The following is a 55,688-nucleotide window of genomic DNA, read 5'->3' as shown; positions in this document are numbered from 1 at the left end:
CGTCGCACGGGACATGGGCATGGTGTCCTCGGCGATCTACCGCTACTTCCCCAGCCGCGACGACCTGCTGACCACCCTGATCGTCGACGGGTACAACGCGATCGGCGCCGTCGTCGAGGCGGCCGACGCCGCCTGCCCGCGCGACGACTTCACCGCCCGCTGGATCGCCGTGTGCCGCGCCGTACGCGACTGGGCATTGGCGCATCCGCACGAGTACGCCCTGCTGTACGGCTCCCCGGTGCCGGGCTACCGGGCGCCGGAGGACACGATCGCCCCGGCGTCCAGGGACGTCGCCGTCTACGGGGCGATCATCGCGGAGGCCTGGCGGGCGGGCCGGCTGTCACCTCCGCCCTTCTGCCCGGAGCCCCCCGCGGTCCTGGCCTCCGACGCCGAGGCGGTGCGCACGCTCCTGCCCGGCGTTTCCGACGACGTGGTGGCCCGCGCGGTCGTCGTCTGGACGGGTCTGTTCGGCATGGTCAACTTCGAGCTGTTCGGCCAGTTCAACAACGTCATCACTCACCGCGCCGAGCTCTTCGACCACAACATGGCCTGCCTCGGCCGCCTGGTCGGCCTGCCCGCCTGATGGCGGGCATTCCAGAAGATGGCGTACGGCACTATTTGGCGTCGGCGCAGGAACACATGGCGGACGACTGTGGCGAGCTCCCGGTCGGGAACCACTCCCGTCTGTCGAGCAGCCTGAACTCCAAGGCGGCCCCGCCCTTGAGTACCCACCTTCCCGGCCTTCCCCGCTGACAGACGTGCGGCCACGCGCTCGAACGGTACTCGGCGACGCAGCCATTTAGCCCGTGTGCGCATCACCGCGTCGCTGGACCGTAGCGGTGGAGACGACAGCGTGAAGGCGGCATCCGGGGTGGCCGGGATGCCGCCTTCTGGGCGTGGTCGCAGTGGCTTCGTGGGCCGCGGGACGACCGGGGCAGTGTGTGCCGGACCGGCGGCGGGTCACACCGCCGGAACCGGGAGATGCGGGAAGATCAGGCGGCGGCCGGGCGGGAGGCGCGGTTGACGGCCGAGATGATGGCCTTGAGCGAGGCGGTGGTCGTGTTGGCGTCGATGCCGACGCCCCACCACACCTGGGCGCCCTCGGGGCCGGTGATCTCGCACTCCACGTACGACGCGGCCTTGGCGTCGGTGCCGGCGCTCATCGCGTGCTCGACGTAATCCAGCACCCGCACGGTCACCCCCACCCCTTCGAGGGCGTCGCAGAAGGCCGAGATGGGGCCGTTGCCGACGCCCTCGACCTCCCTGATCTGGCCGTCGAACCGGACGTCGGCGCTGATGGCGTCCTTGTCGTCGACGGCCGAGGAGTGCCGGTGGGCGAGCAGGCCGATCCGCCCCCAGGGCCTGGTGGAGTGGGGGAGGTACTCGTCGGCGAACAGCTCCCAGATCTCGCCGCCGGTGACCTCGCCGCCCTCGGCGTCGGTGCGGGCCTGGATGACCCTGGAGAACTCGATCTGCAGGCGCCGGGGCAGGTCGAGGTGGTGGTCGGCCTTCATGATGTAGGCGACGCCGCCCTTGCCCGACTGGCTGTTCACCCTGATCACGGCCTCGTACGTCCGGCCGATGTCCTTGGGGTCGATCGGCAGGTACGGCACGGCCCAGGTGAAGCCGTCCACGGGCACGCCCGCGGCGGCCGCGTCGCGCTCCAGGTGCTCGAAGCCCTTCTTGATCGCGTCCTGGTGCGAGCCGGAGAACGCGGTGTAGACGAGCTCGCCGCCCCAGGGGTGGCGCGGGTGGACGGGCAGCTGGTTGCAGTGCTCGACCACGCGCCGGATCTCGTCGATGTCGGAGAAGTCGATCTGAGGGTCGACACCCTGGGAGAACAGGTTCATCCCGAGGGTGACCAGGCACACGTTGCCGGTGCGCTCGCCGTTGCCGAACAGGCAGCCCTCGATGCGGTCGGCGCCCGCCATGTAGCCCAGCTCGGCGGCGGCCACGGCGGAGCCGCGGTCGTTGTGGGGGTGGAGCGACAGCACCACCGAGTCGCGGTACGCCAGGTTGCGGTGCATCCACTCGATCTGGTCGGCGTAGACGTTGGGGGTGGCCATCTCCACCGTCGCCGGCAGGTTGAGGATCACCTTGCGGTCCGGGGTCGGCTGCCAGACGTCGTTGACGGCGTTGCAGACCTCCACGGCGTACTCCAGCTCGGTCCCGGTGAAGGACTCGGGCGAGTACTGGAAGAGGACGTCGGTGTCGCCCATCTGGGCGGCCAGCTTCTTGCACAGCTTGGCGCCCTCGACGGCGATGGCCGTGATGCCGTCGCGGTCCAGGCCGAACACGACGCGGCGCTGGAGCGTGGAGGTGGAGTTGTAGAGGTGGACGATGACCTGCCGCGCGCCGCGCACCGACTCGAAGGTCCGCTCGATCAGCTCGGGCCTGGCCTGGGTCAGCACCTGGATGACGACGTCGGAGGGGATCCGGTCCTCCTCGATGATCCTCCGGATGAAGTCGAAATCGGTCTGCGACGCCGCGGGGAAGCCGACCTCGATCTCCTTGTAGCCCATCCGGACCAGCAGGTCGAACATCTTCAGCTTGCGGTCGGCGTCCATCGGGTCGATCAGCGCCTGGTTGCCGTCGCGGAGGTCGACCGCGCACCACCGGGGCGCCTTGGTGATCACCTTGTCCGGCCAGGTGCGGTCGGTCAGCCGTACGGGCTCGAACGGCGTGTAGCGGTGAAAGGGCATAGGGCTGGACTGCTGCTCAGTGCTCATGATGCTCCTCGTCGGGGCGTCCGGCGACGCGGGCCGCTACGGCCCGATCACTTCAGGGAAGGGTCGCCGTGGAAGAAACCAGAACGGCCGACGCGCATGGCTCTCGCACCGCGGCGAGGGAGCCGGCCTCTTACAGGCCCTCGCCGCGGCGGATAAGAAGGAGTCCGCGCAGCATGCCAAGCACAGTAGCAGACGGCCGCGTCCAGACGGGACCGGTGCCCGCATTCCGAGACTCCCGTCTCAGCCGTCCTCCCAGGAGCCGGGCCGGAACCGCAGGCTAGGGTGACCGGAGACGAAGGAGGGCGCCATGAAGGACACCGAGATCCTGGGCCAGATCAAGGAGCTCGTCGACGAGGAGCACGCGCTGCGCGAGCGGCTCCTGGGCGGCGAGCTGACCTCGGAGGAGGAGCACGCGCGGATCGCCTACATCGAGGAGTCGCTCGACCGCTGCTGGGACCTGCTGCGGCAGCGCCGCGCGCGCCGGAACGTCGGCGAGGACCCCGACTTCGCCGCCCCGCGCCCCGTGAGCGAGGTCGAGAACTACCAGCAGTGACGCCCGCCGCGAGCCCGGCGGAAAATGGCTCGCACACTTGACCGGCGGTGCTGTTGGCTTGTGAACATGGAGATCGAGCCCCTCGACCCGGCGGTCCCGGGTGACGACGTCGCCGCCCTGCACGCCATCGTGACCGCCCACGACCGGCGGGGGCCCTCGATGTCGCTGCGGCACTTCACCGCGAGGCTGGAGCGCGGCGCCTCAGGCGAGCACGTGGAGACCTGGGTGATCCGCCGCGGGGGCGAGGTCGCCGGAGGCTACTCCGTACGCAGCCCCGAGGCCGACAACACCCACCTCACGCTGCTGCCCTGGCTGGCGGTCCGTCCGGGCCTGGAGCGGCGGGGGCTCGGCGGCGCGCTGCTGGACCACGTGATCGCCCGGGCGCGCGCCCAGGGCCGCCGGGTGCTCATCGGCGAGGCCGCCGCCGACCTCCCGGGCTCGCACTTCGCCAAGGCCCGCGGCTTCACGTCGGCCTCCACGGAGACGCGGCACGTGCTCGACCTGCGCGCCACCGACTGGTCCGGCCTGGAGTTCCTCCGTACCCGGGCCGGACGGCACGCCACCGGCTACTCGCTGGAACGGTGGACCGGCCCCGCCCCCGACGACCTTCTCGGCGACATGGCCCAGCTCAGCATGGGCATGAACGACGAGCCTTCGGACGGTCTCGACGTCGAGGACGAGCGCTGGGACGGGGAGCGGTTCCGCGCCCACGACGAGGCGAACGCCCGCGCGGGTCTGATCCCCTACACGATGGTGGCCAGGCACTCGGGCACCGGGGAGCCGGCCGGATACACCCGCATCTTCGTCAGCGCCCACGAGCACGGCGGCTGGGCCCGGCAGTCCGTCACCGCCGTGCTGCGGCCTCACCGGGGCCGGCGGCTCGGCCTGGTGCTCAAGCTGGCCAACCTGACCTGGCTCCACGCCTGCGAGCCGTCCATCGAGCGGGTGCTGACCTGGACCGCGACGTCCAACGCACCCATGCGCGCGATCAACGCCGCGATGGGCTACGAGGTGCTCGACACCTGGCACCAGTGGCAGCTCGACATCTGATCCCACCACGCCATCAGCCCTGGTACGCCGGCACGTACAGGGCCAGCAGTTACGGGGCCGGCGCAGGCGGCTCCGCACGCACCGGCGGCTCACACGGCGAGGAGCCGGTGGACGTGCTCGCCGCGCAGCTCCTCGGCGGCGCCCGAGTGGACCACCCGGCCGGCGTCGAGGATGAGGAAGCTGTCGGCCAGCCGCAGGGCGAGGTCCAGGTACTGCTCGACGAGCAGGATGGCGAGCCCGGAGGCGTGCAGCCGCTCGATCGCCTCCTCGATCTCCAGAATGATCGACGGCTGGATGCCCTCGGTCGGCTCGTCGAGGATCAGCAGCTTCGGCCGGGTGACCAGGGCACGGGCCATCGCGAGCTGCTGCTGCTGACCGCCGGAGAGGAAGCCCGCCGGCCGCTTGAGCAGCGGCTTGAGCCGCGGGAAGACCTCCAGGGCCTCCTCCACGGCGGAGGAGTCCCTGTGTGTGGACGCCTCCAGCGTGACCATGAGGTTCCCCATCACGGTGAGCTGGGGGAACGTCTCGTGGCCCTGGGGCACGTAGCCCATGCCGAGCCGTACCCGCTCGTCGGGCCGCAGCCGGGTCACGTCCCTGCCTTCGAACGTCACCGTGCCGCCCGTCGTCGGAAGCACGCCCATGACGGTGTTGAGCAGGGTCGTCTTGCCGACGCCGTTGCGGCCCATCACGCACATCAGGCTGCCCTCGCCGACCTCCAGGGAGACCCCGAAGAGCACCCGCGCCCTGCCGTACCCGGCCTCCAGGCCCTCAACGGACAGCATCCTCGGCCCCCTCACGCGCTCGTCCCAGGTAGATCTCCTGCACCCGGGGATCCGCGCTGACCTGCTCCATCGACCCCTCCATCAGCACCTTGCCCTCGTGGAGGACGGTGACCTGCGAGGCGTAGCGCCGCAGGAAGTCCATGTCGTGCTCGACGACGATCACCGTGTGGTCGCGCGCGACCTCGGTGAGCAGCTCGCCGGTGCGGGCCCGCTCGTCCTGGGCCATGCCCGCGACCGGCTCGTCGAGCAGCAGCAGCCTGGGGGCCTGGGCGATCAGCATCCCGATCTCCAGCCACTGCCGCTGCCCGTGTGAGAGCACGCCCGCCCTGCTCGCGGCGAGCGCGGACATCCCGGTCGTCTCCAGGGCCCGCTCTACCGCCTCGGACACCCCCCTGCGGCGGCGCAGCAGCGACCACAGGGGCCGCCGGAACGACGCCGCCAGATCGAGGTTCTCCAGCACGGTGAGCTCCTCGAACACCACCGACGTCTGGAAGGTGCGGCCCACGCCGAGCCGTACGACCTCGTGCTCCTTGCGTCCCACCAGCTCCTGCCCGCCGAAGACGACCGATCCCGCGCTGGGCTTGGTCAGGCCGGTGATGACGTCGATCAGCGTGGTCTTGCCGGCGCCGTTCGGGCCGATGAGGAAGCGCATCTCCCCCTTCCCGACGGACAGGTCGACGCCGCCGAGCGCGCGGAAGCCGTCGAACGTCACCTCCAGGCCCCGGATCTCCAGCAGCGTCTCCAGCGGGGTCTCCGGCCGGGTCTCCATCGGGGTCTCCAGCGGGGTCTCCAGCGGGGTCTCGGTCATGCGGCCGCCCTCCGGCTCTTCCATGCCTGCCTGAGCGTCCCGGCCAGGCCGGTGAGCCCCCGCGGCGCCAGGGTCATCACGAGGATGAACAGGGCGCCCTGGAGGTAGAGCCAGGCGTCCGGAAGCTCCTCGCTGAAGTAGGTCCGCGCGTAGCCCATGACGACCGCCCCCAGCACCGCCCCGGCGAGCGCGAACCGGCCGCCGACCGCCACGGCGACGACCAGTTCGAGGGACGGCACGACGCCCAGCAGCGCGGGCGAGATGATGCCGACGACGGGCACGAACAGCGCCCCCGCGATGCCGGCCATGCCCGCCGAGACCGCGAAGGTCAGGGTCTTGACCGTGGCCGGGTTGTAGCCGAGGAAGCGGACCCGGTCCTCGCCGTCCCTGACGGCCACCAACAGCCGCCCGAACCGGCTGCGGACGAGCTGCCAGGCCAGCAGGTACAGGACGCCGAGCACGGTGGCGACGAGGAGGTAGAGCCCGCGCTGGGTCTCCTCGGTAGCGAGGTCGTTGCCGAAGAAGTCGAAGAAGTTGGTCAGGCCGTTGGTGCCGCCGGTGAGCCCCTGCTGGCCCACCAGGAGGATCACCATCGCGGCCGCGAGCGCCTGGGTGAGGATCGCGAAGTACGCCCCCCGGACCCGCTGGCGGAAGACCAGCACGCCCAGCAGCAGCGCGACGGCGAACGGCAGCACCAGGACCATGCCGATCGCGAAGACCGGGTTGCCGAACGGCTTCCACAGCGCGGGCAGCCGCTCGACGCCGCTCCAGACCATGAAGTCGGGCAGGTCACCGCCGGCGTCGTTGAGCTTGAGGTACATCCCCATGGCGTAGCCGCCGAGGCCGAAGAAGACACCCTGTCCCAGCGTGAGCATGCCGCCCTTCCCCCACGCCAGGCCGATGCCGAGCGCGACGATGGCGTAGGTGAGGTACTTGGCCAGCAGGCCGAGGCGGAACGGCTCCAGCAGGAGCGGCGCCACGACCAGGACCAGGAGGGCCACGGCGACGAACGCGGCCGGGCCGCGCAGGCGGCTCCAGCGTGATCCGTCCGCCTCCGCCCCGGCCGGCCGTACGGCGGGCCCGGCCGGCCCGGCGGGCTCGGCGGGCTCGGGGGGTGCGGTGATCTGGGAGTCGGGAGCGGCCGTCATGTCAGCGCCCTCGATCGGAGTACGAACAGGCCCTGTGGACGGACCTGGAGGAAGCCGACGATCGCCACGAAGACGATCACCTTGGCGAGGCTGGCGTTGGTCCAGAACTCGGCGTAGGAGTTGAGCAGGCCGAGCCCGACAGCGGCCAGCACGGCGCCCTTCAGCTGGCCGAGCCCGCCCGCGACGACCACGAGGAAAGCGTCCACGATGTAGTAGGTGCCGAGCGTCGGCCCGACCGGGCCGATCAGCGTGAGGGCGACGCCCGCGACGCCGGCCAGGCCGGAGCCGATGAAGAAAGTGAGCTGATCCACCCGGCCGGTGTTGATCCCGCTCGTCGCGGCGAGCCGGCGGTTCTGCATGACCGCCCGCATGCGGCGCCCCTGGGACGTGCGTTGCATGTAAGCCCAGATGGCCACCACCGACAGCACGGCCAGGGCCATGATGAACAGCCGGTTGTACGGCAGGATCCCGATGCCGCCCCGCAGCCAGGAGGGCGACAGGACCTGCACGTTCGGCGCGCCGAACAGATCACGGGCGCTCTGCTGGAGCATCAGGCTGACGCCCCACGTGAGCAGCAGCGTGTCCAGCGGCCGGCCGTAGAAGTGCCGGATGAGCAGCCGCTCCAGCACCAGCCCCATGAGCCCGGCGACCACGAAGGCGGCCGGGAGAGCGATGAGGAAGCCCACGCCCTGAAGGAGGTAGGCCGTGTAGGCCCCCGCCATGATGAACTCGCCGTGAGCCATGTTGATCACGCCCATCTGGCCGAACGTGAACGTCAGCCCGAGAGCGATGAGCAGGAGAACCGCCCCGATCGACAGCCCGATCGGGAGCTGGTTCAGCACTCCTTCCACGTCACCTCCACCGCCCCGCTCGTCTGGTCACCCGCACCGACCCCTTCCGTGTCGCCTCTTCGCCTTGCCGGCCGCTGCGCGCCTGCTCCGTACGGCCGCGCTTCGCCGCCGTGCTTCGCGGCCGTGCCGTGCTCCGGGACCGCGCGGGGCGTACGCCGCCCGCCCCGCGCGGGGCCTCGCGCCGGATCCTCGATCCGTCAGACAAGCCCACCGGCCCAGGAGTACGTCTTGAGGTACGGGTCGGGCTTGATCGGCTTGCCGGAGTTCCAGACCTCCTTGATCAGGCCGTCCGGCTGGATCACCCCGATCCGGGCGGTCTTGTACACGTGCTGGTTCTCGCCGTCGATGGTCACCTGGCCCTCGGGGCGATCCAGTACGACCCCGCCCGCCGCCTTCTTGACGGCCTCGACCTCGGTCGTGCCGGCCTTCTTGACGGCCTCCGCCCACAGGTAGACGGCGTTGTAGCCGGCCTCCATCGGGTCGGAGGTGACCTTGTCGGCGCCGTACTTCGCCTTGAACGCGGCGACGAACTTCTGGTTGGCCGGGGTGTCGGTCGTCTGGTAGTAGTTCCAGGCCACGAGCTGCCCGGCGATGTTGTCCACGCCGATGCCCTTGACCTCCTCCTCGGCCACCGACACCGACATGACCGGCATCTGCTCGGCCGTGATCCCGGTGCTCTTGAGCTGCTTGAAGAAGGCCACGTTGCTGTCGCCGTTCAGCGTGTTGAAGACGGCGTCGGGCTTCGCCTCGACGATCTTGTTGACCAGCGTGCTGTATTCGGTGTGGCCGAGCGGGGTGTACTCCTCACCGAGCACCTGCATCCCGTTGGCCGCGGCGTACGCCTTGATAATCTTGTTCGCCGTCCGCGGGAACACATAGTCGCTGCCGACGAGGAAAATCGTCTTCTTTCCCTTTTCCTTCAGATAGTCGAGACCGGGTACGATTTGCTGGTTGGTCGTGGCGCCCGTGTAGAAAATATACGGAGAGCTTTCCAGGCCTTCGTACTGAACCGGATACCAGAGGAGGGCCTTGCGCTTCTCGAACACCGGCAGCATCGCCTTGCGGCTCGCCGACGTCCACCCGCCGAACACGGTGGCGACCTTGTCCTGGGCGATGAGCTTGGTCGCCTTCTCGGCGAAGGTGGGCCAGTCGGACGCGCCGTCCTCGACGACGGGTTCGAGCTTCTTGCCGAGCACGCCGCCGGCCGCGTTGATCTCGTCGATGGCGAGCAGCTCGGAGTCCCTGACCGTGACCTCGCTGATCGCCATGGTGCCGCTGAGCGAATGGAGGATTCCGACCTTGATGGTGTTCCCGCCGCCTCCGGCGGCCGCCTGCTCGGTCGTCTTCGAGGACTGTCCGCCGCACGCCGCGAGTGCCGTCGCCAGAACCGCGAAAGCGGCTCCGATACGCCAGGCTGAATTACGCAATTGCTCCTCCTTGCCGTTACGGCCCCCGCGCCGATCCTTCTGCCGTCAAGGTGATCGCACTACATTTCCCGATAAGATCGGGCAGGTTAACAACTCATGAGCGAAGCCTCACGCCGGTGCCGATACACGTATGAAATGAACAGGTAACGCGAGGGAAACGGCGGTTACCTATCGTCCCGCCATGCGGCTCACTCCACACGAACAGGAACGCCTCCTCATTCACGTCGCGGCGGGCGTCGCCCGCGACCGCAAGGAGCGGGGTCTGCGCCTGAATCACCCGGAGGCCACGGCGCTCATCGCGTCGTTCCTGCTGGAGGGCGCCCGCGACGGCCGGACCGTGGCCGACCTGATGGACGCCGGCCGCAAGGTGCTCCGCCGGGAGGACGTCATGGACGGCGTTCCCGAGATGCTGGACTCCGTCCAGATCGAGGCCACCTTCCCGGACGGCACCAAGCTCGTCACCGTCCACAACCCGATCGCATGACCGGGCCGGCGGTCACCCGTACCGGCAGGATCGGACGCATGAGCGGAAGGACGAGCCAGGGATGAGCAGCGCGAGCGCCGCGGGAGCGCCCGGCGAGATCGTGTACGGCGAGGGGGTCGTCCCGCTGAACCCGGGCAGGCCCCGGGTCACGGTGCGGGTGGTGAACACGGCCGACCGGCCGGTGCAGGTGGGGTCGCACTACCATTTCGCCGCGGCCAACCCCGGCCTGGAGTTCGACCGGGAGGCGGCATGGGGCACCCGCCTCGACATCCCCGCCGGGACGGCCGTCCGGTTCGAACCGGGCGTCGAGCGCGACGTGACGCTGGTGCCGATCGCCGGGGGGCGGGTCGTGCCCGGCCTGCGTCCCGAGTGGGCGGGCCCGCTCGACGGCGCTCAGGACGGGGCGGCGGATGACTAGCATCGAGCGCTCCCGCTACGCGGCCCTGTACGGCCCGACCACCGGCGACCGGGTGCGGCTGGCCGACACCGACCTGTTCGTCGAGGTGACCGAGGACCTGTCGATGGGTCCCGCGGGGGCCGGCGACGAGGCCGTGTTCGGCGGCGGCAAGGTGATCCGCGAGTCGATGGGCCAGGCACGGGCCACCCGCGCAGAGGGAGCCGCCGACCTGGTGATCACCGGTGCGGTGATCCTCGACCACTGGGGCGTCGTCAAGGCCGACATCGGCGTGCGCGACGGGCGGATCGTCGCCATCGGCAAGGCGGGCAACCCGGACACCATGGACGGCGTCCACCCGGACCTGGTCATCGGGCCGTCGACCGAGATCCTCGCCGGCAACGGGAAGATCGTCACGGCGGGCGCGGTCGACTCGCACGTCCACCTGATCTGCCCGCAGATCCTCGACGAGGCCCTCGCCGCGGGCGTGACCACGATCGTCGGCGGCGGCACCGGCCCGGCCGAGGGCACCAAGGCCACCACCGTCACCGGCGCGTGGTACCTGGGCCGGATGCTGGAGTCGCTGGACGCCTACCCGGTCAACGTGGCGCTGCTCGGCAAGGGCAACACGGTCAGCGAGGAGGGCCTGCTGGAGCAGCTCCGCGCCGGGGCGTCCGGCTTCAAGCTGCACGAGGACTGGGGCACCACCCCTGCCGCGATCGACGCCTGCCTGACGGTCTGCGACGCCACCGGCGTCCAGGTGGCCATCCACACCGACACGCTGAACGAGGCCGGGTTCGTCGAGTCGACCCTCGCCGCCATCGCCGGGCGCGGCATCCACGCGTACCACACCGAGGGCGCCGGAGGCGGCCACGCGCCGGACATCATCACGGTCGCCTCGCACGCCAACGTCCTGCCGTCGTCAACCAACCCGACCCGGCCGCACACGGTGAACACCCACCACGAGCACCTGGACATGCTCATGGTGTGCCACCACCTCAACCCGTCCATCCCGGAGGACCTGGCGTTCGCCGAGTCGAGGATCCGGCCGACGACGATGGCGGCCGAGGACGTCCTGCACGACATCGGCGCCATCTCCATGATCGGCTCTGACTCGCAGGCGATGGGCCGGGTGGGCGAGACGATCATCCGCACCTGGCAGACGGCGCACGTGATGAAGCGCCGCAGGGGCGCCCTGCCCGGGACGGACCCCGCCGACAACCTCCGGGCACGCCGCTATGTCGCCAAGTACACGATCAACCCGGCCGTCGCCCACGGCCTCGACGGGGAGATCGGCTCGGTCGAGATCGGCAAGCTGGCCGACCTCGTGCTGTGGAGCCCGGCCTTCTTCGGGGTCAAGCCCGACCTCGTCATCAAGGGAGGCGTGATCGCGTACGCGCAGATGGGCGACGCCAACGCCTCGATCCCGACGCCGCAGCCGGTGCTCCCCCGCCCGATGTTCGGCGCGGCGCCGGTGACCGCGGCCGCCACGTCGCTGCACTTCGTGGCCCCGCTGGCGATCGAGGACGGCCTGGCGGACCGGCTCGCGGTGCGCCGCAGGCTCGCCCCTGTGGCGGACGTGCGCGGCCGGCGCAAGGACGCGATGCCGCTGAACGACGCGCTGCCCGACATCCGGGTGGACTCCGACACCTTCGCGGTCCGCGTGGACGGCGAGCTGATCGAGCCCGCGCCCGCCGAGGAGCTGCCGATGGCGCAGCGGTACTTCCTCTTCTGAGTTGGTTCGTGAGCAGGTGGCGAGCAGGTTGGCGAGCGGTTCCGAGTGGCGGAGGGAGACGACGGACGGCATGCGGGAGGAGAGCCAGATGCACGGACCGGCGAACGGCCACGGCCCGGCACACGACCCGCCTCAGGGCAGGTCGCAGGGGGACGCGGCGCTGCTCCTGCTCGCCGACTCCCGGCTCCCCGCCGGCGGTCACGCCCATTCGGGTGGAGCCGAGGAGGCGGTGCGGCTCGGCACGATCACCGGGCCGGAGGATCTGGCGCGGTTCCTCAGGGGCCGGCTCGCCACGGCCGGGCTGGTGACCGCCGCACTCGCCGCGGCGGCCTGCGAGCTCGGCACCACGACCGCCGGCCGGCCTCGGCACCGCCACCACCCCTCCGCCGACGGCTCCGGCGGCGCGCACTCGCCACCCGCCGAGAGCGCCGAGGGGGACGACGAGCAGATCGGGCTCTGGCGCCGTCTCGACGCGGAGACGGACGCCCGCACCGCCTCGCCCGCCCAGCGGGAGGCGAGCCGTACGCAGGGCCGCCTCCTCCTCCGCACGGCCCGCAGGATGTGGCCCTCGCCCATCCTCGACACGCTCGGCCGTGCCGTGCCCGAGGGCCCGCACCATTCCGTCGCGCTCGGAGCGGCCGCCGCGTCGGCGGGCTGCGACCCCTACCAGGCGGCGCTGGCCGCCGCTTACAACTCGGTGACCGGCCCCGCCACGGCCGCCGTGCGACTCCTGGGGCTCGACCCCGTCACCGTGCACCGTCTGCTGGCCGACCTGGCCCCGGCGCTCAACGACGCGGCCCACGCGGCGTGCGCGTCCCTCATCGACGCCGTCGTCATGGACCTGGACCCCGCCGCCGTCGACCCACTGGCCGTCGACCCGCTGACTGACGATCCACTGGCCGGCGATCCACTGGCCGGCGACCCGCCTGCCACCGGTTCCCTCGCGACGGGCCCACTTGGGGAGCCGCAGGCTGTGGGCCTCGCGGGACGCGAGCCGGTGGGCGCGGGCGAGACCGACGGCGTGCCGCCGGACGGTCCCGACGACGGCTCCCCGCCGTGGCGGGGAAGGGCGTGGCCCGCGCTTCCCGGTCACGCGGCGCCCGCTCTCGACCTGCTGGCGGAAGGCCACCACAACAACACGATGAAGCTCTTCGTCTCCTGACGTCGCGACCCCGAGCCCAGGCTCCCGAGCAGAAGGACAGGTTCCCACCATGGGCGCTCACCACGACGACCTCCACGACGCGGCCGAGCCGGAAGGTCGTGCCCTTCGCCTCGGCATCGGCGGCCCGGTCGGCAGCGGCAAGACCGCCCTCGTAGCGGCACTGTGCCGCAGCCTCGGCCCCTCGATGCGCCTCGGGGTCGTGACCAACGACATCTACACCACCGAGGACGCCGACTTCCTGCGGCGTACCGGTGTCATCGACCCGGAGCGCATCCTCGCCGTGCAGACCGGCTGCTGCCCGCACACCGCGATCCGCGACGACATCGCCGCCAACCTCGACGCGGTCGAGACTCTGGAGGAGCGCTTCGGACCCCTCGACATGGTGATCGTCGAAAGCGGGGGCGACAACCTGACCGCCACCTTCAGCAGGGGCCTGGCGGACCGGCAGATCTTCGTGCTCGACGTCTCCGGCGGCGACAAGGTGCCCCGCAAGGGCGGCCCCGGCGTGACCACGGCCGACCTCCTCGTCGTCAACAAGACCGACCTCGCCCCGATGGTCGGCGCCGACCTGACCGTCATGTCCAGGGACGCCGCAGCCGTGCGGGAGGGCAGGCCCGTGTTGTTCACGTCCATCCGGGAGGACAGGGACGCGCACTCGGTCGCCGAATGGGTCATGAACATCGTGAGCTCCTGGCAATACCAGCACGGCCGTCCCGGTCACCCCCACACCCCCCCGGCCCGCTCGTACGGTCGTGACGAGGGCGGGCAGGATCACGGCCACGAGCACGCCGCTCCGACGGCGACACCGTGACGCGACCGTGACAGCACTGCCTCCCGGCGGCACGGGCCCGGCCGGAGACGGGACGCGCGCGTCCCGGCCCGGCGCCGGGCCCGCCACCGGCGTTCCCGGCGGCCGGGCGTCTGTGGTGGCGCGCGCCCTGATCAGGACGGAGCCGGGCCACCGGGGAGGCACCCGGATGGAGACCCTCCGGTCGGACCCGCCGCTGACCCTGCGCCAGACAGGCCCGGAACGGATCCACCTCGTCTCCACCGGTGCCGGTCCACTCGGCGGCGACCGCCTGGCGCTGGGCATCGACGTCGCCGCGGGCACCTCGCTCGAGATCAGCTCGGTCGGGGCCACGCTGGTCCTGCCCGGCTCCGCTCCCGGGCACTCGCTGATGCTCGTCCACGCCCGGGTGGGAGCGGGCGCCTCACTCCGCTTCTCGCCCGAGCCGACCGTGCTCGCCGCCGGATGCTCCCACCGCGTGGTCGTACGGCTCTGGCTCGACGAGGGCGCCACCGCGTTCTGGCGTGAGGAGATCGTCTTCGGGCGGCACGGGGAGCGCCCCGGGCGCTGCCACACCCGGTTCGACGCGTCCGTGGCCGGGCGGCCGCTCCTGCGTCAGGACCTCGTCGTCGGCGACCCGGCCCTCGACGGCAGCCCGGCGGTGTACGGCGAAGCCCGCTGCCTCGGATCCACTCTGGTCGCCGGTCCACAGTGGGACGCCCTCGCCGTGCCTGACGGCAAGCGTGAACGGCGGGCCAGGACGGGCGAAGGCTGGGCGGCGCTGCCCCTCGCCGGAGCCGGGGTCCTGGCGACGGCCCTGGCAGGCGACGCGGTCGAGCTGAGAAGGCGCCTGGAGCGCGGCGAGGAGGCCGCCCTGGGCTTCGCCGAGCCCCCGACCTCGATTCGGCCGGCCAGCCAGTGAACCGCCGCGCGATCGAGCCATGGCCGGCACGAGCGATATCGCCCATGCCGATCCGGATCTGTCACGTCACAGTGACCCGAGCTGCGCGCGGATGGCGTCGGTGTCGCGCAGCGCCCAGTGCTCCACCACCTGTCCGTCGCGTACGACGATCATGTCCATGCTGGTGACCTCGTAGCGGCGGCCCGAGGCGGTGTGGGTGGCCCGGCTGGTGTACCTGTTGACCGAGACGTCACCCGCGGTCACGTTCTGCTCGACGGTGACCGCGACGTCGTGGAAGCCGCTCTCCCCCAGCGACTCCCATTTGGCCCGCCACGCGTCTCGCCCGTGATGGTCACCCGACGCGCCGCCCCGGTGGTCCACCACGTCGGGGGCGATCATGGCGAGCGCGTCGTCGAGCCGTCCGGCCAAGACGTCGTCGTACGCGTCGAGCAGTGCCCGGTGCACCTCGCCCGCCGTTCTCACCTGTGCCGTCATCTGCGCCTCCGCATTCACATAAACGGGGAAGTCCCCACTTGCTGCCTCGCGCTACGCTAAACGGAAAGCTCCCCGGTTGGCAAGGAGAACGCATGGATTCGCAGGAGCGACGGCCCCAGCGGGCCGACGCCCGGCGCAACCGCGACCTGCTGCTCGCCGCCGCGCGCCGGGTGTTCGCCGAACGGGGCCCCGACGCGCCGCTGGACGAGGTGGCCCGGCGCGCCGGGGTGGGGAACGCCACCATGTACCGCCATTTCCCCACCCGGACGGATCTGGTGATCGCCGTCTACGCCGACGAGGTCACCGCGTTGTGCGACCGGGGCGCCGCCCTGCTGGGCTCGGATCCCCCTGGCGAGGCGCTGTTCACGTGGCTGAGCGACTTCGCCGCCCACGTCTCCGCCAAGCGCGACCTGGCGCTCACCGTCACCGACGATGGGTCCGGGCGGCAGTCGGAGCTGGTCGAGCGGTGGCACAGCGCCATGATCGCGACCGCGACCGCCCTGCTGGACCGTGCACGCCGAGCAGGCGCCGTACGTCCCGGGGTGGAGGTCATGGACCTGCTCACGGTCGTCAACGGCATAGCGCTGGCGTGCGGGGAGAGCGGCCAGGCCGACCGGCTGCTCCGCCTGGTCCGTTCGGGCGTGGAGGCTTCCTGAGCACGCCGAGCGGGGCAGTGCTCCGGCCACGGAGACCCAGCACCGTGCGGCGGGGGCACACTCCCGGCGTCCGGGGCCGTAGCCTGGTGATCGTGGCCGAACTCACCCCCCCGCTCTCCGGCTCACCCCGGCGCCGGAGCACCTCCAGCGTCCTGCTGGCTCTCGGCGTGGTCGTGACCGGGCTGGCCCTGGCCGTCACCGCGCTGCTGCCCTGGGCCGGCGTCACAGCTCAGTTCAGCGTCCTGGACGCCGAGATCAGCCGGGCGGTGCGCGGTGTGGACGCCGGCTCAGGGTGGTACGTCCTCGGCGCGGGCATCGCCGCCATGTTGCTCGGCGTGCTCGGCGCGACGCGGAGCTGGCTGTTCACCGGCCTGGCGATCCTGCCCGGCGCGGTGGCGGCCTTCGCGCTCGCGATGTTCCTCACCGACCCGCAGGACCTGGCGAACCGCCTCGACTTCCGCATCCCGGGTCTGCTGAGCGTCCACCCCACGATCCAGTACGGCTGGTTCGCCGGCTTGCTGTCCTCGGTCGCGGTGGCCGTCCTCGCGACGGCGGCCTTCCTCCGCCGTCGCTGAGCCCGGCCGGGGCCGGGTCGGGGCCGGGGGAGGCAGGCCGGGACGGGGCCGGGTCAGTCGTAGAAGCCCAGGCGGCGCAGCTGCTTGGGATCCCGCTGCCACTCCTTGGCGACCTTGACCCGCAGATCGAGATAGACCCGCGTGCCGAGCAGGGCCTCGATCTGCTGGCGGGCCCGGCTGCCCACGTCCTTGAGCCGGGCTCCCCCGGGGCCGATCACGATGGCCTTCTGCGACGGCCGTTCGACGTACATGAACGCGTAGACGTCGAGCAGGTCCTCCCGGCCCTCGCGAGGGGCCATCTCCTCGACCACGACCGCGATCGAGTGGGGCAGCTCGTCGCGGACGCCCTCAAGCGCCGCCTCCCGGATCAGCTCGCCGACCAGGACCTGCTCGGGCTCGTCGGTCAGCTCTCCCCCGGCGTACAGGGGCGGCGACTCGGGAAGCCGGGCGGTGAGCTGCTCCGCGAGCACGCCGAGCTGCTCGCCGCTGCGCGCCGACACCGGGATGATCTCCGCGAAGTCGGCCAGCGCGGACACGGCGAGGAGCTGCCCGGCGATCTGCTCCCTGGTGGCCAGGTCGCACTTGGTGACGACCGCGATGACCGGGGTCTTCTTGACGGCCGCCAGCTTCTCGGCGATGAACCGGTCGCCCTTCCCGACGGGCTCGCTGGCCGGCACGCAGAAGCCGATCACGTCGACCTCGGTGAGCGTCGACAGCACGAGGCTGTCGAGCCGCTCGCCCAGCAGAGTGCGGGGACGGTGGAAGCCCGGGGTGTCCACGATGACGAGCTGGGCGTCGGGCCGGTGGACGATGCCGCGCACGGCCCGGCGGGTGGTCTGCGGCTTGGAGGAGGTGATGGCCACCTTCGTGCCGACCAGGGCGTTCATGAGCGTGGACTTGCCGACGTTGGGCCTGCCCACGAAGCAGGCGAAACCGGCACGGAATCCAGCGGGGGAATCGGCGAGGGAGTCGGCGTTCACGTCAGATGTACCGGCCCTTCAGCGCGCCGTCCGGCCCGGCCAGGAAAAGCGTGGCGTTGCCCAGGTCCTGGACGACGGCCAGGTCCGTGTCGGCGGGGTCGTCGGCCTCGCTGACGAGCGCGGCGGCCTCCAGTGCCGTGGCTCCGCTGGACACCGCCATCGCGACCGCCACCTGGATCGCCGACAGCGTGAGCGAGGGCAGCTCCACCCCGGTCGCGGCGTACGTCCGGCCGGTCTCGTCCCGTACGGCCGCGCCTTCGGGCGAGCCGTTGCGGGCGCGGGCCGACCGGGCCAGCGTGATGATCTTAGAGTCCTCGGGGTCCAGCTCGTCTGTCACGCGTCAAGAGTACCGACCCTGCGGGCGAACAGCCTGGCCAGCTCCTCCGTGCCGGCCTGGTCCGGAGGGGCGAGACCGGCGTGCGCGACCGCGACGAGCACCTGCCCGGCGCGCGCCACCACCACGTGCATCTCGTACGGGTAGCCCCCCACGCGACCGGTCAGCCGGCGGGCGGCCCACTCGTCGCCGGCCGAGACCGGCAGGGCGGAGGACGTGAGCCGGTCGGCCCCCAGACCGCCGCCGTCGGCCGTCTCGCACCGAGCCATCGCCTCGCGCAGCTCTTCGAGGTGGACGACGGCGTCGCCCCCCTCGTAGACCGCCACCCCGATCGCGGCGAGCTCCCCGACGTGGACGCCCTCGTACGTCGCCGCCGTGACGCCGCTGAGACCGGCCCGGGGAGGACGGCCGGCGACGGCGGCGAACACCGTGCGGCAGGACGCGGCGCGGGCCCGGAAGGGCGGCCGCCACGCGGCCCTGGGGCGGATGGACAGGCCCGGCGGCAGGTCGGCCACGCCGATGAACAACGTGCGCAGCTCGGTGATCTGGGTGGGCGCCCGCGCCGAGGCGTAGGTCACCCGCCCGGTGCCGCACGCGCCCGTCGCCATGACAAGACCGCACACGACGGCCGTTTGGATGATCCGCATCTCCGTCTCCCGCGCCGGGGGCATGTTCGCGAGATGGCGGGGGGCGGCCCGTCGTCCGGGCCGGAGGAGGCCCGGCGGGCGTACCCCGCCGAAGCTCTACCTTCCCCTTATCGAATACGGGCAATCACCGAAAGTAATCGACACGCCGAAACGGTGCCGGCACATCAACGCGGGGCTCCCATCCCGCCGGATGGGAGCCCCGCATCGACTACATATCCCCCAAAGAGTCACCGGTGCGCCGTGAACCCCTCCCGGCGCCCCGGGACTCCCCCTACAGACGCCCCGAACCCCTCCTGGGCGCCTGGTGCAACAGTGGCGGAGCCGGCTTGCAGAACGCTTGAAGACCGGTTGCACCTCCGGCCCGCGCCGTGGCCCGGCGGGCTCACTCGTGTTCGGTGGCCGCCCCGACGACCTCGCCGTCCTCGTCGGACTGCTCCAGGCGGCGCACGACGACCGTGCTGATCCGGTTGCGCCGGCCCGCCAGGTTCTCGGCGGTGAGGCGCAGCCCGCCGACGGAGGCCTGCGATCCGGCGATGGGCACCCGGCCGAGGGAGTGGGCCAGCAGCCCTCCCACGGTGTCGACGTCGTCGACCTCGATCTCGGTGTCGAACAGCTCCGCGAGCTCGTCGACCGGCAGCCGCGCGGTCACCCGGACCGAGCCGTCGTCGAGCCACTCGACCCGCGGCGCCTCCTGGTCGTACTCGTCGGCGATCTCCCCGACGATCTCCTCGATCACGTCCTCGATCGTCACCAGGCCGGCCGTGCCGCCGTACTCGTCGATGACGATGGCCAGGTGGATCTGCCGCGCCTGCATCTCGCGCAGCAGCTCGTCGATGGGCTTGCTCTCCGGCACGTACGTCGCCGGGCGCATGAGCTCGTCGATCCGCGTGGTCGCGTCGCCCGTGTCCTGCATCCGGCGGACGATGTCCTTGAGGTAGGCGATGCCGACGACGTCGTCCTCGTTCTCCCCCACCACGGGGACGCGGGAGAAGCCGCTGCGCAGGGCCAGCGAAAGGGATTGGCTGAGGTTCTTCGTACGCTCTATGAAGACCATGTCGGTGCGCGGCACCATCACCTCGCGCACGAGCGTGTCACCCAGCTCGAAGACCGAGTGGATCATCTCCCGCTCGTCCGGCTCGATCACCCGGCGCTGCTCGGCGAGGTCGACCAGGTCGCGCAGCTCCGCCTCGGAGGTGAACGGCCCCTCCCGGAAGCCGCGGCCGGGGGTGAGCGCGTTGCCCAGCAGGATCAGCAGCTTCGGCAGCGGGCCGAAGATCCGCGTCAGGCCGTACACGACGGGCGCGCTCGCCAGCGCGACCGGCTCGGCGTGCTGGCGGCCGAGGGTGCGCGGCGAGACGCCGACGATGACGTAGCTAACGATGATCATGACCAGCGCCGCCACGGCGTACGCCGACCCCTGGTCGCCCAGCCAGTCGATGAACAGCAGAGTGGCGATGACCGTGGCGATCAGCTCGCAGCTCAACCGGAGCAGGAGCAGCAGGTTGAGGTAGCGCGGAGGGTCGGCGACGATCTCCTGCAGGCGCGGGGCGCCCCGCCGCCCCTCCTTCACGAACTCCTCGGCCCGCACCCGGGAGATGCGGGTCAGCGCCGTCTCGGCGCTCGCCAGCAGGCCGCCGATCACGATCAGGACGACGGCAGAGGTCAGCCAGCCGTTGTTCACGGCTTCCGCCGCACCTCCCGCCAGGCTTCGAGCAGCTCGTCCTGCAGGCCGAACATCTCCGCGTGCTCCTCGGGCTCGGCGTGGTCGTAGCCCAGCAGGTGGAGGATGCCGTGGGTGCACAGCAGCTCCAGCTCGGCCTGCGCGGCGTGCCCGGCCTCCGCGGCCTGCTTGGCGGCCACCTGGGGGCAGAGCACGACGTCGCCGAGGAGCGCCGGGTCGGGAGACGGGTCCTCGTCCCGGCCGCCGGTGTTGGGCCGCAGCTCGTCCATAGGGAAGGCCAGGACGTCGGTCGGGCCCGGCTCCCCCATCCACTGCTCGTGCAGCTCCGACATGGCGGCCTCGTCGATCACCAGGATCGACAGCTCGGCGAGCGGGTTGATGCCCATCCGGCCGAGGACGTGGCCGGCCAGCTCGACCAAGGCGGACTCGTCGACCTCGACGCCCGACTCGTTGGCCACCTCGATGCTCACGGGGTCTCCTCCCCGGCCGTGCTCGGTGTCATCGCCGGCCCCGCTGGCGCTTGGCGATCGCGCGCGGCTCCGACGCCATCGCGGCGTCGTAGCGCCCGTACGCGTCGACGATGTCGCTCACGAGCTTGTGCCGTACGACGTCGGCGCTGGTCAGATGGCTGAAATGGATGTCGTCGATGCCGTCGAGGATGTGCTGGACGACCTTCAGGCCGCTCTCCTGAGCGCCGGGCAGGTCGATCTGGGTGACGTCACCGGTGACGACGATCTTCGAGTTGAAGCCGAGCCGGGTGAGGAACATCTTCATCTGCTCGGGCGAGGTGTTCTGCGCCTCGTCCAGGATGATGAAGGCGTCGTTCAGCGTGCGGCCACGCATGTACGCCAGCGGCGCGACCTCGATCGTGCCGGCGGCCATCAGCCGCGGGATCGAGTCGGGGTCGAGCATGTCGTGCAGCGCGTCGTACAGCGGCCGCAGGTAGGGGTCGATCTTCTCGTAGAGCGTGCCGGGCAGGAACCCGAGCCGCTCGCCCGCCTCGACGGCCGGCCGGGTCAAGATGATCCGGTTGACCCGCTTGTTCTGCAGGGCCTTGACGGCCTTGGCCATCGCCAGGTACGTCTTGCCGGTGCCGGCGGGGCCGATGCCGAAGACGACGGTGTGCCTGTCGATGGCGTCGACGTACCGCTTCTGGTTGACCGTCTTGGGGCGGATGGTCCGGCCGCGCGCGGACAGGATGTCCAGCGACAGGATCTCCGCGGGACGGTCGGTGGTCATCCGCAGCATCGCGATGCTGCGCTCGACCGCGTCGGGGGTGAGCTCGGCGCCCGAGCCGACCAGCTCCACCAGCTCCTCGAAGAGGCGGACGACGACTCCGCTCTCCTCCGGGCTGCCGGTGATGGTGATCTCGTTGCCGCGCACGTGGATGTCGGCGCTGAAGGCGTTCTCGATGACCCGCAGGAGCTCGTCCCGCGAGCCGAGCAGGCTGACCATCGCCCGCCCCTCGGGGATGACTACCTTCGCCTGGGTCTTGTGGGTGTTGTGTGACTCGGACATGGGCGGCCCTAGGGGCCCGATCGCCTCCCTTGAGTTCCCTCTCATGCTAGCCGCTCACCCGGGGGGCCATGCGAGGCTCCGGCCCCCGATCACGTGGGCGTGAACGTGGAAGACGGTCTGCCCCGCGCCCGGCCCGGTGTTGAGCACCACCCGGTAGCCCGAGCCGGCCACGCCCTCCTGCACGGCCACCGCGTGGCAGGTGGTGAGGAGGTCGTCCGCCAGGCCGTCGTCGACGGCGGCGAGCGCCGCGGCGTTCTCGTGATGGGCTTTGGGGATGACCAGAACGTGGGTCGGGGCCTGCGGGTTGACGTCCCGGAAGGCGAGCGTCCTGGCGGTGTCCATGACGACGTCCGCCGGGACCTCCTTGGCCACGATCTTGCAGAACAGGCAGTCGCTCACGAGCGAAAGACTAGCCTGCGCCGCTTGATGATGACGGTAAAGATCCCCCGGGCTAATGTGGGTGTGCGACACTGCACCAGAAAAAAACACCCCTAGTGTCGGGCGAGGACACCACTGGGTCATGCCCCCTAATGATTCGGAAGAGCGTAAACCCTCCGGGAATGACGAGCGTCCTATAGACGTGACCACCGAGACCCTCGTGGCCGACAGGTCGCTGGGGGCGGTGCCCGTCGGGTGGGACGCCGACATGGCCGTGACGGCGCTTTACAGCGCCCACTATCGGTCACTGGTGCGTCTCGCCGTGTTGCTGGTGCGCGACGTGGCCAGCGCGGAAGAGGTCGTTCAGGACGCGTTCGTCGCCATTCACGGCGCGTGGCGCAGGCTGAGGGACACCGACAAGGCACTCGCCTACCTGCGCCAATCGGTCGTCAACCGATCCCGTTCCGTGCTGCGTCATCGCGCGGTCGTCGAGAAGTACGCCCCGAAGGGGCTCCCCGACGCGCCGAGCGCGGAGAACGGGGCCATCGGCGAGCTCGAGCGCTCCGCCGTCATCGAGGCGCTCCGCGGTCTGCCCACCCGGCAGCGCGAGGCGCTGGTGCTGCGGTACTACGGTGACCTGTCGGAAGCCGAGATCGCGCACGCGATGGGCATCAGCAAGGGCGCGGTGAAGAGTCACACGGCCCGCGGCATGGCCGCACTACGGATGGCACTGGAGCAGTTCTCATGAACTTCCCGCCCGACGACGAGTACGGCGAGTTGCTCCGCCGTGCAATGCGCGCGGAGGCGGACTCGGTCGTGCCGTCTCCCGAAGGACTGGAGATCATCCGCACGCGGATCGACAGCCGGCGCGGCCTGTTCGGCCTGCGCGGGATGCCCTGGTGGCGGATCGGGGCGTCCGCGGCCGGAGCCGTGCTCGTGGCGGGCACGGTCGTGATGGTCATCCCCGACCTGCGGACCCAGGTCGCCGAGACCGTGGGCATCGCCCCGGCGAACGGAGGAGAGAACCAGCCGCCCGACACAGGCACCTCGTCCGTGACCCGGCCGCCGATGGCGACCCCGCCGGGGGTGGTGCCGCCGATCGCCTCGGCGAGCCCTCGCGCCCACGCGTCGCCGCTGCCGTCGCACAAGACGGGCCCGACCGCCAAGCCCAACCCGGCGAGACCCCATCCCTGCCCCTCGCCCACCGCCGGAGTGGTCGAGCCGGACGCGACCGTCTCGCCGACGTGCTCCCCGAGGGAGACCTCCCAGCCGACGACGCCGAGGCCCACCACGCCGTCGACGCCGACGGCGGGCCCGACCGTCTCGCTGACGCCCAGCCCGACGCCCACTCCCGCGGACACGCCCACGGAGACTCCGACCTCCCAGGCGGCCGAGGAGACCCCGGCGTCCTAGAGCCCGGCGTCACAGCGACGGCGTACGCCCCTTGGCGGGCGGCGCGACCTCAGATCACCAGCGGCCGCAGCGGGACAGCAGGACCGCCGCCGCCGCGACCCCCGCGGTCGACGTGCGCAGCACGGTGGGCCCGAGCAGGGCCGGTACGGCTCCCGCGGCCCGGAAGCCGGCGATCTCCTCCTCGGCCACGCCGCCCTCGGGGCCGACCACGACGACGATGTCGCCGCGATCCTCGGCGGACGGCAGCGGGAGGCGGCTCAGCGGCTCGGCGGCCTCCTCGTGCAGCACGACCGCCAGCGCCGCCCCCCGGATCAGCTCGGCGGCCTGGGCCGTGGTGACCTGCTCGGCCACCTCCGGCAGATGGAAGCGGCGGGCCTGCTTGGCCGCCTCACGGGCCGTGCCCCGCCAGCGGGCCAGCCCCTTGGCGGCCCGGTCGCCCTTCCACTGCGTGACGCATCGCGTGGCGGCCCAGGGCACGATCACGTCGACGCCGGCCTCGGTCATCATCTCGACCGCGAGCTCGCCCCGGTCGCCCTTGGGCAGGCCCTGCACCACGACCAGGCGGGGGCGGGGCGCCGGCGCCTCGAACCTGCGCAGCACGTCCAGGGTCAGCGACTCCTTGCCCGCCGCCGCCACTACGCACTCCGCCACCCGGCCGGCGCCGTCGGTGAGGTCGACACGCTCACCGGGGCGCAGCCGTCGCACGGCGGCCGCGTGACGGCCCTCCGGGCCGTCGAGGACGATCCGGCCCGCGGGCTCGCCCTCGCCCGGGCGGGCGGCGTCCGAGAGGAACAGGGGAACGCTCATGTGACGGGCGCGTCAGCGGCCGTTGAAGGCGTCCCGGAGCCGCGAGAAGAAGCCCTGCTGCCCGGGGGTGAACTTGCCGGGCGCCCGCTCCTCCCCCCGCAGCTTCGACAGCTCCTTGAGCAGCTCCTCCTGCTGCGGGTCCAGCTTTGTGGGGGTCTCGACGGTCACGTGGATCAGCAGGTCGCCCCGGCCGGTCTCGTTGAGCCGCTGGACGCCCCTGCCGTACAGGGGGATGATCTGGCCGGCCTGGGTGCCGGGGCGCAGGTCGACCTCCTCGGCGCCGTCGAGCGTCTCGATGGACAGCGAGGTGCCGAGCGCCGCCGCGGTCATCGGGATCGTCACGGTGCAGTGCAGGTCGTCGCCGCGCCGTTCGAACGTCTGGTGGGGCCGCTCGACGATCTCCAGGAACAGGTCGCCGGGAGGGCCGCCGCCTGGGCCGACCTCGCCCTCGCCCGCGAGCTGGATGTGCGTGCCGTCCTCGACGCCCGCGGGGATCCTGACCTTGATCGTGCGCCGGGTCCTGACCCGCCCCTCGCCGGAGCACTCCAGGCAGGGGTGGCGGATCACGCTGCCGAAGCCGCCGCACTGGGGGCACGGGCGGGAGGTCATGACCTGCCCCAGGAACGAGCGGGTCACCTGGGAGACCTCGCCGCGGCCGTGGCACATGTCACAGGTGTCGGGGTGGGTGCCGGCCGCGGCGCCCGAGCCCTGGCAGACGTCGCAGACGACGGCCGTGTCGACGACGATCTCACGGGTCGTGCCGAACCCGGCCTCCGCCAGGTCGAGCTCCACCCGGATGGTCGCGTTGCGGCCGCGCCGGGCGCGGGACCGCGGCCCGCGGCCGCCGCCGGACGAGCCGAAGAAGGCGTCCATGATGTCGCTGAACGGGAAGCCCGCCCCGAAACCGCCGGCTCCGGCGCCCGCGCCCGAGCCGCCGAAGGGGTCGGCCCCCATGTCGTACATCCGGCGCTTGCCCGCGTCGGAGAGCACCTCGTACGCCTGGGTGATCTCCTTGAACCGCTCCTGGGTCTCCGGATCGGGGTTGACGTCCGGGTGGAGCTCGCGTGCGAGTCGGCGATACGCCTTCTTGATCTCTTCCGGGCTGGCGTCACGGCGGACCCCGAGGGTCGCGTAGTAGTCCTTGGACACTTATGACCCCGCCAGGATCTGGCCGACGTAGCGCGCCACGGCGCGAACCGCACCCATCGTCACCGGATAGTCCATTCGTGTCGGGCCCAGCACTCCGAGCCGGGCCAGTTCCTTGTCGCCCGAACCGTACCCCGCGGCGACGATAGAGGTGCCGCGCAGGCCGCTGTACGGGTTCTCCGAGCCGATCCTGACGGTCAGCTCGGACATGCCGTGCGTCTCGCCCAGCAGGCGGATGAGCACGACCTGCTCCTCCAGCGCCTCCAGCACGTCGCGCAGGCCCACGCTGAAGTCGGCCGCCGCCAGGTTGGCCGTGCCGCCGAAGACGAGTTTCTCCTCGTGCCGCTCGACCAGCGTCTCGAGCAGCACGGAAAGTATGGTCGCCGCGACCTGCCTGTCCTCGGCGGGGAGCCGCTCGGGCACGTCGGCGACGGTCTCCGGCACCCGGGACAGCCCGCAGCCGTCCAGGCAGCCGTTGAGCACCGCGCGCAGATTGGCGATGCGCTCGTCGGCGACCTCCTCGGGGAGGTCCACGACCCGCTGCTCCACCCGGCCCGTGTTGAGGATCAGGACGAGCATGACCCGCCGCTCGGACAGCGGCACGATCTCGACGTGCCGGACCGACGAGCGGGTGAGTGAGGGGTACTGCACGACGGCGACCTGCCGCGTGAGCTGCGCCAGCAGCCGCACCGTCCGCATGACGATCTCGTCGAGGTCGACGGCCCCGGCGAGGAACGTCTCGATCGCCCTGCGCTCGGCGCCGGACAGCGGCTTGATCTGCGACAGGCGGTCGACGAACAGGCGGTATCCCTTGTCGGTCGGGACCCGGCCGGCGCTCGTGTGGGGTTGCGCGATGTATCCCTGCTCCTCCAGCGCCGCCATGTCGTTGCGGATGGTCGCCGGGGAGACGCCGAGGTTGTGCCGGTCCACGAGGGCCTTCGACCCGACCGGCTCGTTGGTGGACACGTAGTCCTCGACGATGGCACGGAGCACCGCCAGCTTGCGGTCGTCGAGCAAAGTGTCACCTCCCTGCGCGTGGAAACACCCACTCTGGCACTCTGTGTTCCCGAGTGCCAAGTGTACGGCCCCCAGCCGTGGCGTGCGATAACGCCGAGGACATCGGGGACAAGCCGACTGCAAATCGCTTACAAGTCACATAGGCGAACGTTCCGTCCATGAACGATGATCGTTACCCGGGTCCGGCCACCCTCCGGCTGCCCCGTGCCTCCGCGCCGGGCCGGGCCGGCCCTCCCGGCGCGTCCTTCGCCCCCGGTGAGCGGCTCCTGTGGGTCGCGCTCGCCTGGGTGCTGTTCGCCGTGTTGCTCTTCGCGGGTGCCGGCGGCTTCGCCGGGGGCCTGTTCACCACGATCGACGACATCGCGCCGGGGACCACCTTCGCCGGAGACCAGACGGTCGAGGTCACCCTCGACCCCGAGGCCCACCCGGCGATCTACGCCAGCGCCGACGAGCCCACGGACGTGAAGTGCCAGGTCGGAGACGGGCAGGACGCGCGGATCAAGCTCACCAGGCCTACGACGTCCCAGCGGCTCTCCGCCGGGGGCACCGACTGGGAGCCGCTGTTCGCCGTCGCCGTCCCGGCGGCCGGGCCGTACCAGGTGACCTGCGAGGGCGACGGCGTCACGTTCGGCGTCGGCAAGGAGCTCGCCGCCGGCGCGGGCCCGCCGGCCGGCGGCGCCGCGTTCCTGGCGCTGCCGTTCCTCGGCCTGCTCGCCGCCGTGGTCGTGACGGTCGTCGTCCTCGCACGGCGCGCCGGCGCGCGGCGCATGGCCCGGTGACGCCCTACGGCGGGCCGCCGGTTTGCTAGCGTTCCCGGCATGTATGGGCGGGACGTGCTTTCCGGTGATTGGCGGCGCCCCAAGCGGGGGCAGATCCCCGAGGTTCCGGCGGAGAACGACCTCGTGGTCGAGGACGCGGAGGGCCGCTTCTGCGGCGCGGTGGTGGCCTGCGACAAGGAGGCCGTCACGCTGGAGGACCGGTTCGGCCGGCGGAGGGTCTTCCCGCTGACGCCCGCCGCGTTCCTCCTGGAGGGCAGGCCGGTCACGCTCGTACGGCCGTCCGCCGGGCCGTCCGGCCCCGCGCGGAGCGCCTCGGGGTCGATCGCGGTCGGCGGCCTGCGGGCTCAGGTGGCCAAGGGCAGCAGGATCTACGTCGAGGGCGTCCACGACGCCTCGCTCGTCGAGCAGATCTGGGGTCACGACCTGCGGGTGGAGGGGGTCGTGGTGGAGTACCTGGAAGGCGTCGACGACCTGCCCGCGATCGTCGAGGAGTTCGCCCCCGGGCCCGGCAGGCGGCTGGGCGTCCTGGTGGACCACCTGGTGCCGGGTTCGAAGGAGAGCCGCATCGCCGCCCGGGTCCGCGGGGACGACGTGCTCGTCGTGGGCCACCCCTTCGTGGACATCTGGCAGGCGGTGAAGCCGGCCGCGCTCGGCATCCCCGCATGGCCGGACGTGCCGCGCGGCGTCCCCTGGAAGGAGGGCGTGATCGCCGCCCTGGGCTGGCGCATGGACCCCCAGGAGGCCTGGCGGCACATCCTCGGCCGGGTCAGAACGTTCGCCGACCTGGAGCCCGAGCTGCTCGGCCGGGTGGAGGAGCTCATCGACTTCGTGACCGAGCCCGGCGCCTGACCCCCGCCGATCCCGCGCCGGTGCGCGGATCGGCCACGTCCGGCGACGCGCCTGCCGCGTCTTCGCTCACAACGACCGCGCGAGCCGGAACCCCAGGTCGTCGATGCGGAAGGTGGGATGGCTCTTGCGCCGGCACGACGCGCGGCATCCTCGCGGCTGGTCGTAGGCGCTTCCGCCACGGAACACGCGGTACGGGCCGTAGACGCCGGGATCGTAGACGTCCCAGCACCACTCCCACACGTTGCCGATCATGTCGTGGAGCCCCCACGCGTTCGGCGCCTTCCCCGCGACGTCGTGCACGTCCCCGCCGGAGTTCCCGCGGTGCCAGGCGATCTCGTCCAGCTCTCCGTAGCGGACGCCGCTCGTCCCGGCCCTGCAGGCGTGCTCCCACTCCGCTTCTGACGGGAGGCGATACCCGCCGGCTCGCCAGTCGCAGGTCACGTCCAGCCCGTCGGGGTCGTCGCCCATCGAATAGCAGGGCCGCAGCCCCGTCGCACGCGAGAGCGCGTCACAGAACCTGACGGCCTCCAGCCAGGAGACATCGGTCACCGGCGTCAGCGGCCCCGCCGGGCCGGCCGGGACGTCGCCCAGAACGGCGCGGTACAACTCGCGGGTCACGGGATGCGGCGCGAGACGGAAGGCCTGGACATCGACCTCCCAGTTCGTCTTCGTGCCCTCGTCCCGCAGGACGATCGTCCCGGCGGGGATCACGGCCATGCTCGGGGCGATGGCCTGGCTCGGCGTCGCGGGGCTCATCCGTGTCATCCGGCGGTCAGGTCGCGGACCACGGCGTCGGCGAGCAGCCTGCCCCGCAGGGTCAGCACGGCCCGCCCGGCCTTGAAGTCCGCCACCTCCAGCAGCCCTCCCGCCAGCGCCCTGGCGCACGCCGTACGGGCCTCGGGTGCGAGGTCGGCCAGCGGGAAGCCGGAGGCGAGCCGCAGCTCCAGCATGACCCGCTCGACGGCCCTGTCCTCCTCGGTCAGCACCTCGCGGGCGTGCGCGGGCGAGGAGCCCGCGGCGAGACGGCCCGCGTACGCCGCCGGGTGCTTCACGTTCCACCAGCGGGTGCCGCCGACGTGGCTGTGCGCCCCCGGCCCGACGCCCCACCAGTCGCCGCCGGTCCAGTAGAGCAGGTTGTGGCGGCACCGCGCCTCGTCCGTGCGGGCCCAGTTGGAGATCTCGTACCACCGCAGCCCTGCCGACGTCAGCGCCTCCTCGGCGAGCAGGTAACGGTCGGCCGCGACGTCGTCGTCGGGCATCGGCAGCTCGCCGCGGCGGATGCGCGCCGCCAGGCGGGTGCCGTCCTCGACGATCAGCGAGTACGCCGAGACGTGGTCGGGACCGGCCGCCATCGCCGCGTCCAGGGAGGCCCGCCAGTCGTCGTCGCTCTCCCCCGGCGTGCCGTAGATGAGGTCCAGGTTGACGTGCTCGAACCCGGCGGCGCGCGCCTCACGGACGGCGTCGGCGGCCCGCCCGGTGGTGTGCCGGCGGTCGAGCACCTTCAGGACGTGATCGCTGGCGCTCTGCATGCCGAAGCTCATCCGGGTGAAGCCCCCGGCGCGCAGCGTCTCCAGGTATCCCTGATCGACGGACTCCGGGTTGGCCTCGGTGGTCACCTCCGCGTCCGGCCGCAGGCCGAACTCCTTGTCGATCGCCTGGAGGATCCGTACGAGATCGGGCGCGGGCAGCAGCGTCGGCGTGCCGCCGCCGAAGAACACGGTCTCCACCGGCAGGGCGGCGTCACCCAGCACCCGGCGGGCCAGCCGTACCTCCTCGATGGCGGTCTCGGCGTAGTCACGCTGGGACGCGCCCGGCCCGAGCTCGGCGGCCGTGTAGGTGTTGAAGTCGCAGTACCCGCACCTGGTGGCGCAGAACGGGACATGCACGTAGAAGCCGAACGGACGTGAGCCGAGCCCGTCGAGCGCGGCGGGTGGCAGCTCGCCGCTCGTGGGGACGGGATCGCCGTCGGGAAGCACGGAAGGCACGCTCCCCAGTCTGCCGTCACCTTGGCGCTGCCATCGACGCCCTGGGCACCGGGATCCGTCGCGAGAAGTAGCTCTCTATCCGTCTTTGTCGCGCTCACCCTATATCACACAATATGTCGCGCCGGTTATTCTAATACACGCCCGTTCGGCCGCCACGCAACGCCACGACAAATCGTCGCCTTCTTGGGGCCGGTCGCCGTACACGCACGGGAGTGGAACACCCGGTGATTTTCGCAGCGCCCGGGGGAAGGGTTTCGATCTTTCCTGCTGAAACTCAAGGATGCGCCAGGAGCTTTTACCGGCCGACCGGGAGGGGATCAACCTGGCCGAGTGCGTCGATCTTTCATTGACGGGCAGGGGCGTCGCGAACACGCTGCCCGGGCTCTCGGCCCGCGGAGCGTTCCGGTCTCATACACGGCCGGAGCCGCAGTGCGTGCCCAGATCGCGGCAAGCAGTTTCAGGTGCAGGTTATCGGGGGTAATCATGCGTGACGGCGACCGGTCGAACGACGAGGCGAGCGAGCTGACGCGACGCCGGTTCATCCAGTTCTCCAGCCTGGCGGGCACCACCGTACTCGCGGGCGCGGGCGTTCTTTCCGGTGCCGGGCACGCGCTGGCCGCGTCTTCATCGGCACTCGCCACAGGGCCCGATCCCAAGGAGTGCGGTAAGACCAGCGACTCGGACTCTCTCTGGCAGCGCAGCCAGAAGTGTCACAGCAACAACACCTGCCGGCAGAACCATGCCGACTACGTGGTGATGGGCGGCGCCAAGAGCAAGAAGAACTACGTCAACTATATTCTCGTCCCCACCGAGCGGATCTACGGTATCGAGTGTTCCTGGATCTGCGGCAGCAGTGCGCCGAATTATTGGAACGCCGCGGACTATTATGCCACCCAGCCTCCCACCGTGGTCCCCACCCCTGTGGGGCTGGGAATCAATTCAAAGCAGGCCAGAGATTTCAACCAGCTGCACATTCATATGGCACGTGCGCGATGGGAGTCCTGGCACGACCTCGCCGCCCAGGACAACTTGGCCGCCACGACAGTGGCGAAGTGGGCGGACTCGCGCGTGTCGATCCGAGGTCTCAGCCAGAATCTCGGGATCATCCCGCACACCTACCGAGTGCTCATCTGGCCGGGATTCACCCACGACAATCTCTTCGCCATGCTCAGGACCATGCTGAGGCACGCTCTCGGACATGGAGCGACCACCGCCCAGGCACAGGCGATCATGCAGTATCAAACGCTGATCGTGATACCTCGGCCCGCCGGAGGCTACTACATCGTCAACAGCGAGAAGGTCTTGAAAGACCCGAACACCCCCAAGCTGGTCGGAACCGACACCTGCGACCCGTTGCTTCTCATGCATCCTTGACCGTCTCCTGGTGGTCCGGCCTCCTTCCACGCGGGGCGTACCACGGTCAACCGAGGACGCGCCGCGCGACATGGTCCCACTTGTCGGAGTGGCCGGGATAGGCGAGGAGCCTGCGCAGGAGCTCCTGGTCTCCGTGGTAGGCCCGGAACGCCTCGCCGATCGTCACGCTCCCGGGCCGCTCCAGCACCTCGATCTCGTCCCCCGCGCCCAGCTCTCCTCGCTCCACCACCCGGAAGTACGCCCCGGGACGGCCGGCCTCGGTGAACCGCCTCACCCAGCCGCGCTCGTCGATCCAGTTGCGGAACACCGCGCAGGGGATGCGCGGGGCGGTCACCTCCAGGACGGCGGTGCCCACTCTCCACCGCTCGCCGATCATGGCGCCGGTCACGTCGGCCCCGGTGGTGGTGAGGTTCTCCCCGAACTGGCCGTCGCGCAGGTCGCGTTCCATCCTCGGCTGCCACCAGTCGTAGTCCTCCCGGGCGTAGGCGTAGACCGCCTGGTCCGGGTGGCCGTGCCGGGCCATGTCCGCGCGCTCGTCGCCCGCCAGGCCGTTGTCCAGCACCGCGACCCGTCCCGCCACCGGCCGCTTGTCGATGGCCGTCCGCTTCAGGTCGGCGACCCAATCGGCGTGTACGGCCCGGCCGGCGTTCACGGAGAGGATGCGCATGCGCAAACGCTAACCCACCCCATCAGGGCGAGCTAAGCCTTTTGCGCCCTATTTGCGGCCCTTGTCCGTAGAGGGCGACTCGGTGGAGAGCGCGGCGACGAAGGCCTCCTGGGGGACCTCCACCCGGCCGACCATCTTCATCCGCTTCTTGCCCTCCTTCTGCTTCTCCAGCAGCTTCCGCTTGCGGCTGATGTCACCGCCGTAGCACTTGGCGAGCACGTCCTTGCGGATCGCCCTGATGTTCTCGCGGGCGATCACGCGGGCGCCGATGGCGGCCTGGATGGGCACCTCGAACTGCTGCCTGGGGATGAGCTCCTTGAGCTTCTTGGCCATCTCGACCCCGTAGGCGTACGCCTTGTCGCGGTGGACGACGGCGCTGAACGCGTCGACGGTCTCGCCCTGCAGCAGGATGTCGACCTTCACCAGGTCGGCGTCCTGCTCCCCGGACGGCTCGTAGTCCAGCGAGGCGTACCCCCGCGTCTTGGACTTGAGCTGGTCGAAGAAGTCGAAGATGATCTCGCCGAGCGGCAGCGTGTAGCGGATCTCGACCCGGTCCTCCGACAGGTAGTCCATGCCCTGGAGCTGGCCCCGGCGCCCCTGGCAGAGCTCCATGATCGCGCCGATGAACTCCGAGGGGGCGAGGAGCGTGGCCTTCACCACCGGCTCGTAGATCTCGGCGATCTTGCCTTCGGGGAACTCCGAGGGGTTGGTGACGACGATCTCGCGCCTGTCCTCCATCACCACCCGGTAGATGACGTTCGGCGAGGTGGAGATGAGCGACAGGTTGAACTCGCGCTCCAGCCGCTCCCGCACGATCTCCATGTGCAGCAGGCCGAGGAAGCCGCACCGGAAGCCGAACCCGAGCGCCGCCGAGGACTCGGGCTCGTAGACGAGCGCCGCGTCGTTCAGCCGCAGCTTGTCGAGGGCCTCGCGCAGCTCCGGGAAGTCGTCGCCGTCGATCGGGTAGAGGCCCGAGTAGACCATCGGCTTGGGATGCGCGTAGCCGCCCAGGGCGTCGGCGGCCGGCTTGGCGGCGTTGGTCACCGTGTCGCCGACCCGCGACTGCCGGACGTCCTTCACGCCGGTGATCAGGTATCCCACCTCGCCGACCCCGAGGCCACGGTCCGACGGCATGGGCTCGGGCGAGATGACGCCGATCTCCAGCAGCTCGTGCTGGGCGACGGTGGACATCATGAGCACCCGTTCACGCTTGGACAGGTGCCCGTCGATGACCCTGACGTACGTCACGACGCCGCGGTAGGTGTCGTACACCGAGTCGAAGATGAGCGCGCGGGCCGGCTTGCCGGCGTCCCCCACCGGCGCCGGGACGTTGGCGACGACGTGGTCGAGCAGCTCCTTGACCCCCACGCCGGTCTTGCCGGACACGCGGAGCACGTCACCGGGGTCGCAGCCGATGAGGCCGGCGATCTCCTCGGCGTACTTGTCCGGCTGCGCCGCGGGCAGGTCGATCTTGTTGAGCACGGGGATGATGTGCAGGTCGGCGTTCATGGCCAGGTAGAGGTTGGCCAGCGTCTGCGCCTCGATGCCCTGGGCCGCGTCGACGAGGAGGACCGCGCCCTCGCACGCCTCCAGCGACCGGGACACCTCGTAGGTGAAGTCCACGTGCCCCGGAGTGTCGATCATGTTGAGGACGTGGCCGTTCCACGGGAGGCGGACGGCCTGCGACTTGATCGTGATCCCGCGCTCACGCTCGATGTCCATGCGGTCGAGGTACTGCGCGCGCATCGACCTGTCGTCGACCACGCCGGTGAGCTGCAGCATCCGGTCGGCGAGAGTCGACTTGCCATGGTCGATATGCGCGATGATGCAGAAGTTGCGGATCAACGCGGGGTCGGTCTGGCCAGGCTGAATGCGCACCGAGGTCCGTTTCGACAAGTTGGGTGACTGCCATCGGCAGGGCCGCGGGCCCTCCCGTCAAGGGCTGGCGGACCAGCCACCCTCCATGGTGGCATGTCCGGATGCTTGCCTCGACCACCAGACGCGCTGTGCGGTGGGCCGCCGTCGTCCTGGCCGTACCGGTCGTGCTGTGGCTGGCCGCCACGGCCGCGCTCCGCCTGCAGTTCACCGGATCGCCCGCCGCGTGGACGAAGACCACCGGGCACGACGCGCTGTGGATGGGCCACGCCTGGGTGGACGGCCGCCGCGGCGCCGCCGACATGGACGCCCTGGCCGCACGGCTGCGCGGGAGCGGGATCAGGGACGTGTACGTCCACAGCGGGCCGCTCGGCTACGACGGGGCGCTCGACCCGGCGAAGTACCCCGGCGCGAGGAGCTTCCTGGCCTCGTGGCGGCAGAAGCTGCCGGGCGTGCGGGTGTCGGCCTGGCTGGGCCAGACGGTGAACGACAACGGCCTGCCTCACCTCGACCTCGGCGACGCGGCGGCCCGCGCCCGGATCGTCGAGGGCGCACGCGCGATGGTCGCCCTCGGCTTCGACGGCATTCACTACGACTTCGAGCCGGTCCAGGACGGCGACGCCGCGTTCCTGGCGATGCTGCGGGAGACCCGGCAGGCCATCGGGGGCAGACTCCTGTCGGCCTCCACCCAGCAGATCGAGCCGCTGTCCGGCGTCCGGTACCCCGCGCGGCTGGCCGTCGGGCATGACAAGTACTGGACGCCTGGGTACTTCCGCCAGGTCGCCGTCCTCACCGACCAGGTGGCGATCATGACGTACGACTCCTTCACGCCCCTGAAGTCGGTCTACGGCGGGCACGTCGTACGGCAGGCCGAGCTCGCCATGGACCTCGTCCCCGAGAGCAGGACCCTCCTGATCGGCGCGCCGGCGTACCACGACCACGGGGTTCCGTTCAGCGACTACGCCGAGAGCGTCGCCGGCGCGGCCGAGGGGACGCGGCTGGCCCTGACGGAGCACGGCCCGAGGACCGCCATGGGGCTGGCGATGTACGTCGACTTCGCCGCCACAGAGGAGGACTGGAGGGAGTACGAGACGGAATGGGTGCGGCCCGTGCCGAGATGAGGGCCGAGATGAGGGGCCGAGATGAGGGCCGGTGGCCGCTTCTCAAGGTAAGATGCGTCTGCAGGCAATGGCCCATGGGCGCGATTTGAGCGGCGGGCCGGACTGTTGGTATCCTGTTCAACTGCGTGTGGCGCGCCCTCTCACGAGCCCGCGCGCCCCATCCGACCCAGACTTCATACCGAGGCTTTCTTCGTGGCGAACATCAAGTCCCAGATCAAGCGCAACCGTCAGAACGAGAAGCACAGGCTGCGCAACAAGGCCGTCAAGTCGTCCCTGAAGACCGCGGTCCGCAAGTTCCGCGAGGCCGCCGACCAGGGCAACGTCGATGACGCGATCGTCGCCCTCCAGGTCGCGTCGCGCCAGCTCGACAAGGCCGTCAGCAAGGGCGTCATCCACAAGAACCAGGCCGCGAACCGGAAGTCGGCGATCGCCAAGCGCGCCGCCGCCCTCCAGGCCGCCAAGTAGGTCCGACCAGGGCTTCCACGCCGCATCCCCCATGCCGGGGGGTGCGGCGTTCTCTGTTCGCCGCCCCGGTTCAGCGTGCCCCGGCCCCCGCCCGGGCGTCCGCCGCCTCCGGAACGCGGTGACGGACCTCGGGCAGGACGAGCACGGCGAGGTTCGCCCCGGCGACCAGCGCGGCCGCCGTGACCAGCGGGATCGCGTTTCCGGTCCACTCCGCGAGGGGCGCGGCCACGGCGAGCCCCAGCGGCCGGGCGGCGAAGGAGATCAGCGAGTCGAACGAGCCCACCCTGCCGAGCGCGCCCTGCGGGATCCCTCGCTGCATCGCGGTCTCCCACAGCGGCATCAGCACTCCCAGGCCGAGCATGGCCACGAAGTAGGCCGCCGCGACGACGGCGATCGGGGCGGGGATCGCGAAGGCGATCAGCGGGCAGGCGTACAGTGCGGCACCTGCGGCCGTCGCCGCCAGCGGCCGCCTGATCGGCAGCCGCGGCGCGGCGACCGTGCCGAGCACCATCGCCACGGTCCCGGACTGCGCGATCACCAGCCAGGCGGACTCGCCGCCCAGAGCGCGTACCGCGATGAGCGGTCCCAGCGTGAGCAGCAGGCCCGCGCCGAGGTGCCAGACCCCGTGGCCGAGCACGCTCACGAGGAACCACCGATGACGCCTGGCCTCCCGCCAGCCCTCGGCGAAGTCGGCGACGACACGGCTCGAAGTTCTCACGCGAGGCGCCGTGACGAGCCCGCCCAGGGTGAGGGCGGACACCGCGAAGCCGATGCCGGTGAGCAGGAAGGACCACCCCGCCCCGAGCCACAGCGTGAACCCTCCGGCGAGAGCGGGGCCCGCCATCTGGGCGATCCCGCCGAGCACGCCCATCCGGGCGTTCACCCTGAGCCGCGCCTCAGGGGGGACGACGCCGGTCACCAGAGGCGACACGGCGGGCACGCCGAAGGCCACGGCCGCGCCTGTCACGGCCGCCAGCACGGCGATCTCCGCGACCGAGGGGTGACCGAGGAGAAGCCGGAGGCCGATCGCGACCTGGGCGGCGCACCGGACCAGGTCGGCCACGAGGATGACCTGCCTCGGCGGCAGCCGGTCCGCCAGCACTCCGCCCACCGGTAGCAGCAGGAGCATGGGCGTCATCTCCGCCGCGAGGACGAGGCCGAGATCGAGGGCGGACCCGGTCGCCCTGATCACGGCGAGGGTGAGCCCGGTGGGGATGAGCGCGGTGGCGACGGCGGCGACGGTACGGCCCGCCATCAGGCGTCTGATCATACGGAGACGATATTTCGCTGACGAATCATTCGTCAACGAAATATCTACTCGTATGATGCGAGGGTGGACGACTCAGTGGACCGGCACATCGCCCGGTGGCGCGGGAAGACTCCCTTCGACGAGCGCGTGGAGGCGATCGTCACGCGGATGCAGTTCCTGGTGAAACACGTTTCCCACGCCAAGGACGCCGCGCTGAACGCGGTGGGCCTCCAGGAGTTCGAGTTCGAGACCCTCCATCGTCTGGCATCGCGCGGTGAGGGAGGCCGGGTCACCCCCTCGGAGCTCGCCGCCGAGCTCAAGGTGTCGCCGGCCGGCATGACCGGACGGCTGGACACGCTGGAGAAGGCCGGCCTCGTCCGGCGGATCCGCAGCGTCGAGGATCGCCGCCGGGTGGACGTGGAGCTCACCGAGGCGGGCCACAGCGCCTGGCAGAGGGCGATGGACCTGCGCGGCGAGGCGGAGGACGACATGGTCGGCGTGCTCGGCAGGGAGGATCAGGACACCCTCGCCGTCCTGCTCAAACGGATGCTGCTCCACATGGAGGGGGACGACCGGCCACACGGATGAGATGGGCTCCTGGAGGACCGGCGGGCTGACGGTGGCGCGCTCAGCGACCGGTACGGCTGGCCACGATGACGTGGATCGCCTTCTCCATCGCGTACGCCGGGTCGGCTCCGCCACCCTTGACCTGCTCGTCGGCGGTGGCCACGGCCTGCACGGCGGCGGAGATGCCGTCCGGCCCCCAGCCGCCGAGTTGGCGCTTGACCCGATCGATCTTCCACGGGGGCATTCCCACGTGGGAGGCGAGCTGCCCGCCGCGCAGGTTGCGGGGAGCGCCGCCGACCTTGGCCAGCGACCGCAACCCCCCGGCGAGGGCGCTGACGATGAGCACCGGCGCGACGCCGGTGGCGAGGGCCCAGCGGAGCTGCTCCAGCGCCTCGCCGAGCTTCCCCTCGATCGCCAGGTCGGCGATGGCGAACCCGCTGACCTCGGCCCGCCCGCGGTAGTAACGGGCGACGGCGGCCTCGTCGATCGTCTTTCCCTCGGTGTCGAAGGCGAGTTGCCCGCATGCGGCGGCGAGATCGCGCAGGTCGCCGCCGACCGCGTCGAGCAACGCCTGCGCGGCGGCCGGGGAGATCGTCCGGCCCGACCGCCGGACCTCGGCTCTGATGAATTCGAGCCGCTCCCCCGGCTTGGCCGGCTTGGCGACCGTGACCACGTCGGCGCCCGCCTTCCTGACCCCGTCGACCAGCGCCTTCCCCTTCACCCCGCCGGGGTGGGCCAGCACCAGGACGGTGTCCTCAGCCGGGTGGGCGGCGTACTTCACGATCTCGGCGATGACGTCCTTCGCCAGGTCCTGGGCGCCGCGGATCACCACGACGGCCCTGCCGCCGAAGAGCGACGGCGAAGACAGGCGGTTCAGCTCCCCTGCCTCCACCTTGGAGCCCTGGAGCTCATGGATCTCAGCGTCGGGGTCCTCCGCCCGGGCCTCGGCGAGGACGGAACCGACGGCCCGGTCCGCCAGGAACTCCTCGTCGCCGACCACCAGGGTCACGAGTGCTGGGTTCGCCATGCCACGCAGCATGCCATGCGTTGCCGGTGACGGCACATCGGCCCGCTCACCTCTCGCGAGGGAGCCTCGTCGGTGCACGGCCGGCTCCGTTGCCGCCGACGAGGACCGCGTCAGGGGGGTGCTCCGCCTCGGGGGACGACGGCGAGGTGGCCGCCGGACGCGACCACGGCGAGATCACCGGACAGGTCGGTCCGGTAGGTGCGCATGCCGAGCCAGCTCAGGCGCCGCATCGTCAGGGGGGCGGGGTGGCCGTAGTCGTTCACCGCGCCGACGCTGATGAGGGCGGCGCGGGCCCCGGTGGCGGCGAGGAACGCCGGGTCCTGTCTCGACGAGCCGTGGTGAGGCACCTTCAGGAGATCCACCCGCGGCACTCCGTGGCGTAACAGCGCGGCCTGGGCCTCGGTCTCCAGGTCCCCGGCGAGCAGAGCCGATCCCACCGGGGCGCCGCTGCTCCCCGGCCAGCGGACCAGGAGCACGACGCTCGCGTTGTTGGCGACGGCTCCCTCCCCCGGCCCTTCCGGGCCGGCGCCGGGGGCGGGCGCGAGCACGGTGATCTCGGCCGGTCCGAACCGCCAGCGGACTCCTGGAGCGCTCACCCATTCGGGAATCCGCCGTTTCCTCAGCTCCCTGGACACCCGGGCGGCCTCGCCGGTGGGGACTCTCCCGGGGCTGACCAGGACGGCCCCGGCCGACCGGCCGCGAAGCACTCCCGTCAGGCCTCCGACGTGGTCGAGGTGGGGATGGGTGAGCACCAGCAACGGCACCTGCCGGACGCCGAGGTCGCGCAGGCAGCGGTCGGCGGGCCCCGGCTCCGGCCCCGTGTCCACCACCACCGCCCGGCCGGGCCCGGCCGACACCGCGATGGCGTCGCCCTGGCCGACGTCGCACGCGACGAGCAGCCATCCCGGCGGCGGCCATCGCGAGACCACCGGCCCGGCGACGAGCACGGTCAGCAGCCCGCCGGCCACCACGGCCCCGGCCAGTCTCCTGCGGGCGCGCCCCCGCAGAACGAACCAGCCCAGCACCGCCGCCACGGTGAGGAGCACCAGGCCGGGCAGGCCACCGGGCCAGTCGAGTGTCGCGAGCGGCACACTCGCCGCCCGATCGGCCACCGCGATGATCCAGCCGACGGCCCACCCGGCCGGGCGGACCAGGAGTTGCGCCGCGCCCATGCTGAGTGGTGCCACCACCGCGGCGGCGAAGCCCAGCACGGTGGCGGGTGCGACGGCCGGCTCCGCCAGCAGGTTGGCCGGGATCGCGACCAGGTCGAGCCGGCCGGACATCAGCACCAGCAGCGGCGTGACGGCCGCCTGCGCGGCCGCGGGCACGGCCAGCGCCTCGGCCGGCATCATTGGCATCCGATCCGCCAGCCGGTCGCGCCATCGTGGGGCCAGCACCAGGATGCCGCCGGTCGCGAAAACCGACAGGGCGAATCCATACTGGCGGGCCAGGCCGGGGTCGAACAGGACGAGCCCCAGCACGGTGGCGGACAGGGCGGCGACACCGTCCCGGGAACGGCCCGTCCCCAGGGCCGCCGCCGCGATCGTCCCCATGACGAGGGCACGCAGCACGCTGGGCGAGGGCCGCGCCACGACGGCGAAGGCGACCATCGCGACGACCGCCACCGCGGCGCGCACAGTGAGCGGCAGGCCCGCCAGCCGGGCGATCAGAAGCGTGGCCCCCGCGACGATCGCGAGATTGGTGCCGGACACGGCGGTGAGGTGGCTGAGGCCCGCCGTCTTGAAGTCGTGCTCGACCTCCTCGTCCATGCGCGACACGTCGCCGACGACCAGACCGGGGAGCAGCCCCCGCTGTTCAGGAGGCAGGACGTCGCTCGCCTCCCGTAGCCCGGCACGCAGAGCACCCGCCGCTCCCTGCACCGCCGTCGGCCCGGAGAGCGGCTGAGGCGGCCCGCGTACGAACATGACGGCGGCGGTCAGCTCCCCCGGCTCCCCGGCGGCGAGGCGCCCCCGCACCCTGACCCGCTGGCTGGGCAGCAGTGAGCTCCACCCGCGTCCCGAGCCCAGCAGAACCACGGGGGCGTCCACCGTGAACCGCTCCGCCCCGGCGCCGAGGATGACGATCTTCGCGTCGGCGACCGCCATGTCCCGCCGCACGACGCCTCCCCGGTGCTGCCGGATCCGGGGATCCGCGGTGAGGACGGCCTCCGCCGTGACCGTCGCCCCCCGGGCCGCCAGGTCCGCCACCGGCCCACTCGTCACCGTGTGCACCTTGAACGCGACGACCGCCGCCACCGCGGCCACGGTGACCAGCACCCCCGACACGACCGTGCCCACGGCTTGCCCGGCGTCCCGCTCCCCCGCATCGCCGGCCACGCGGCGCCGCCCGCGGAGCACCAGCAGGAGCACGGTGGCCGTGAGGGCGCAGACGGCCGCCACGGCCGCCCCCGCGGCCGCCGGGCATCCGAGCAGCACCAGGGCCGCCAGCCACCCGGCGGCCGCCGGGAGAACGAGCACGACGGAGAACCCGCCCGCGTGCCCCTCCCCCGACGCGGAGGACCGCCACCCGGCTGTCATACCGTGACCTTGGCTCGTAGATCGGCGAACTTCTTCTCACCGATGCCGGAGACCTCGCGGAGCTGGTCGACGGTCTGGAAGCCGCCGTGCGCGTCGCGAAACTCGACGATCCGCTGAGCCAGCACCTCCCCGACGCCGGGCAGCGCGTCGAGCTGCTCGGCCGTGGCTGCGTTGAGGCTCACCACCGCGTCGCCGGTGGGCGCCTGCGCCGCGCCAGGACCGGGACCAGCTGGCTGAGCCGCGCCCACGACGATCTGCTCGCCGTCCACGAGGCGCCTTGCCAGGTTGACACCGCCCGGGCTCGCCCCCTTCCTCACGCCTCCCGCGGCCTTGATCGCATCCACGACCCGGGAACCGGTGGCCAGCGTGAGGACGCCCGGCCTGCGTACCTTTCCCGACACGTACACGATCACGCTCGACGTCGGAGACGGGGACGGCTCGGCGGCGACCACGGCGACGCCCGCGGGAGCCGGAGGCCGCTGGACGATCGGCTCCGCCACCGGCCGCGACCGCCAGGCGACCATCCCGGCGACCAGCGCCGCGAGAAGCCCTGCGGCCACCAGCACCCGCAGCCCGGGGGTGCCCGCGTCAAGCCGTGGCAGAGCCACCCTCCACTTCGACCGTCCGAGGGCCGCGATCTCCTCCATTCGACTCCTCATCGGTGCCGCCATCTCGTCCTCCTCGGCAGGCTGGTCAAGGTATGCGGCCGTACCGGCCTGGCGGGCGGAGCCGAAAGACGGCGGCGGGCCCGGCGACGCCGGTGAGGAGCGAAGCCGAGCCGAGGGCGGCCACGCGTCCACCGGCCGGGTGAGCCCGCGCAGGCGCGCCTCGGCGGCCACGCGGTGATCCCGCTGCTCCTTGCTTCGCACGCCAGAGACGCTAGGTGGCCGACGCCGGCCCGCCCGAGGCAGAACGGGGTTCTGGGGAAAACCCGGGAGCACCGCCGGCAGGAAGGCACCCGGTCGCGACGCCAAACCGCGGTTCGGCCCTTCGGATGGCGGGAAGGCCGGGGCTACACCCTGCCGTCGGGTTGCCCCGTCCTGCCCCTCACCCGATCCGAGAGCTGAACGCGATCCGAGAGCTGAACGCGGCGCGTGTCATCGAACGGCTCAAACCGCTCGCCGCACGCCATCCGCCGGGCCTTCCGGTACTGCCGGGGCGATCGTGACGCCGAGCATTCCAGGGCCCGCGTGCGCCCCCAGGACGGGTCCTATCTCGACGACCGTCATGCGGGCGAGCCGGGGAAGGCGCGTGGCGAGGCTCGCGGCGAGCGCCTCGGCCCGCTCGGCGGCCATGAGGTGCTGCACCGCGACGTCGACCGGCCCGTCCCCCGCCGCCTCCACCGCCAGATCCTCCAGGCGGGCGATGGCGCGGCTCGCCGTACGCACCTTCTCCAGCAGCGTGATCTTCCCGTCGCCCAGGTGCATCAGCGGCTTTATGGCGAGCGCCGATCCGACGAGGTTGGCGGCCAGGCCGATCCGTCCTCCCCGTCGCAGATGGTCGAGCGTGTCGACGTAGAAGAAGGTCCGGGCGGCCTCGGCCTGCCGCCTCGCCGCCTCGGCGACCTCGGCGGGTGGCGCCCCGTCCGCCGCGGACCTGGCCGCGGCGAGTACGGCGAAGCCGAGCCCCATGGCGATGGACCTGCTGTCGACCACCTCGACGGGGAGGGGCGCGTCCCGGGCGGCGAGGCGGGCCGCGTCCACCGTCCCCGACATCTCAGCGGACAGATGCACGGAGACGACGCCGAGGGCTCCCTCGGCGGCGGCCCGCGCGTAGGCGTCGGCGAACCGCTGGGGCGCCGGCCGCGAGGTGGTCACCGGCGCCCGATCCCGCAGAGCACGGGCGAGCGCACCGGTGGAAGCGCCGTCAGGCGAGTCGGCAGACGCGCCGTCGTCGAGACCGGCCGCAGGCGTGCCGCCATGCGCGTCGGCAGGCGCGCCGTCGCCGGGCGGGACGGCGTCGTCGATTTCGCGCCCACCGAGGACGACCTTCAACGGCACCACGGTGATGCCCCACCTGGCCGTCTCGTCCTCGCTCAGGTACGCGGTGGAGTCCGTGACGACTACGACAGATGGCGACATATCGCGAAGATTACCCGCAGGCGACCCTCCGCCCCCCAGACGACGGGCTACCTGACGATGGGCTACTGGACGGGGATGCCGCCACGCCAGACACGACGGGGCTTGAGACCGAACGACCAGGCGAAGGCGCCCTCGTGGTCGGCGTCCCACTGGACGATGTCCGCGAGCCGGCCCGGCGCGAGGATGCCGCGGTCGGGGGCGCCGAGCACCTGGGCGCCACCGAGCGTCGCCGCCCGCAGCGCGTCGCCCACGCTGATCCCGAACGCCGCCACGGCGAGGCTGATGACCAAGGACATCGAGGTGATGCCGCAGTGGCCGGGGTTGTGGTCGCTGCCGAGCGCGATCGGCACGCCCTGGGCCAGCATCCGGCGGACGGGCGGGAGCTGCCCCATCTGCAGGGCGCTTCCCGGGCAGACCACAGCGGGCACGCCGTACCTCGCCATGAGCGCGATGTCCTCGTCGGAGGCGTGGTGCAGCAGGTCGGCCGAGGCGCAGCTCATCTCGGCGGCGAGCTGGACGGCGCCGCGGCGGTTGTAGACGCCGGCGTGGACGCGGGGCATCAGGCCGACGTTCCGCCCGGAGGCGAGCACCCAGCGGGCCTCCTCGGCGGTGAAGTGGCCGTCGTCGCAGTAGACGTCGACGCTGTCGGCTCCGGCGCCCGCGGCGTCGGCGCACCACGATGCGACGGCCTCGACGTAGTCGCGCTGGCGGCCGAAGTACTCCGGCGGCACGACGTGCGCGGCGAGGAACGTGACGTGCACCCGCGGCATCATCGGCTCTTTCTCGAGCTCGCGCAGCAGCCGCACGTCGGCCAGCTCGCCGTCGCGGGTGAGGTGGTAGCCGGTCTTGGCCTCCACGGTCGTGGTGCCGGCGAGCAGCCACTCACGCAGCCGCTCCCGGACGCCGTTGCACAGCGTCCAGGGGTCGGTGCCCCTGGTCACGGTGACGGTCGACCCGATGCCTCCGCCTGCGGCGGCGATGGCCGACGCCGTGCTGCCGCCGGACCGCATCGCCATCTCGGCGTACCGGTTCCCGGCGTACACCGGGTGGGTGTGGGCGTCGATGAGGCCGGGGGTGACGAGCGCGCCGCCCAGGTTCTCCACGTGGTCGACGTCGACGATGTCGTCGACGACGCCCGCGACGCTCTGCGGCAGGTCCGCCGCCCGGCCGACCCAGGCGATCCGGTCGTTGTGCACGAGGATGGCGGCGTTGCTGCACACGTCGTGCCCGGTCCACAGCCGGCCGATGTTGGTGAGAAGGCGAACGGTCATCCGACCACCTCGCTGACGTCCCAGGACGTCGAAAGGGCCCAGCTCCTGGGCGCCGAGCCCGCCGGGTCCGCTTCGTATCCGGACGTCATTGGGGGGTCTCCTGCCTCATCGCGCACCGGTGTTGTGCGATGACCCTATCGCCAGGATCTCGAAACCCGGGCGATTTAGTTCAGTTACGTTATTTCACAGGTGGGCTCGATGTACAGGGTTATTGAGAAGAACGCCGCTTCGCCTCGACCGTGCCGGAGCGTCACATGCGTCTCCCCGGTGGCGACGCGCCTCCGAAGCCCCAGCTCACGACCGGTGCCCCGCGGAAGCGCCCCGTGACGTGAGGGCGGCGGTGCCTGCTTTGCTCTTCTTGCCCGGTAGCTTACGCTCCCATTGGGCTTTCCTTATCGTAGCAACGGGCACCGGTCCAGGGGCAACGCCACGCCGGGCCGCAGCCGCGGCATGGCCGCCTAAGGTGCCTCTCACAGGCCTGTGACCAGGTACGACGCGGCGGCGTGGCCGGATGCGGCCAGGTCCCCCCAACCGGCTCCGCCACGTGGCCGGACCCGGTCGAGGGGCTCCGTCGCTCGCGTCAGACCCGCTCGACCGGCTTGGCGACGCGGTCGAGCTCGGCGAACAGGCCGCCGAGCACCCGGGCGTGCAGGATCGTCCCGTCGCCGGTGTGCTCCAGCGACAGCACCTCGCCCTCGTCGTGCGCCCGCGCCACCAGGTCGCCCCGGTCGTACGGCACCAGCAGCCGGACCTCGCGGTCGAGCCGCGGCAGTTCCCGCTCGATGATCTCCATCAGCTCCCCGATGCCGGAGCCGGTGCGCGCGGACACCACCACGCTGTGCCGTTCGTTCATCGTGAGCCGGGCGAGCACCACCGGGTCGGCCGCGTCCGCCTTGTTGATGACCACGATCTCCGGGATCTCGTGCGCCCCCTCGATCTCGGCCAGCACCTCACGGACGGCCGCGAGCTGCGACTCCGGGTCGGGGTGCGAGCCGTCCACCACGTGGAGGATCAGGTCGGCGTCGCCGACCTCCTCCAGCGTCGAGCGGAACGCCTCGACGAGCTGGTGGGGCAGGTGCCGTACGAAACCCACGGTGTCGGCGAGCGTGAACAGCCGGCCCTCGGGCGTGCGAGCCTTGCGCACAGTGGGGTCGAGGGTCGCGAACAGCGAGTCCTCGACCAGCACTCCGGCGCCGGTCAGCCGGTTCAGCAGCGACGACTTGCCGGCGTTGGTGTAGCCGGCGATCGCCACGGCCGGCACCTCGCGGGCCTGCCGGCGGTGCCGCATGGTCTTCCGGGCGGTCGACATCTCCTTGATCTGCCGCCGGAGCCTGGACGCCCGCTCGCGGATCCGCCGCCGGTCCAGCTCGATCTTGGTCTCACCGGGGCCGCGGCCGCCGATGCCGACGCCGCCGGCGGCGCGGCCGCCGACCTGGCGGGACAGGTTGCCACCCCAGCCTCGCAGGCGCGGCAGCAGGTACTGGAGCTGGGCCAGCTCGACCTGGGCCTTGCCCTCGCGGCTCTTGGCGTGCTGGGCGAAGATGTCGAGGATCAGCGCGGTCCGGTCGACGACCTTGACCTTCACGACCTCCTCCAGCTGACGCAGCTGGCCGGGGGTGAGCTCGCCGTCGCAGATCACGGTGTCGGCGCCGGTGGCCGCCACGATGTCGCGCAGCTCGATGGCCTTGCCCGAGCCGATGTACGTGGCCGAGTCCGGCTTGTCGCGCCGCTGGATGAGACCTTCGAGGACCTGGGATCCGGCGGTCTCGGCGAGCAGTTTCAGCTCCGCGAGCGAGTTCTCCGCCTCTATGAGGGTGCCACTGGTCCACACGCCCACGAGGACCACGCGCTCCAGGCGGAGCTGGCGGTACTCGACCTCGGTGATGTCTTCGAGCTCTGTCGAAAGACCCGCTACACGGCGCAGCGCCTGGCGCTCTTCGAGTTCGTAATCGCCCACCGCGTGGTCTTCGGGCTCAATGCGCATATATGTCATCTCTACTAGACCAACACTCCGACACCTAGGTGTCTTCCCCTCGATGGTGACACGATGCCGGGGAATGACGCATCTCGTTATGGGCGGGGGTCATGCTCTGATCCCGGCGAGCGAGGCGAGCGAGGCGAGCGAGGCGAGCGAGGCGAGCGAGGCGAGCGAGGCGAGCGAGGCGAGCGAGGCGAGCAAGGCGGGCGCACGAGCGGGCGGACCGTCCGGCCCGCCAGGCCCGCCCGGTCATACCTGGTGGACGCCGGCGTCGCCCGTGCCCGTCTTCACGACGATCTTCCGAGGGGCCGCCGCGTCGCGGCCGACCTCCACCTTGCGCTCTCCGGTGCCGGTGTCCGCGGTGACGTTGTAGGTGCCGGCGGGGACCCAGACCTCGCCGTCGCCCGTGCCCGTCTCCACCCGCACATCCTGGGGAACCGCGGAGAACCGCAGCTTGACGTCGCCGGACCCGGCGGTGGCCGAGACCCGGCCGCCGGCCAGGCCGCGGGTGTCGATGTCCCCGGTGCCCGTGGACGCGGCCACCTGGCCGGTGAGCCCGCGCAGCGTGATCGTGCCCGACCCGCTGTCGGCCTTCACCTGGAGGCCGCGCGGCACCTCCACCTGGTAGTCGACCGAGCAGGTCCCGCAGTCGTAGTTGAGCGTGAGTGTCTCGCCGGCGACGTTGTGCCCGCCCGTGGGCTTCTCCCCCCGCCAGTGCACGGTCTCGGTCACGTGGACGCCCTCGCGGTCCGACTCTTTGACCACGATCTCTCCCGACCCCGTGTGGGCGTCGAGCAGTTTCACGCCGTCGGTGACGTCATAGGAGTTGGTGGCACGCTGCTCTCCGATGCTGAAGCCTGCGCCGCAGCCCGTCACCGCGAGGCTCATGCCCAGGACGGCTCCACCGATGATCACGATTTGCTTTCTCATACCTCGATCCTCCTGGCCGGACCGCTCTCTCCCCATTAGGGAAGCCCCCCAGCGGGCCCTGAGACACCCCTTACGTTGACCCTCCCGGAGACCCTGGAGTAGCGTCGATTCCACGTCTTAGAATCATTTTTCCGTATGATGGAAAGGAGAGCCGATGGAAGGCGTCGAGATCAGAGGACCGCTGCTCGACCGGTTCGACGAGATCCTCACCCCGGAGGCCCTCGGATTCGTGGCCACTCTCCAGCGGGAGTTCGACGCCAGGCGCCGGGAGCTGCTCGGCGCGCGGCGGGAGAGGCAGGAGCGGCTCTCCGCGGGCGGCACGCTCGACTTCCTCCCCGAGACCAGGGACGTACGCGAGTCGCCGTGGCGGGTCGCGCCCCCGGCTCCCGGGCTGGAGGACCGGCGGGTGGAGATCACCGGGCCGGTCGACCGGAAGATGACGATCAACGCGCTCAACTCGGGCGCCAAGGTCTGGCTGGCCGACTTCGAGGACGCCAACGCGCCGACCTGGGAGAACACGATCAGCGGCCAGCTCAACCTGCGCGACGCCCTCGACCGCGCCATCGACTTCTCGTCGGGAGGCAAGACGTACGCGCTGCGGCCGGACGAGGAGCTGGCCACGGTGGTCGTCCGCCCGCGCGGGTGGCACCTTCCCGACAAGCACGTCCTGGTCGACGGGGCGGAGGTCTCGGGCTCCCTGCTCGACTTCGGGCTCTACTTCTTCCACTGCGCCAGGCGGCAGATCGACAAGGGGCGCGGGCCGTACTACTACCTGCCGAAGATGGAGTCGCACCTGGAGGCGCGGCTCTGGAACGACGTGTTCGTCCGCGCGCAGGACCTGCTCGGCATCCCCCAGGGGACCATCCGGGCCACCGTGCTGATCGAGACCTACCCTGCGGCGTTCGAGATGGAGGAGATCCTCTACGAGCTGCGGGAGCACTCGGCCGGGCTCAACGCCGGCCGCTGGGACTACCTGTTCAGCGTCATCAAGAAGTTCCGCACCCGAGGCCGGGAGTTCCTGCTGCCCGAGCGGAACGCGGTGACCATGACCGCGCCGTTCATGCGCGCCTACACCGAGCTGCTGGTGCGCAGCTGCCACAAGCGCGGCGCGCACGCCATCGGCGGCATGGCGGCCTTCATCCCGTCGCGCCGCGACCCCGAGGTCAACAAGGTGGCCCTGGAGAAGGTGCGGGCCGACAAGACCCGCGAGTCGGGCGACGGCTTCGACGGCTCCTGGGTCGCCCACCCCGACCTGGTGCCGATCTGCCGTGAGGTGTTCGACGGCGTGCTGGGCGACCGGCCCAACCAGCTCGACCGGCTGCGCGAGGACGTCAACGTCACCGCGGAGGACCTGCTCGCGGTGAGCAAGACCCCCGGCCAGATCACCGAGGCCGGGCTGCGGGGCAACGTCGACGTCGCTCTGCGCTACCTGGCGGCCTGGATGGGCGGGCTCGGCGCGGTGGCGATCCACAACCTGATGGAGGACGCGGCGACGGCCGAGATCTCCCGGTCGCAGATCTGGCAGTGGATCCACAACGACATCGAGCTCGCCGATACAGGCGCCGTCGTCACCCGCGAGCTGGTCGAGCGGATCATCGGGGAGGAGCTGGCGAAGATCGCCGCCGAGCCGGGGTACGACGAGGGCCTCTACGCGCAGGCGACCGACCTGTTCAAGGAGGTCGCGCTCGACGACGAGTTCGCCGATTTCCTCACCCTCCCGGCGTACGCGCGCATGCCGTGAGGGAAGGGACACCCGTAGGTGGCCCGCCCGCCGGGTACTGCGAGATGATTCGAGGGAAGACGTCGTGCGGGAGCCGCCTCCCGCACGGCAGACGCCTTCCTGGTGTCCATGGGAGGAGCGGTAACCGATGTCCACCCTCGAACGGCTGACCCGGCGGCTGGACGCGGCCCTCCCGCCCGACGCGGTGATCACCGACCCGGTGCGGCTGCGGACCTACGACTGCGACGGGCTGACCTACCACCGGGCGACCCCGGGAGTGGTCGTGCTCCCGGAGTCGGCCGAGCAGGTGGCGGCCGTCGTCCGGCTCTGCGACGAGCTCGGCGTGCCGTTCGTCGCACGCGGGTCGGGCACCGGGCTGTCGGGCGGCGCCCTCCCCAGGACCGACGGCGTGCTCGTCGTCACGTCCCGCATGCGGCGCATACTGGAGATCGACGTGCCGAACCGGCGTGCCGTGGTGGAGCCGGGAGTCACCAACCTCGCGATCACCGAGGCCGTGCGCGACCAGGGTCTCTACTACGCCCCCGACCCCTCCAGCCAGCAGATCTGCTCCATCGGCGGCAACGTGGCGGAGAACTCGGGCGGCGCCCACTGCCTCAAGCACGGCTTCACCGCCAACCACGTCCTCGCGGTCGAGATCGTCACGCCCGACGGCGAGATCGTGGAGCTGTCGGAGCAGGACGCCGGTTACGACCTGCTGGGGGCGTTCATCGGCTCCGAGGGCACACTGGGCATCACCACCAAGATCACCGTACGGCTGTCGCTGGTGCCCGAGGCCGTGACGACGCTGCTGGCGGCCTTCTCCGGCACCGAGGCCGGCGGCCAGGCCGTCTCGGCCGTCATCGCGGCGGGCGTCCTGCCGGCCGCGATCGAGATGATGGACGCGCTCGCCATCGAGGCGGCCGAGGCGGCGGTCCGCTGCGGCTATCCGGAGGGCGCGGGAGCCGTCCTCGTCGTGGAGCTGGACGGCCCCCGGGCCGAGGTGGAGCGGCAGTTCGAGGCCGTGCGGCGGATCTGCGCCGACAGCGGCGCCTTCGAGATCCGGGTGGCCGCCTCCGATGAGGAGCGGGCCGCGATCTGGAAGGGCCGCAAGTCCGCGTTCGCCGCCGTGGGCCGGATCAGCCCGGCGTACATCGTGCAGGACGGGGTGGTGCCCAGGACGGCCCTGCCGGAGGTCCTCGCCGGGATCGACCGGCTGCAGGAGGAGTTCGGCATCCGGGTGGCCAACGTCTTCCACGCGGGGGACGGCAACCTCCACCCGCTCGTGCTGTTCGACGACGCCGTCCCCGGGCAGGGCGAGCGGGCCGAGGAAGTCAGCGCCCGCATCCTCGACCTGTGCATCGAGCACGGCGGCTCGATCACCGGCGAGCACGGCGTCGGCGTCGACAAGTCGCGCTACATGCCGCGGATGTTCACCGCTGACGACCTCGACACCATGCAGCTCGTGCGCTGCGCCTTCGACCCGAAGGGCCTGTCCAACCCCGGGAAGGTCTTCCCCACCCCCCGCCTGTGCGGGGAGGTGCCCGGCGTGCGCCGCGGCGTCCACCCTCTGGTGGAGTCGGGCCTGGCGGAGCAGTTCTGATGGCGCGTCAGGAGATGTCCCGGGGAGCTCCCGCCGGCACGGCCGAGGACGCGGCGAAGGCCGGCAAGGCGCTGGAGGCCACCGGCGTGGCGGTCAGGACCGCCGGGCCGGACGACTCCGTCGGAGGCGTCACGCCCGGATGGGTCGCGCTGCCGGAGACGGCAACCGAGGTCGCCGCCGTCCTGCGGGCCTGCGCGGACCAGGATCTCGCCGTGGTCCCGGCCGGCGGGGGGACCAAGCTGCACTGGGGCCCGCCGCCCGAGCGCTGCGACGTGCTGGTCGACACCTGCTGCCTCAACCAGATCGTCGAACACGAGGCGGGGGACCTCGTGGTGCGCGTGCAGGCGGGGGTGACCCTGGAGGCGCTCGCGGAGGCGCTCGCCGCCGAGGGGCAGGAGCTCGCGCTGGACCCGCCCCTGCCCGGCGGCACCGTCGGCGGCCTGCTCGCCACCGCCGTGGCGGGCCCCCGGCGCTTCCGGTACGGCACGGCCCGCGACCTGCTCATCGGGATCACCGTGGTGCTCGCGGACGGCACGGTCGCCAAGTCGGGCGGCAAGGTGGTCAAGAACGTGGCCGGCTACGACCTGGGCAAGCTGTTCACCGGCTCGTACGGCACGCTGGGCGTCGTCGTGGACGCCACGTTCCGGCTCCACCCCCTGCCCGCAGCCCGCGCGTGGGTCGTCGCCGGATTCGGCGGGGCGGCGGACCGGGTCGAGGCCGTCACGGCGGCCGTGGACGCCGCCGCGCGGTCACGGGCGGAGCCCAGTGCGATCGAGCTCGACTGGCCGGACGTGGCGGGCCCCATCACGGTCGCCGTCCTGCTGGAGGGGGCAGAGGCGCGGGACCGGGCCGGCGCCGTACGGGGCCTGATGGGCCCCACGGCGCGGATCCTCACCGAGCCCCCGGCCTGGTGGGGGCGGCCGCCAGGAACGCACGACGGCCCTCGCGACGGGCATCCGGGCGGGGAGATCCTCATGGAGATGCGGACGCCTCCGGCCCGGCTCCCCCGGGCCCTCGCCGGGGTGGCCGAGGCGGCGCGGGACGCGGGGGTGCGCCCCGCCGTGCGCGGGTCGGCGGCCTCGGCGGTGCTGTACGTGGCGCTGCCGGGCGAGACCGGAGCGGAGGAGGCCGCCGCGTTCGCCGGGGCGCTCCGCGCGGACCTTGAGGACGCCGGCTCCGGGGACGCGGGCCGGCTCATCGTGCTCGCCGCGCCCGAGGAGGCCGGCCGCCGCGTGGATCGATGGGGGCACGTCGGGGCCCTCACGCTCATGCGGCGGGTGAAGGAGCGCTTCGATCCCGGCCGCCGGATGTCCCCCGGCCGGTTCGTGGGAGGGATCTGATGGACCCCGAGCTGATCAAGGACTGCGTGCACTGCGGGTTCTGCCTGCCCACCTGTCCGACGTACGTGCTGTGGGGCGAGGAGATGGACTCCCCGCGCGGGCGCATCCACCTCATGGACCAGCACGTGTCCGGCACCCCGCTGACCGATGAGATGGCCGGCCACTTCGACGCCTGCCTGGGCTGCATGGCGTGCGTGACGGCCTGCCCGTCGGGTGTCCGGTACGACCGGCTCATCGAGGAGACCAGGGCGGTCGTCGAGCGTGAGCACGTACGCACCCCGGAGGAGCGGGCGATCCGGGGGCTGGTCTTCGCGCTGTTCCCCTACCGGCGCAGGCTGCGGGCGCTGCGCCTGCCGATGCGGCTGAGCGGGCGGCTTCGGCCGTTCCTGGAACGGGTGAATCCCTCGCTGGGCGCGATGGCGGAGCTGACTCCGCCGCCGTCCCGGCCGGTGCGGCTGCCGCGCATCGTGAGTGCCAGAGGGCGGCGCAGGGCCAGGGTGGGGCTGCTGACCGGCTGCGTGCAGGGCGAGTTCTTCCCCCAGGTCAACGCCGCCACCGCGCGCGTGCTGGCGCTGGAGGGCTGCGACGTCGTCATCCCCGCCCGGCAGGGCTGCTGCGGCGCGCTGTCGCTGCATTCCGGCCGCGAGGCCGAGGCGGCGCGTTTCGCCCGGCGCACGATCGGCACCTTCGAGCGGATGGGCGTCGACGCGGTCGTCGTCAACGCCGCCGGATGCGGGTCGAGCATGAAGGACTACGCCGAGGTGCTGAAGGACGAGCCCGGCTGGGCCGAGCGTGCGGCCGGGCTGCGCGTGCGCGACCTGGCCGAGTTCCTCGTGGAGCTGGGGCCGGCGGCCGAGCGCCATCCGCTGCCGATGTCGGTCGCCTACCACGACGCCTGCCACCTCGCCCACGCCCAGGGCGTGCGGTCCCAGCCGCGGGAGCTGCTGCGCGGCATCCCCGGCCTGGAGCTCAGGGAGATCGCCGAGTCGGCGATCTGCTGCGGATCGGCGGGCACCTACAACCTCTTCCAGCCGGAGCCCGCCCGTGAGCTCGGCGACCGCAAGGCCGCGCACGTGCTCGCCACCGGCGCCGACCTGCTGGTTTCGGCCAACCCGGGGTGCACGATGCAGATCGCGGCGTCGGTGCGCCGGGCGGGCAAGGGCGAGATCCGGGTCGCGCACACGGTGGAGGTGCTCGACGCCTCCCTGCGCGGGCGCGGCCCCGGCACACTCGGCCGCTCCCGGGCGCGGGACACGGCGCGGGACACCGCTCAGCGGACGGCGAGGGGGGCGCGGTGACGGTGCAGAGCGTCGACCGGGCGCTCGACGTGCTGGAGGCCCTGTCCGAACACGGAGGTCAGGCCGGCTTGTCGGAGATCGCCGCCAGGACCGGCCTGCCGTACGGGACGATCCACCGGCTGCTGCAGACGCTCCTCGCCCGCGGGTACGTCCGGCAGGAGTCCGACAGGCGTTACGCCCTGGGCGGCGCGCTCGTGCGGATCGGCGGCGTGGCGGAGCGGATGCTGGCCGTGTGGGCGGAGCCGTACCTGGCGAAGCTGGTGGAGTCGTCCGGCGAGACCGCCAACCTGGCGGTGCTGGAGGGCGACTTCGTGGTCTACGTCGCCCAGGTGCCCTCCCCCCGGCGGCTGCGGATGTTCGCCGAGGTGGGCCGCCGGGTGCTGCCGCACAGCACGGCCGTGGGGAAGGCGCTGCTGGCCGACCGGCCGGACGCCGCGTCGGTGTTCCGGCGGACGGGACTGCCCCGCCGTACGGACCGGACCCTCACGACGGTCGGCGCGCTGCTCGACGAGCTGGACGCGGTGCGGGCCCGGGGGTACGCGCTGGACCTGGGCGAGGAGGAGAGCGGCGTGCACTGCATGGCCGTGCCCGTGCACGACGGCGCGCGGACGTTCGCCGCCCTGTCGGTCTCCGGCCCGGCCGAGCGCATCGACGCCATCGAGCGTGAGGAGCTGGCGGCCATCCTGCGGAAGGTGGCCGACGACTTCGGGGCCGCGGTGTTCCGCGCCTGACGCTCACCCTCCCCCGCGGTCGGGGAAGATGGGGCCATGTGCCGAAGCATCAAGACATTGCGCCCGCCGTTCACCGACGAGGTGACGCAGGAGGACATCCAGGCCGCGGCCCTGCAGTACGTGCGGAAGATCTCGGGTTTCCGCGCCCCGGCCGCCCACAACGCCGAGGCGTTCGACCACGCCGTGGCCGCCATCACCGAGGCGAGCGCCGAGCTGCTGGCCTCCCTCCAGGTGCGGGGCGCGCGGGGAGAGAGCCGGGCCGGCTGACCGGCGGGCGGTGAGGAGCCGGATTCGCCGGGCCGCGGCGGATCGTCGTCGTGCGGGTCCGCTACGCGATCTGTGTGGCGCTGTGCGTGGCCGGCACGACGGTGGGCGTCGTAAGCGTCCTGCGGCTCCGGCTCAACTCGGCCGTGGCGCCCCGAGTACGGGTGCCCGACCGTTTCGGATGAGTGAGCGGAGCCGCTTCAGCGGCACTGGTCGGCCATCGCCGCCTTGTCGGCGGTGGTGACCGGCAGGTCGTACTTGAGGGCGACCTGCGCGAAGCGGACGGCGTAGGAGCAGCGGATGCCCTTGCGGGGCGGCAGCCACGTCGCCGGGCCGGAGTCGCCCTTCGACGAGTTGGTGGAGCCGTCCACGGGAAGCAGGTTGAGCGGGTCGTTGGCGATGCGCTTGCGCTCCGCGTCGCTCCAGCGCGACGCGCCCATCTGCCAGTCGTACGACAGCGGCATCACGTGGTCGATCTGGACGGCCGACGCGTCCTGCTTGGTCCAGTCGATGGTCTTGCCCGTGTACGGATCGTAGAGCGTCATGGAGACGATCACGCACTTGGACCCGGAGCGGTATTCGATGTCCTCGCCGTCCCGTTTCAGCAGGTCGTTGCGGGTGTCGCAGCCGTTGTGCGCCAGCGGGATCCCGTCCGCGTTGTCCGCCCAGGCGTATCCGAACTCATCGCGGTCGTAGCCGGTCTTCGGGCCGCGTCCCTTGGTCGGCACCTTGTCGATCAGCGCACGCGCGTCGTCCATGTCCTTGCCGGAGCTGATGGGAGCGAGCCCCGGCTTGGTGCCCTCGGGGTTGTCCAGCGGGTTGGTGCCGCGGGCGTCGCCCTTGTCACCGGCGTCATTCTTCCCGCCCTTTGTGTCGCTCTGCCCGGTCCCGGTCTTCCCGGAGTCGAGATCCTCCAGGGACCCGCATCCGGCGAGCAGGGCCAGCGTCACCGAGACGCCGGCGACCAGCCGCGAACCATGCCCGCCCATTACCACCCCTAAGTATTGAAATTTCCTCCTCAGATATAGCAGGACGTCAAGTAACGGCAAAGATGCCGCGCCTTGCGGGAAATCACGATTTGTACCGATATTGGGCAAGGGTCAGGCGGACGCGACCTGCCAAGGGTCAGGCCGACATGCCCGCAGAGGTCAGGCCCGACGTGGCCGGCATCGTGGTGTGAGACGGCCGGGCACAACACGACCGAGTACGAGACGGCCGAGCGCGAGACAACCGGGCAGAAGACAACCGGGCAGAAGACGGCCGAGTGCGGAGCGGTTCACTGCGGGGACGCGCGAGGGGCGTGGCACGCCTCGCGCGCCACGCCCCTCGGGAAGGCTCCCGTCCCCCGCAGGCGGGGGGATCCATCCGTCAGGCAGGAATCCAGTCCTGCCAGACGATCTTGTTGGCCTCCACCCACTTCTGGGCGGCCGCCTCGCTCGACATCTTGTTCACGGCCATGTCGAAGGCCACCGAGTTCTGGTCGTCGTTGGTCCAGACGAAGTTCTTCACCAGCTCGTACGCC

Annotated in this window: 57 protein-coding genes (2 of these 57 only partly in view); 26 read left to right on the top strand and 31 right to left on the bottom strand. The window is 71.7% G+C overall.

What is annotated here, in order from left to right:
- Positions 1–583, top strand: the 3' portion of a protein-coding gene (locus AB0B72_RS23885) for a TetR/AcrR family transcriptional regulator (RefSeq protein ID WP_367741129.1). The gene continues 116 nt to the left of window position 1, outside the view; 583 of the gene's 699 nt are visible here — the last part of the coding sequence; the start codon falls outside the window, past its left edge; the stop codon is at positions 581–583.
- Between the two features lie 409 nt (positions 584–992).
- Here the strand turns inward: AB0B72_RS23885 and leuA are convergent, their stop codons facing one another.
- On the bottom strand, positions 993–2,729 hold the full coding sequence (gene leuA, locus AB0B72_RS23880) for a 2-isopropylmalate synthase (protein WP_367741128.1): 1,737 nt from the start codon (positions 2,727–2,729) through the stop codon (positions 993–995).
- A 307-nt stretch (positions 2,730–3,036) separates the two neighbouring features.
- On the opposite strand from leuA, the gene AB0B72_RS23875 reads away from it, so the two are divergent.
- Together AB0B72_RS23875 and AB0B72_RS23870 are read left to right on the top strand one after the other, a co-directional pair.
- Positions 3,037–3,282, top strand: coding sequence for a DUF2630 family protein (locus AB0B72_RS23875; protein ID WP_367741127.1), 246 nt, complete (start codon positions 3,037–3,039; stop codon positions 3,280–3,282).
- A gap of 66 nt (positions 3,283–3,348) precedes the next feature.
- A complete protein-coding gene (locus AB0B72_RS23870) occupies positions 3,349–4,332 on the top strand; it encodes an N-acetyltransferase family protein (RefSeq protein ID WP_367741126.1) in 984 nt (327 codons plus the stop codon).
- An 89-nt stretch (positions 4,333–4,421) separates the two neighbouring features.
- On the opposite strand, the gene urtE is transcribed toward AB0B72_RS23870, so the two are convergent.
- The 5 genes from urtE to urtA all read right to left on the bottom strand — a co-directional run bounded on the left by urtE (position 4,422) and on the right by urtA (position 9,348).
- Positions 4,422–5,114, bottom strand: coding sequence for an urea ABC transporter ATP-binding subunit UrtE (urtE, locus tag AB0B72_RS23865; RefSeq protein ID WP_367741125.1), 693 nt, complete (start codon positions 5,112–5,114; stop codon positions 4,422–4,424).
- Entirely contained in the window at positions 5,101–5,883 is a 783-nt protein-coding gene (gene urtD, locus AB0B72_RS23860; protein ID WP_367741152.1) for an urea ABC transporter ATP-binding protein UrtD, read from the bottom strand. Before urtD ends, urtE begins: the two co-directional genes overlap by 14 nt.
- Positions 5,884–5,918: 35 nt before the next feature.
- Positions 5,919–7,070: an urea ABC transporter permease subunit UrtC gene (gene urtC, locus AB0B72_RS23855; RefSeq protein WP_367741124.1), complete on the bottom strand. Its 1,152-nt coding sequence runs from the start codon at positions 7,068–7,070 to the stop codon at positions 5,919–5,921.
- Positions 7,067–7,921 (bottom strand): urea ABC transporter permease subunit UrtB, encoded by an 855-nt coding sequence (gene urtB, locus AB0B72_RS23850; RefSeq protein ID WP_367741123.1) that lies wholly within the window; start codon positions 7,919–7,921, stop codon positions 7,067–7,069. Before urtB ends, urtC begins: the two co-directional genes overlap by 4 nt.
- A gap of 197 nt (positions 7,922–8,118) precedes the next feature.
- Positions 8,119–9,348, bottom strand: coding sequence for an urea ABC transporter substrate-binding protein (gene urtA, locus AB0B72_RS23845; RefSeq protein WP_367741122.1), 1,230 nt, complete (start codon positions 9,346–9,348; stop codon positions 8,119–8,121).
- Between the two features lie 181 nt (positions 9,349–9,529).
- Between urtA and AB0B72_RS23840 the strand changes: the two genes are divergently transcribed.
- From AB0B72_RS23840 to AB0B72_RS23815, 6 genes are all read left to right on the top strand, one after another.
- The gene (locus AB0B72_RS23840) at positions 9,530–9,832 is read left to right on the top strand and encodes an urease subunit gamma (protein WP_367741121.1); all 303 of its coding nucleotides are present in this window, start codon (positions 9,530–9,532) and stop codon (positions 9,830–9,832) included.
- 61 nt (positions 9,833–9,893) lie between these two features.
- A complete protein-coding gene (locus AB0B72_RS23835; RefSeq protein WP_367741120.1) occupies positions 9,894–10,250 on the top strand; it encodes an urease subunit beta in 357 nt (118 codons plus the stop codon).
- Positions 10,243–11,961 carry an urease subunit alpha gene (locus AB0B72_RS23830; RefSeq protein WP_367741119.1) on the top strand — a complete coding sequence of 573 codons (1,719 nt, stop codon included), beginning with the start codon at positions 10,243–10,245 and terminating at the stop codon, positions 11,959–11,961. Before AB0B72_RS23835 ends, AB0B72_RS23830 begins: the two co-directional genes overlap by 8 nt.
- 88 nt (positions 11,962–12,049) lie before the next feature.
- The gene (locus AB0B72_RS23825; RefSeq protein WP_367741118.1) at positions 12,050–13,123 is read left to right on the top strand and encodes an urease accessory protein UreF; all 1,074 of its coding nucleotides are present in this window, start codon (positions 12,050–12,052) and stop codon (positions 13,121–13,123) included.
- A gap of 49 nt (positions 13,124–13,172) precedes the next feature.
- A complete protein-coding gene (ureG, locus tag AB0B72_RS23820; protein ID WP_367741117.1) occupies positions 13,173–13,934 on the top strand; it encodes an urease accessory protein UreG in 762 nt (253 codons plus the stop codon).
- A gap of 7 nt (positions 13,935–13,941) precedes the next feature.
- A complete protein-coding gene (locus AB0B72_RS23815; RefSeq protein ID WP_367741116.1) occupies positions 13,942–14,832 on the top strand; it encodes an urease accessory protein UreD in 891 nt (296 codons plus the stop codon).
- Positions 14,833–14,898: 66 nt separating this feature from the next.
- Here AB0B72_RS23815 and AB0B72_RS23810 read toward each other — a convergent pair whose 3' ends face one another.
- The gene (locus tag AB0B72_RS23810) at positions 14,899–15,306 is read right to left on the bottom strand and encodes an ester cyclase (RefSeq protein WP_367741115.1); all 408 of its coding nucleotides are present in this window, start codon (positions 15,304–15,306) and stop codon (positions 14,899–14,901) included.
- A gap of 92 nt (positions 15,307–15,398) precedes the next feature.
- On the opposite strand from AB0B72_RS23810, the gene AB0B72_RS23805 reads away from it, so the two are divergent.
- A complete protein-coding gene (locus AB0B72_RS23805) occupies positions 15,399–15,962 on the top strand; it encodes a TetR/AcrR family transcriptional regulator (protein ID WP_367741114.1) in 564 nt (187 codons plus the stop codon).
- Positions 15,963–16,054: 92 nt separating this feature from the next.
- Positions 16,055–16,537 (top strand): hypothetical protein, encoded by a 483-nt coding sequence (locus tag AB0B72_RS23800; RefSeq protein ID WP_367741113.1) that lies wholly within the window; start codon positions 16,055–16,057, stop codon positions 16,535–16,537.
- Between the two features lie 53 nt (positions 16,538–16,590).
- On the opposite strand, the gene era is transcribed toward AB0B72_RS23800, so the two are convergent.
- From era to AB0B72_RS23765, 7 genes are all read right to left on the bottom strand, one after another.
- Entirely contained in the window at positions 16,591–17,517 is a 927-nt protein-coding gene (era, locus tag AB0B72_RS23795; protein ID WP_367741112.1) for a GTPase Era, read from the bottom strand.
- 1 nt (position 17,518) lies between these two features.
- Positions 17,519–17,854, bottom strand: coding sequence for a cytidine deaminase (locus tag AB0B72_RS23790; protein ID WP_367741111.1), 336 nt, complete (start codon positions 17,852–17,854; stop codon positions 17,519–17,521).
- Entirely contained in the window at positions 17,851–18,498 is a 648-nt protein-coding gene (locus tag AB0B72_RS23785; RefSeq protein ID WP_367741110.1) for a hypothetical protein, read from the bottom strand. Before AB0B72_RS23785 ends, AB0B72_RS23790 begins: the two co-directional genes overlap by 4 nt.
- Before the next feature lie 382 nt (positions 18,499–18,880).
- Positions 18,881–20,179, bottom strand: coding sequence for a hemolysin family protein (locus AB0B72_RS23780; RefSeq protein ID WP_367741109.1), 1,299 nt, complete (start codon positions 20,177–20,179; stop codon positions 18,881–18,883).
- Positions 20,176–20,649: an rRNA maturation RNase YbeY gene (gene ybeY / locus AB0B72_RS23775; RefSeq protein WP_367741108.1), complete on the bottom strand. Its 474-nt coding sequence runs from the start codon at positions 20,647–20,649 to the stop codon at positions 20,176–20,178. Before ybeY ends, AB0B72_RS23780 begins: the two co-directional genes overlap by 4 nt.
- Positions 20,650–20,677: 28 nt before the next feature.
- Entirely contained in the window at positions 20,678–21,697 is a 1,020-nt protein-coding gene (locus AB0B72_RS23770; protein WP_367741107.1) for a PhoH family protein, read from the bottom strand.
- A gap of 54 nt (positions 21,698–21,751) precedes the next feature.
- Positions 21,752–22,096 carry a histidine triad nucleotide-binding protein gene (locus tag AB0B72_RS23765; RefSeq protein WP_367741106.1) on the bottom strand — a complete coding sequence of 115 codons (345 nt, stop codon included), beginning with the start codon at positions 22,094–22,096 and terminating at the stop codon, positions 21,752–21,754.
- A gap of 247 nt (positions 22,097–22,343) precedes the next feature.
- On the opposite strand from AB0B72_RS23765, the gene AB0B72_RS23760 reads away from it, so the two are divergent.
- Both AB0B72_RS23760 and AB0B72_RS23755 read left to right on the top strand, forming a co-directional pair.
- Positions 22,344–22,823 carry a SigE family RNA polymerase sigma factor gene (locus AB0B72_RS23760; protein ID WP_169945498.1) on the top strand — a complete coding sequence of 160 codons (480 nt, stop codon included), beginning with the start codon at positions 22,344–22,346 and terminating at the stop codon, positions 22,821–22,823.
- A complete protein-coding gene (locus AB0B72_RS23755; RefSeq protein WP_367741105.1) occupies positions 22,820–23,488 on the top strand; it encodes a hypothetical protein in 669 nt (222 codons plus the stop codon). The genes AB0B72_RS23760 and AB0B72_RS23755 overlap by 4 nt, the downstream gene beginning before the upstream one ends.
- A 54-nt stretch (positions 23,489–23,542) precedes the next feature.
- Here the strand turns inward: AB0B72_RS23755 and AB0B72_RS23750 are convergent, their stop codons facing one another.
- From AB0B72_RS23750 to hrcA, 3 genes are read right to left on the bottom strand one after another with little or no spacing between them, the layout of a single operon-like run.
- On the bottom strand, positions 23,543–24,295 hold the full coding sequence (locus AB0B72_RS23750) for a 16S rRNA (uracil(1498)-N(3))-methyltransferase (RefSeq protein ID WP_367741104.1): 753 nt from the start codon (positions 24,293–24,295) through the stop codon (positions 23,543–23,545).
- A 12-nt stretch (positions 24,296–24,307) separates the two neighbouring features.
- Entirely contained in the window at positions 24,308–25,444 is a 1,137-nt protein-coding gene (dnaJ, locus tag AB0B72_RS23745; RefSeq protein WP_367741103.1) for a molecular chaperone DnaJ, read from the bottom strand.
- Complete coding sequence (gene hrcA, locus AB0B72_RS23740; protein ID WP_367741102.1) at positions 25,445–26,458, bottom strand: heat-inducible transcriptional repressor HrcA; 1,014 nt, start codon at positions 26,456–26,458, stop codon at positions 25,445–25,447. It lies immediately after the preceding gene.
- A gap of 158 nt (positions 26,459–26,616) precedes the next feature.
- Here hrcA and AB0B72_RS23735 point away from each other — a divergent pair, with 158 nt between their 5' ends.
- Both AB0B72_RS23735 and AB0B72_RS23730 read left to right on the top strand, forming a co-directional pair.
- Positions 26,617–27,237 carry a hypothetical protein gene (locus AB0B72_RS23735; protein WP_367741101.1) on the top strand — a complete coding sequence of 207 codons (621 nt, stop codon included), beginning with the start codon at positions 26,617–26,619 and terminating at the stop codon, positions 27,235–27,237.
- Between the two features lie 39 nt (positions 27,238–27,276).
- Complete coding sequence (locus AB0B72_RS23730) at positions 27,277–28,086, top strand: DUF3097 domain-containing protein (protein WP_367741100.1); 810 nt, start codon at positions 27,277–27,279, stop codon at positions 28,084–28,086.
- 66 nt (positions 28,087–28,152) lie between these two features.
- Here AB0B72_RS23730 and AB0B72_RS23725 read toward each other — a convergent pair whose 3' ends face one another.
- Positions 28,153–28,842 carry a formylglycine-generating enzyme family protein gene (locus AB0B72_RS23725; protein WP_367741099.1) on the bottom strand — a complete coding sequence of 230 codons (690 nt, stop codon included), beginning with the start codon at positions 28,840–28,842 and terminating at the stop codon, positions 28,153–28,155.
- A 5-nt stretch (positions 28,843–28,847) separates the two neighbouring features.
- A complete protein-coding gene (gene hemW / locus AB0B72_RS23720) occupies positions 28,848–30,071 on the bottom strand; it encodes a radical SAM family heme chaperone HemW (protein ID WP_367741098.1) in 1,224 nt (407 codons plus the stop codon).
- 483 nt (positions 30,072–30,554) lie between these two features.
- Here hemW and AB0B72_RS23715 point away from each other — a divergent pair, with 483 nt between their 5' ends.
- Entirely contained in the window at positions 30,555–31,445 is an 891-nt protein-coding gene (locus AB0B72_RS23715; protein WP_367741097.1) for a CDP-diacylglycerol diphosphatase, read from the top strand.
- A 46-nt stretch (positions 31,446–31,491) separates the two neighbouring features.
- Here the strand turns inward: AB0B72_RS23715 and AB0B72_RS23710 are convergent, their stop codons facing one another.
- The gene (locus AB0B72_RS23710) at positions 31,492–32,112 is read right to left on the bottom strand and encodes an MOSC domain-containing protein (protein ID WP_367741096.1); all 621 of its coding nucleotides are present in this window, start codon (positions 32,110–32,112) and stop codon (positions 31,492–31,494) included.
- A 48-nt stretch (positions 32,113–32,160) separates the two neighbouring features.
- A complete protein-coding gene (lepA, locus tag AB0B72_RS23705) occupies positions 32,161–33,990 on the bottom strand; it encodes a translation elongation factor 4 (RefSeq protein WP_367741095.1) in 1,830 nt (609 codons plus the stop codon).
- A gap of 101 nt (positions 33,991–34,091) precedes the next feature.
- Here lepA and AB0B72_RS23700 point away from each other — a divergent pair, with 101 nt between their 5' ends.
- Together AB0B72_RS23700 and rpsT are read left to right on the top strand one after the other, a co-directional pair.
- Entirely contained in the window at positions 34,092–35,108 is a 1,017-nt protein-coding gene (locus AB0B72_RS23700) for a hypothetical protein (RefSeq protein ID WP_367741094.1), read from the top strand.
- Positions 35,109–35,300: 192 nt separating this feature from the next.
- Positions 35,301–35,573 carry a 30S ribosomal protein S20 gene (gene rpsT / locus AB0B72_RS23695; protein ID WP_367741093.1) on the top strand — a complete coding sequence of 91 codons (273 nt, stop codon included), beginning with the start codon at positions 35,301–35,303 and terminating at the stop codon, positions 35,571–35,573.
- Positions 35,574–35,643: 70 nt separating this feature from the next.
- Here the strand turns inward: rpsT and AB0B72_RS23690 are convergent, their stop codons facing one another.
- Positions 35,644–36,843, bottom strand: a complete 1,200-nt coding sequence (locus tag AB0B72_RS23690; protein WP_367741092.1) for an MFS transporter — start codon at positions 36,841–36,843, stop codon at positions 35,644–35,646.
- Positions 36,844–36,906: 63 nt separating this feature from the next.
- Here AB0B72_RS23690 and AB0B72_RS23685 point away from each other — a divergent pair, with 63 nt between their 5' ends.
- A complete protein-coding gene (locus AB0B72_RS23685; protein ID WP_367741090.1) occupies positions 36,907–37,410 on the top strand; it encodes a MarR family winged helix-turn-helix transcriptional regulator in 504 nt (167 codons plus the stop codon).
- A gap of 40 nt (positions 37,411–37,450) precedes the next feature.
- Here the strand turns inward: AB0B72_RS23685 and holA are convergent, their stop codons facing one another.
- The 7 genes from holA to AB0B72_RS23650 form a co-directional block, all read right to left on the bottom strand.
- Positions 37,451–38,416, bottom strand: a complete 966-nt coding sequence (gene holA, locus AB0B72_RS23680) for a DNA polymerase III subunit delta (RefSeq protein WP_367741089.1) — start codon at positions 38,414–38,416, stop codon at positions 37,451–37,453.
- Positions 38,417–38,526: 110 nt separating this feature from the next.
- A complete protein-coding gene (locus AB0B72_RS23675; RefSeq protein ID WP_367741088.1) occupies positions 38,527–40,953 on the bottom strand; it encodes a ComEC/Rec2 family competence protein in 2,427 nt (808 codons plus the stop codon).
- Positions 40,950–41,822: a helix-hairpin-helix domain-containing protein gene (locus AB0B72_RS23670; RefSeq protein WP_367741087.1), complete on the bottom strand. Its 873-nt coding sequence runs from the start codon at positions 41,820–41,822 to the stop codon at positions 40,950–40,952. The genes AB0B72_RS23675 and AB0B72_RS23670 overlap by 4 nt, the downstream gene beginning before the upstream one ends.
- Before the next feature lie 240 nt (positions 41,823–42,062).
- Entirely contained in the window at positions 42,063–43,034 is a 972-nt protein-coding gene (locus tag AB0B72_RS23665; RefSeq protein WP_367741086.1) for a DegV family protein, read from the bottom strand.
- 62 nt (positions 43,035–43,096) lie between these two features.
- Positions 43,097–44,305: an imidazolonepropionase gene (hutI, locus tag AB0B72_RS23660; RefSeq protein ID WP_367741085.1), complete on the bottom strand. Its 1,209-nt coding sequence runs from the start codon at positions 44,303–44,305 to the stop codon at positions 43,097–43,099.
- Positions 44,306–44,885: 580 nt separating this feature from the next.
- Positions 44,886–46,289, bottom strand: a complete 1,404-nt coding sequence (gene hflX / locus AB0B72_RS23655; protein ID WP_367741084.1) for a GTPase HflX — start codon at positions 46,287–46,289, stop codon at positions 44,886–44,888.
- 243 nt (positions 46,290–46,532) lie between these two features.
- Entirely contained in the window at positions 46,533–47,213 is a 681-nt protein-coding gene (locus AB0B72_RS23650) for a DUF4097 family beta strand repeat-containing protein (RefSeq protein ID WP_367741083.1), read from the bottom strand.
- Between the two features lie 154 nt (positions 47,214–47,367).
- Between AB0B72_RS23650 and aceB the strand changes: the two genes are divergently transcribed.
- From aceB to AB0B72_RS23615, 7 genes are all read left to right on the top strand, one after another.
- Positions 47,368–48,954, top strand: a complete 1,587-nt coding sequence (gene aceB / locus AB0B72_RS23645) for a malate synthase A (protein ID WP_367741082.1) — start codon at positions 47,368–47,370, stop codon at positions 48,952–48,954.
- A 127-nt stretch (positions 48,955–49,081) separates the two neighbouring features.
- Positions 49,082–50,533, top strand: coding sequence for an FAD-linked oxidase C-terminal domain-containing protein (locus tag AB0B72_RS23640; RefSeq protein WP_367741081.1), 1,452 nt, complete (start codon positions 49,082–49,084; stop codon positions 50,531–50,533).
- Positions 50,533–51,873, top strand: coding sequence for an FAD-binding oxidoreductase (locus AB0B72_RS23635; RefSeq protein ID WP_367741080.1), 1,341 nt, complete (start codon positions 50,533–50,535; stop codon positions 51,871–51,873). The genes AB0B72_RS23640 and AB0B72_RS23635 overlap by 1 nt, the downstream gene beginning before the upstream one ends.
- Entirely contained in the window at positions 51,873–53,171 is a 1,299-nt protein-coding gene (locus AB0B72_RS23630; protein ID WP_367741079.1) for a (Fe-S)-binding protein, read from the top strand. Before AB0B72_RS23635 ends, AB0B72_RS23630 begins: the two co-directional genes overlap by 1 nt.
- A complete protein-coding gene (locus AB0B72_RS23625) occupies positions 53,168–53,902 on the top strand; it encodes an IclR family transcriptional regulator (RefSeq protein WP_367741078.1) in 735 nt (244 codons plus the stop codon). Before AB0B72_RS23630 ends, AB0B72_RS23625 begins: the two co-directional genes overlap by 4 nt.
- A gap of 36 nt (positions 53,903–53,938) precedes the next feature.
- Positions 53,939–54,169: a DUF2277 domain-containing protein gene (locus AB0B72_RS23620; protein ID WP_367741077.1), complete on the top strand. Its 231-nt coding sequence runs from the start codon at positions 53,939–53,941 to the stop codon at positions 54,167–54,169.
- A gap of 50 nt (positions 54,170–54,219) precedes the next feature.
- Positions 54,220–54,351, top strand: a complete 132-nt coding sequence (locus AB0B72_RS23615; protein WP_367741076.1) for a hypothetical protein — start codon at positions 54,220–54,222, stop codon at positions 54,349–54,351.
- A gap of 15 nt (positions 54,352–54,366) precedes the next feature.
- On the opposite strand, the gene AB0B72_RS23610 is transcribed toward AB0B72_RS23615, so the two are convergent.
- Entirely contained in the window at positions 54,367–55,155 is a 789-nt protein-coding gene (locus AB0B72_RS23610) for an HNH endonuclease family protein (RefSeq protein ID WP_367741075.1), read from the bottom strand.
- Between the two features lie 379 nt (positions 55,156–55,534).
- Positions 55,535–55,688, bottom strand: partial view of an ABC transporter substrate-binding protein gene (locus tag AB0B72_RS23605; RefSeq protein ID WP_367741074.1) — the 3' portion only. It continues 797 nt past the right edge of the window; 154 of the gene's 951 nt are visible here — the last part of the coding sequence; its start codon lies beyond the right edge, outside the window — the gene reads right to left on this strand; its stop codon occupies positions 55,535–55,537.

The sequence above is a fragment of the Microbispora sp. NPDC049125 genome, from assembly GCF_040802045.1.
GTDB lineage: Bacteria > Actinomycetota > Actinomycetes > Streptosporangiales > Streptosporangiaceae > Microbispora.
The sequence above is the reverse complement of the archived record's forward strand: the minus strand, read 5'-3'. Positions and strand labels throughout refer to the sequence as shown.

Coding starts and splice junctions, on each gene's coding strand:
- leuA (WP_367741128.1), bottom strand. CDS start 2,729: ATGAGCACTGAGCAGCAGTCCAGCCCTATGCCCTTTCACCGCTACACG.
- AB0B72_RS23875 (WP_367741127.1), top strand. CDS start 3,037: ATGAAGGACACCGAGATCCTGGGCCAGATCAAGGAGCTCGTCGACGAG.
- AB0B72_RS23870 (WP_367741126.1), top strand. CDS start 3,349: ATGGAGATCGAGCCCCTCGACCCGGCGGTCCCGGGTGACGACGTCGCC.
- urtE (WP_367741125.1), bottom strand. CDS start 5,114: ATGCTGTCCGTTGAGGGCCTGGAGGCCGGGTACGGCAGGGCGCGGGTG.
- urtD (WP_367741152.1), bottom strand. CDS start 5,883: ATGGAGACCCGGCCGGAGACCCCGCTGGAGACGCTGCTGGAGATCCGG.
- urtC (WP_367741124.1), bottom strand. CDS start 7,070: ATGACGGCCGCTCCCGACTCCCAGATCACCGCACCCCCCGAGCCCGCC.
- AB0B72_RS23840 (WP_367741121.1), top strand. CDS start 9,530: ATGCGGCTCACTCCACACGAACAGGAACGCCTCCTCATTCACGTCGCG.
- AB0B72_RS23835 (WP_367741120.1), top strand. CDS start 9,894: ATGAGCAGCGCGAGCGCCGCGGGAGCGCCCGGCGAGATCGTGTACGGC.
- AB0B72_RS23830 (WP_367741119.1), top strand. CDS start 10,243: ATGACTAGCATCGAGCGCTCCCGCTACGCGGCCCTGTACGGCCCGACC.
- AB0B72_RS23825 (WP_367741118.1), top strand. CDS start 12,050: ATGCACGGACCGGCGAACGGCCACGGCCCGGCACACGACCCGCCTCAG.
- ureG (WP_367741117.1), top strand. CDS start 13,173: ATGGGCGCTCACCACGACGACCTCCACGACGCGGCCGAGCCGGAAGGT.
- AB0B72_RS23810 (WP_367741115.1), bottom strand. CDS start 15,306: ATGACGGCACAGGTGAGAACGGCGGGCGAGGTGCACCGGGCACTGCTC.
- AB0B72_RS23805 (WP_367741114.1), top strand. CDS start 15,399: ATGGATTCGCAGGAGCGACGGCCCCAGCGGGCCGACGCCCGGCGCAAC.
- AB0B72_RS23785 (WP_367741110.1), bottom strand. CDS start 18,498: ATGCGGATCATCCAAACGGCCGTCGTGTGCGGTCTTGTCATGGCGACG.
- AB0B72_RS23770 (WP_367741107.1), bottom strand. CDS start 21,697: ATGTCCGAGTCACACAACACCCACAAGACCCAGGCGAAGGTAGTCATC.
- AB0B72_RS23760 (WP_169945498.1), top strand. CDS start 22,344: ATGGCCGTGACGGCGCTTTACAGCGCCCACTATCGGTCACTGGTGCGT.
- AB0B72_RS23755 (WP_367741105.1), top strand. CDS start 22,820: ATGAACTTCCCGCCCGACGACGAGTACGGCGAGTTGCTCCGCCGTGCA.
- AB0B72_RS23750 (WP_367741104.1), bottom strand. CDS start 24,295: ATGAGCGTTCCCCTGTTCCTCTCGGACGCCGCCCGCCCGGGCGAGGGC.
- AB0B72_RS23735 (WP_367741101.1), top strand. CDS start 26,617: ATGAACGATGATCGTTACCCGGGTCCGGCCACCCTCCGGCTGCCCCGT.
- AB0B72_RS23730 (WP_367741100.1), top strand. CDS start 27,277: ATGTATGGGCGGGACGTGCTTTCCGGTGATTGGCGGCGCCCCAAGCGG.
- AB0B72_RS23725 (WP_367741099.1), bottom strand. CDS start 28,842: ATGAGCCCCGCGACGCCGAGCCAGGCCATCGCCCCGAGCATGGCCGTG.
- AB0B72_RS23715 (WP_367741097.1), top strand. CDS start 30,555: ATGCGTGACGGCGACCGGTCGAACGACGAGGCGAGCGAGCTGACGCGA.
- AB0B72_RS23710 (WP_367741096.1), bottom strand. CDS start 32,112: ATGCGCATCCTCTCCGTGAACGCCGGCCGGGCCGTACACGCCGATTGG.
- AB0B72_RS23700 (WP_367741094.1), top strand. CDS start 34,092: ATGCTTGCCTCGACCACCAGACGCGCTGTGCGGTGGGCCGCCGTCGTC.
- AB0B72_RS23690 (WP_367741092.1), bottom strand. CDS start 36,843: ATGATCAGACGCCTGATGGCGGGCCGTACCGTCGCCGCCGTCGCCACC.
- holA (WP_367741089.1), bottom strand. CDS start 38,416: ATGGCGAACCCAGCACTCGTGACCCTGGTGGTCGGCGACGAGGAGTTC.
- AB0B72_RS23675 (WP_367741088.1), bottom strand. CDS start 40,953: ATGACAGCCGGGTGGCGGTCCTCCGCGTCGGGGGAGGGGCACGCGGGC.
- AB0B72_RS23665 (WP_367741086.1), bottom strand. CDS start 43,034: ATGTCGCCATCTGTCGTAGTCGTCACGGACTCCACCGCGTACCTGAGC.
- hutI (WP_367741085.1), bottom strand. CDS start 44,305: ATGACCGTTCGCCTTCTCACCAACATCGGCCGGCTGTGGACCGGGCAC.
- hflX (WP_367741084.1), bottom strand. CDS start 46,289: ATGCGCATTGAGCCCGAAGACCACGCGGTGGGCGATTACGAACTCGAA.
- AB0B72_RS23650 (WP_367741083.1), bottom strand. CDS start 47,213: ATGAGAAAGCAAATCGTGATCATCGGTGGAGCCGTCCTGGGCATGAGC.
- aceB (WP_367741082.1), top strand. CDS start 47,368: ATGGAAGGCGTCGAGATCAGAGGACCGCTGCTCGACCGGTTCGACGAG.
- AB0B72_RS23640 (WP_367741081.1), top strand. CDS start 49,082: ATGTCCACCCTCGAACGGCTGACCCGGCGGCTGGACGCGGCCCTCCCG.
- AB0B72_RS23635 (WP_367741080.1), top strand. CDS start 50,533: ATGGCGCGTCAGGAGATGTCCCGGGGAGCTCCCGCCGGCACGGCCGAG.
- AB0B72_RS23630 (WP_367741079.1), top strand. CDS start 51,873: ATGGACCCCGAGCTGATCAAGGACTGCGTGCACTGCGGGTTCTGCCTG.
- AB0B72_RS23620 (WP_367741077.1), top strand. CDS start 53,939: ATGTGCCGAAGCATCAAGACATTGCGCCCGCCGTTCACCGACGAGGTG.
- AB0B72_RS23610 (WP_367741075.1), bottom strand. CDS start 55,155: ATGGGCGGGCATGGTTCGCGGCTGGTCGCCGGCGTCTCGGTGACGCTG.